The 56490-nt window shown below is 73.8% G+C and carries 50 protein-coding genes and 1 pseudogene (2 of these 51 cut by a window edge); 25 read left to right on the top strand and 26 right to left on the bottom strand.

The genetic code is table 11. From position 1 onward, the window contains the following. From ACFWP2_RS19660 to ACFWP2_RS19650, 3 genes are all read left to right on the top strand, one after another. Positions 1-6, top strand: the 3' end of a protein-coding gene (locus ACFWP2_RS19660) for a hypothetical protein (RefSeq protein WP_380452948.1). It extends 243 nt beyond the left edge of the window; the window shows 6 of its 249 coding nt (coding positions 244-249); its start codon lies off the left edge, out of view; its stop codon occupies positions 4-6. 1113 nt (positions 7-1119) lie between these two features. Beyond that, positions 1120-2247, top strand: coding sequence for an ABC transporter substrate-binding protein (locus ACFWP2_RS19655; RefSeq protein WP_380452947.1), 1128 nt, complete (start codon positions 1120-1122; stop codon positions 2245-2247). A 160-nt stretch (positions 2248-2407) separates the two neighbouring features. After that, complete coding sequence (locus tag ACFWP2_RS19650) at positions 2408-2923, top strand: DinB family protein (RefSeq protein WP_380452945.1); 516 nt, start codon at positions 2408-2410, stop codon at positions 2921-2923. 189 nt (positions 2924-3112) lie between these two features. Here the strand turns inward: ACFWP2_RS19650 and ACFWP2_RS19645 are convergent, their stop codons facing one another. Beyond that, positions 3113-4771: a serine hydrolase gene (locus ACFWP2_RS19645; RefSeq protein ID WP_380452943.1), complete on the bottom strand. Its 1659-nt coding sequence runs from the start codon at positions 4769-4771 to the stop codon at positions 3113-3115. Between the two features lie 349 nt (positions 4772-5120). On the opposite strand from ACFWP2_RS19645, the gene ACFWP2_RS19640 reads away from it, so the two are divergent. Continuing rightward, complete coding sequence (locus ACFWP2_RS19640; protein ID WP_380452941.1) at positions 5121-7592, top strand: beta-propeller fold lactonase family protein; 2472 nt, start codon at positions 5121-5123, stop codon at positions 7590-7592. 91 nt (positions 7593-7683) lie between these two features. On the opposite strand, the gene ACFWP2_RS19635 is transcribed toward ACFWP2_RS19640, so the two are convergent. The 6 genes from ACFWP2_RS19635 to ACFWP2_RS19610 form a co-directional block, all read right to left on the bottom strand. Further along, positions 7684-8421, bottom strand: coding sequence for an RNA polymerase sigma factor (locus tag ACFWP2_RS19635; protein ID WP_380452939.1), 738 nt, complete (start codon positions 8419-8421; stop codon positions 7684-7686). A 38-nt stretch (positions 8422-8459) separates the two neighbouring features. Beyond that, complete coding sequence (locus tag ACFWP2_RS19630; RefSeq protein ID WP_380452937.1) at positions 8460-8657, bottom strand: hypothetical protein; 198 nt, start codon at positions 8655-8657, stop codon at positions 8460-8462. 351 nt (positions 8658-9008) lie between these two features. Then, a complete protein-coding gene (locus ACFWP2_RS19625) occupies positions 9009-9509 on the bottom strand; it encodes a peptidylprolyl isomerase (protein WP_380452935.1) in 501 nt (166 codons plus the stop codon). Positions 9510-9595: 86 nt separating this feature from the next. Beyond that, on the bottom strand, positions 9596-10702 hold the full coding sequence (locus ACFWP2_RS19620; protein WP_380452933.1) for an RCC1 domain-containing protein: 1107 nt from the start codon (positions 10700-10702) through the stop codon (positions 9596-9598). 245 nt (positions 10703-10947) lie between these two features. Then, positions 10948-11445, bottom strand: coding sequence for an SRPBCC family protein (locus ACFWP2_RS19615; RefSeq protein ID WP_380452931.1), 498 nt, complete (start codon positions 11443-11445; stop codon positions 10948-10950). 103 nt (positions 11446-11548) lie between these two features. Continuing rightward, positions 11549-12184: a putative glycolipid-binding domain-containing protein gene (locus ACFWP2_RS19610; protein ID WP_380452929.1), complete on the bottom strand. Its 636-nt coding sequence runs from the start codon at positions 12182-12184 to the stop codon at positions 11549-11551. Positions 12185-12347: 163 nt separating this feature from the next. Here ACFWP2_RS19610 and ACFWP2_RS19605 point away from each other — a divergent pair, with 163 nt between their 5' ends. The 3 genes from ACFWP2_RS19605 (at position 12348) to ACFWP2_RS19595 (ending at position 15873) form a co-directional block, all read left to right on the top strand. Then, positions 12348-13757 (top strand): ATP-grasp domain-containing protein, encoded by a 1410-nt coding sequence (locus tag ACFWP2_RS19605; protein ID WP_380452927.1) that lies wholly within the window; start codon positions 12348-12350, stop codon positions 13755-13757. After that, on the top strand, positions 13751-14314 hold the full coding sequence (locus ACFWP2_RS19600; protein WP_380452925.1) for a GNAT family N-acetyltransferase: 564 nt from the start codon (positions 13751-13753) through the stop codon (positions 14312-14314). The genes ACFWP2_RS19605 and ACFWP2_RS19600 overlap by 7 nt, the downstream gene beginning before the upstream one ends. Positions 14315-14877: 563 nt before the next feature. After that, the gene (locus tag ACFWP2_RS19595) at positions 14878-15873 is read left to right on the top strand and encodes a DUF4331 family protein (RefSeq protein ID WP_380452923.1); all 996 of its coding nucleotides are present in this window, start codon (positions 14878-14880) and stop codon (positions 15871-15873) included. Between the two features lie 74 nt (positions 15874-15947). Here ACFWP2_RS19595 and ACFWP2_RS19590 read toward each other — a convergent pair whose 3' ends face one another. After that, on the bottom strand, positions 15948-16250 hold the full coding sequence (locus ACFWP2_RS19590; RefSeq protein ID WP_351634140.1) for a DUF1330 domain-containing protein: 303 nt from the start codon (positions 16248-16250) through the stop codon (positions 15948-15950). Between the two features lie 419 nt (positions 16251-16669). Between ACFWP2_RS19590 and ACFWP2_RS19585 the strand changes: the two genes are divergently transcribed. From ACFWP2_RS19585 to ACFWP2_RS19565, 5 genes are all read left to right on the top strand, one after another. Further along, complete coding sequence (locus ACFWP2_RS19585; protein WP_380452921.1) at positions 16670-17035, top strand: hypothetical protein; 366 nt, start codon at positions 16670-16672, stop codon at positions 17033-17035. 284 nt (positions 17036-17319) lie between these two features. Continuing rightward, the gene (locus ACFWP2_RS19580; RefSeq protein WP_380452919.1) at positions 17320-18423 is read left to right on the top strand and encodes a sugar ABC transporter substrate-binding protein; all 1104 of its coding nucleotides are present in this window, start codon (positions 17320-17322) and stop codon (positions 18421-18423) included. Between the two features lie 76 nt (positions 18424-18499). Beyond that, entirely contained in the window at positions 18500-19291 is a 792-nt protein-coding gene (locus ACFWP2_RS19575; protein WP_380452917.1) for an ATP-binding cassette domain-containing protein, read from the top strand. Beyond that, positions 19288-20589 (top strand): sugar ABC transporter permease, encoded by a 1302-nt coding sequence (locus ACFWP2_RS19570; RefSeq protein WP_380452915.1) that lies wholly within the window; start codon positions 19288-19290, stop codon positions 20587-20589. The genes ACFWP2_RS19575 and ACFWP2_RS19570 overlap by 4 nt, the downstream gene beginning before the upstream one ends. A gap of 135 nt (positions 20590-20724) precedes the next feature. Beyond that, positions 20725-21414 (top strand): hypothetical protein, encoded by a 690-nt coding sequence (locus tag ACFWP2_RS19565; RefSeq protein WP_380452913.1) that lies wholly within the window; start codon positions 20725-20727, stop codon positions 21412-21414. 16 nt (positions 21415-21430) lie between these two features. Here the strand turns inward: ACFWP2_RS19565 and ACFWP2_RS19560 are convergent. After that, positions 21431-21523 (bottom strand): annotated as a pseudogene (locus ACFWP2_RS19560) (MerR family DNA-binding transcriptional regulator); the annotation flags it as partial. 139 nt (positions 21524-21662) lie between these two features. On the opposite strand from ACFWP2_RS19560, the gene ACFWP2_RS19555 reads away from it, so the two are divergent. Continuing rightward, positions 21663-22844 (top strand): MFS transporter, encoded by a 1182-nt coding sequence (locus tag ACFWP2_RS19555; RefSeq protein ID WP_380452911.1) that lies wholly within the window; start codon positions 21663-21665, stop codon positions 22842-22844. 147 nt (positions 22845-22991) lie between these two features. On the opposite strand, the gene ACFWP2_RS19550 is transcribed toward ACFWP2_RS19555, so the two are convergent. The 4 genes from ACFWP2_RS19550 to ACFWP2_RS19535 form a co-directional block, all read right to left on the bottom strand. Then, a complete protein-coding gene (locus ACFWP2_RS19550; RefSeq protein ID WP_380452909.1) occupies positions 22992-23528 on the bottom strand; it encodes a hypothetical protein in 537 nt (178 codons plus the stop codon). 83 nt (positions 23529-23611) lie between these two features. Continuing rightward, the gene (locus ACFWP2_RS19545; protein ID WP_380452907.1) at positions 23612-24364 is read right to left on the bottom strand and encodes a hypothetical protein; all 753 of its coding nucleotides are present in this window, start codon (positions 24362-24364) and stop codon (positions 23612-23614) included. A 395-nt stretch (positions 24365-24759) separates the two neighbouring features. Next, complete coding sequence (locus ACFWP2_RS19540) at positions 24760-25314, bottom strand: hypothetical protein (protein WP_380452905.1); 555 nt, start codon at positions 25312-25314, stop codon at positions 24760-24762. A 15-nt stretch (positions 25315-25329) separates the two neighbouring features. Further along, positions 25330-25770, bottom strand: coding sequence for an ATP-binding protein (locus ACFWP2_RS19535; RefSeq protein ID WP_380452904.1), 441 nt, complete (start codon positions 25768-25770; stop codon positions 25330-25332). 383 nt (positions 25771-26153) lie between these two features. Between ACFWP2_RS19535 and ACFWP2_RS19530 the strand changes: the two genes are divergently transcribed. Further along, positions 26154-27572 carry a helix-turn-helix domain-containing protein gene (locus ACFWP2_RS19530; RefSeq protein WP_380452901.1) on the top strand — a complete coding sequence of 473 codons (1419 nt, stop codon included), beginning with the start codon at positions 26154-26156 and terminating at the stop codon, positions 27570-27572. Here ACFWP2_RS19530 and ACFWP2_RS19525 read toward each other — a convergent pair. The 3 genes from ACFWP2_RS19525 to ACFWP2_RS19515 form a co-directional block, all read right to left on the bottom strand. Beyond that, positions 27569-28102, bottom strand: a complete 534-nt coding sequence (locus ACFWP2_RS19525) for an NUDIX hydrolase (protein ID WP_380452899.1) — start codon at positions 28100-28102, stop codon at positions 27569-27571. The two genes, ACFWP2_RS19530 and ACFWP2_RS19525, sit on opposite strands and share 4 nt — an antisense overlap. A gap of 626 nt (positions 28103-28728) precedes the next feature. Continuing rightward, positions 28729-29025, bottom strand: coding sequence for a helix-turn-helix domain-containing protein (locus tag ACFWP2_RS19520; RefSeq protein ID WP_380452897.1), 297 nt, complete (start codon positions 29023-29025; stop codon positions 28729-28731). A gap of 33 nt (positions 29026-29058) precedes the next feature. Beyond that, positions 29059-29916: an NAD(P)H-binding protein gene (locus ACFWP2_RS19515; protein ID WP_380452895.1), complete on the bottom strand. Its 858-nt coding sequence runs from the start codon at positions 29914-29916 to the stop codon at positions 29059-29061. A 40-nt stretch (positions 29917-29956) separates the two neighbouring features. Between ACFWP2_RS19515 and ACFWP2_RS19510 the strand changes: the two genes are divergently transcribed. After that, positions 29957-30370, top strand: coding sequence for a winged helix-turn-helix transcriptional regulator (locus ACFWP2_RS19510; RefSeq protein WP_380452893.1), 414 nt, complete (start codon positions 29957-29959; stop codon positions 30368-30370). 354 nt (positions 30371-30724) lie between these two features. On the opposite strand, the gene ACFWP2_RS19505 is transcribed toward ACFWP2_RS19510, so the two are convergent. Next, entirely contained in the window at positions 30725-30910 is a 186-nt protein-coding gene (locus ACFWP2_RS19505) for a hypothetical protein (RefSeq protein WP_380452891.1), read from the bottom strand. Positions 30911-31156: 246 nt separating this feature from the next. On the opposite strand from ACFWP2_RS19505, the gene ACFWP2_RS19500 reads away from it, so the two are divergent. Together ACFWP2_RS19500 and ACFWP2_RS19495 are read left to right on the top strand one after the other, a co-directional pair. Further along, positions 31157-32158, top strand: coding sequence for a hypothetical protein (locus tag ACFWP2_RS19500; RefSeq protein ID WP_380452889.1), 1002 nt, complete (start codon positions 31157-31159; stop codon positions 32156-32158). 432 nt (positions 32159-32590) lie between these two features. Next, a complete protein-coding gene (locus tag ACFWP2_RS19495; RefSeq protein WP_380452887.1) occupies positions 32591-32974 on the top strand; it encodes a peptidase inhibitor family I36 protein in 384 nt (127 codons plus the stop codon). Positions 32975-33093: 119 nt separating this feature from the next. On the opposite strand, the gene ACFWP2_RS19490 is transcribed toward ACFWP2_RS19495, so the two are convergent. Together ACFWP2_RS19490 and ACFWP2_RS19485 are read right to left on the bottom strand one after the other, a co-directional pair. After that, the gene (locus tag ACFWP2_RS19490) at positions 33094-34431 is read right to left on the bottom strand and encodes an LGFP repeat-containing protein (protein ID WP_380452885.1); all 1338 of its coding nucleotides are present in this window, start codon (positions 34429-34431) and stop codon (positions 33094-33096) included. A gap of 508 nt (positions 34432-34939) precedes the next feature. Continuing rightward, positions 34940-35986: a winged helix-turn-helix domain-containing protein gene (locus ACFWP2_RS19485; protein ID WP_380452883.1), complete on the bottom strand. Its 1047-nt coding sequence runs from the start codon at positions 35984-35986 to the stop codon at positions 34940-34942. A 162-nt stretch (positions 35987-36148) separates the two neighbouring features. On the opposite strand from ACFWP2_RS19485, the gene ACFWP2_RS19480 reads away from it, so the two are divergent. Then, positions 36149-36400: a hypothetical protein gene (locus tag ACFWP2_RS19480; protein ID WP_380452881.1), complete on the top strand. Its 252-nt coding sequence runs from the start codon at positions 36149-36151 to the stop codon at positions 36398-36400. A 198-nt stretch (positions 36401-36598) separates the two neighbouring features. On the opposite strand, the gene ACFWP2_RS19475 is transcribed toward ACFWP2_RS19480, so the two are convergent. The 4 genes from ACFWP2_RS19475 to ACFWP2_RS19460 all read right to left on the bottom strand — a co-directional run bounded on the left by ACFWP2_RS19475 (position 36599) and on the right by ACFWP2_RS19460 (position 40940). Further along, entirely contained in the window at positions 36599-37531 is a 933-nt protein-coding gene (locus tag ACFWP2_RS19475; RefSeq protein WP_380452879.1) for a ferritin-like protein, read from the bottom strand. 31 nt (positions 37532-37562) lie between these two features. Beyond that, positions 37563-38111, bottom strand: a complete 549-nt coding sequence (locus tag ACFWP2_RS19470) for a gluconate 2-dehydrogenase subunit 3 family protein (protein ID WP_380452877.1) — start codon at positions 38109-38111, stop codon at positions 37563-37565. Between the two features lie 78 nt (positions 38112-38189). Further along, positions 38190-39893 carry a GMC oxidoreductase gene (locus tag ACFWP2_RS19465; RefSeq protein WP_380452875.1) on the bottom strand — a complete coding sequence of 568 codons (1704 nt, stop codon included), beginning with the start codon at positions 39891-39893 and terminating at the stop codon, positions 38190-38192. Positions 39894-40286: 393 nt separating this feature from the next. Continuing rightward, a complete protein-coding gene (locus ACFWP2_RS19460) occupies positions 40287-40940 on the bottom strand; it encodes a hypothetical protein (RefSeq protein WP_380452873.1) in 654 nt (217 codons plus the stop codon). Between the two features lie 364 nt (positions 40941-41304). Between ACFWP2_RS19460 and ACFWP2_RS19455 the strand changes: the two genes are divergently transcribed. Further along, positions 41305-42027: a histone-like nucleoid-structuring protein Lsr2 gene (locus ACFWP2_RS19455; protein WP_380452871.1), complete on the top strand. Its 723-nt coding sequence runs from the start codon at positions 41305-41307 to the stop codon at positions 42025-42027. Between the two features lie 323 nt (positions 42028-42350). After that, positions 42351-43514, top strand: a complete 1164-nt coding sequence (locus ACFWP2_RS19450; RefSeq protein WP_380452868.1) for an ATP-binding protein — start codon at positions 42351-42353, stop codon at positions 43512-43514. 63 nt (positions 43515-43577) lie between these two features. Here the strand turns inward: ACFWP2_RS19450 and ACFWP2_RS19445 are convergent, their stop codons facing one another. Further along, complete coding sequence (locus ACFWP2_RS19445) at positions 43578-45215, bottom strand: alkaline phosphatase D family protein (protein ID WP_380452866.1); 1638 nt, start codon at positions 45213-45215, stop codon at positions 43578-43580. 535 nt (positions 45216-45750) lie between these two features. On the opposite strand from ACFWP2_RS19445, the gene ACFWP2_RS19440 reads away from it, so the two are divergent. From ACFWP2_RS19440 to ACFWP2_RS19420, 5 genes are all read left to right on the top strand, one after another. Further along, the gene (locus ACFWP2_RS19440; protein ID WP_380452864.1) at positions 45751-46674 is read left to right on the top strand and encodes a LysR family transcriptional regulator; all 924 of its coding nucleotides are present in this window, start codon (positions 45751-45753) and stop codon (positions 46672-46674) included. A gap of 285 nt (positions 46675-46959) precedes the next feature. Next, positions 46960-47610: a hypothetical protein gene (locus ACFWP2_RS19435; RefSeq protein ID WP_380452862.1), complete on the top strand. Its 651-nt coding sequence runs from the start codon at positions 46960-46962 to the stop codon at positions 47608-47610. A 207-nt stretch (positions 47611-47817) separates the two neighbouring features. Next, complete coding sequence (locus ACFWP2_RS19430; RefSeq protein WP_380452860.1) at positions 47818-48768, top strand: hypothetical protein; 951 nt, start codon at positions 47818-47820, stop codon at positions 48766-48768. Then, on the top strand, positions 48762-50255 hold the full coding sequence (locus ACFWP2_RS19425; RefSeq protein WP_380452858.1) for a lanthionine synthetase C family protein: 1494 nt from the start codon (positions 48762-48764) through the stop codon (positions 50253-50255). The genes ACFWP2_RS19430 and ACFWP2_RS19425 overlap by 7 nt, the downstream gene beginning before the upstream one ends. Continuing rightward, the gene (locus ACFWP2_RS19420; RefSeq protein WP_380452856.1) at positions 50252-53647 is read left to right on the top strand and encodes a lantibiotic dehydratase; all 3396 of its coding nucleotides are present in this window, start codon (positions 50252-50254) and stop codon (positions 53645-53647) included. The genes ACFWP2_RS19425 and ACFWP2_RS19420 overlap by 4 nt, the downstream gene beginning before the upstream one ends. 98 nt (positions 53648-53745) lie before the next feature. Here the strand turns inward: ACFWP2_RS19420 and ACFWP2_RS19415 are convergent, their stop codons facing one another. Then, positions 53746-54651: a neutral zinc metallopeptidase gene (locus ACFWP2_RS19415; RefSeq protein WP_380452854.1), complete on the bottom strand. Its 906-nt coding sequence runs from the start codon at positions 54649-54651 to the stop codon at positions 53746-53748. 175 nt (positions 54652-54826) lie between these two features. Then, positions 54827-56490: the 3' portion of an elongation factor G gene (gene fusA / locus ACFWP2_RS19410; RefSeq protein ID WP_380452852.1), read on the bottom strand. It continues 433 nt past the right edge of the window; 1664 of the gene's 2097 nt are visible here — the last part of the coding sequence; its start codon lies beyond the right edge, outside the window; it ends in the stop codon at positions 54827-54829.

The following is a 56490-nucleotide window of genomic DNA, read 5'->3' as shown; positions in this document are numbered from 1 at the left end:
TACTAGGCAAGTCCGGGAAGCCGGCCATGCCGGCTTCCCGCTCCGGCCCTACGATCCGGCCTTGCCTCGCGAAGTGTGGCTCGCCCCCGGCAAGTTCGAGGACCTCGACCACACCTCCTGCGTCCTGTCCGACGACCTCCGCGCCGCCGCCCGCCTCACCTCGGTGCTCGCGGCCAACGACGAGGCGGCGGAGTGGAAAGTCGACGGGGCCGACTTCCCACTCCGCCCGGCTCCGCACAACCGCGGCGCGAAGCCGGCCCCGGCACGGGCGCGGTGCGAGGCCCTCAGCCGGTGCGCTCATGGGCCGGGCCACACGGGTCGGGCCACCGCACCCCGGCACACACCGGCAAGTCCCGGACGGATTCCTACGGTTGGCGCCCCTGGCCCGCTTCCACCACCGGCTCCGCGGGCGCGGCCGTGAGCTCGTGCGCCCCGTGGGCGGCGGACACCGGCGTCTCCCGATCGGTCGCATGCGGCGGCGCCCCGACGCCGAGCACGGCGCCCGCCACAGCCGCGCTCACCACGGCCATCCTCGCCAACCCACCAGTCACGTCCGGCATGTGGGCACCTCCCCCGTTCGCCACCCGCCCCGTCGGCGGGCGCTGACACCACCAGGCAACCACCGCCGGAGGCGGGCGACAACCCTCCTGGGCCGCTGTGCCCGAACCCCTGCTCCGGGCAACCTCGAGCACTGCGCCGGCGTCATGGGCGAGGGCCACGCGTTCAGGATCACGGGGGCATGGACCGGCGAGCAGCCGCCCGGTCTCCGTAGGTGCTCGAGCGCCTCGGCCGGGATTGCGGCGTAGGGATCGTGCGGCGTGGTGAACACGGTCTCCGGGCAGCGCAGTGGCCTGATGAGACCGCGAGCACGGCGTCCGCATGCGTGGGAAGTCGGCCGGGTCGACTTCCCACTCCGCCCGGCTCCGGGCGACCGCGGCGCCGAGGGAGGGGTGGGCCCGGGCCCGGGGCCCGGCTCGGGGGAATTCGCTTGCCCCGTAGCAGGACCGCTGGATGCAATGGCCGCATGATCACGCAGGTGCGCTCGCCGTCGCGAGGTGGGAGGGACTCGGCGGGCCGGGCTCACGTGCGTCCGAACCGTCACGCGGGAGACGCCAGCGCATGAGTACCTCACCATCGTCAGCCGTCGCAGCAGCGGAGACCGACGGGCCGTCGTCGGCTCCGATACGCATCGGCGCCCTCGTCCCGCTGAGCCGGCCGGGCTGGGTCGAGGCGGGCCGGCACGTGCTCGCCGGGCTCGAACTGGCCGTTCGCGAGGTCGACGAGGCCGGCGGGATCGCCGGGCGGCCGCTGGAGCTGCTGGTGCGGGACACCGCGGCCGATCCGCAGCGGGCCGAGCGGGCCGTGGACGAGCTGGCCGGCCTGGGGGTGGTGGCCCTGGCCGGGGAGTACCACAGCGTCGTCGCCCGCGCGGTCGCCGCCAGGGCCGACGCCCTGGGCTTGCCGTACCTGTGCACGTCGGCGGTGCTCGACGCGCTCACCGAGCAGCCGACGCCGTGGGTGGCGCGCCTGTGCCCGGCGCAGTCGCACAGCTGGCGCGTCTACGCGGACTTCCTCCTCGGCGCGGGCCACCGCCGGATCGCCGTGGCCACCCAGCCGAGCGTGTACTGGGCGGCGGGGATCCGCATCCTGCGGGAGTGCCTCGCCGCGCACGGCGGCACCGTCACGGAACTCGACACGGGCGCGCTCTCCCCCGCCGCCGTGTGCGAGGGACTCGTGTGGCGGCGCGCGACGGCCCTCCTCCTGCTGGCGGGCAGCCCGGAGCCGTCGGTGCCGATCGTCAGGGCCGTGCGCGGCGACGGGCGGCTCGCCGGGGTCCTGATCGGTGCTCCGGCGGGGCAGCCGGAGTTCGCGCAGTGGGCGGCGCTGCTGGGCGGGGACGGCGCGGGCGTGCCGTTCCTTCGCTACCTGCCCGAACGGCTCGGCCCGCCGGGTGCGCGGGTCGGGGCGGCGCTGCGCGAGCGGTTGGGCGAGGCGCCCTCCTTCGTCGCCTTCGAGGGCTACGACACCGTCACCGTCCTCGCGGAGGTGCTGCGTTCCCACGGCACGGACCGGGCGGGCATCGCCGCGGCCTGGCCGCACGTGGCCGTGGAGGGCAGCCGCGGGCGGATCCGGTTCTCCCGTGCGCCGGGCGGCGCGGTCTGGCAGTGGGCCTGGCCGCCGGTCCAGGTCGTGGACCGCGATCCGGCGGCCCCCGGCCGCTTCCGGGTCCTGCACGGCGGGCGGTAGCGCCCCGGCCGGCAGCACCCCGGCCGGCCGGCAGCGCCCGGGTGAGCGGGAAGTCGGCCCGTCCGACGTCCCGCTCAGGCCCGGCCGGCCGGGGCGGCCCGCGCGGCCCGCGCGCAAAATCCGGTGCGCCCGGCGCGGCGCCTGGGTAGCCTGCACGGCCATGGCATCGGAACTGCAACGCCCCCCGCTTCAGGCGGACGAACGCACGGCGCTCATCGGCTGGTTGGACCTGCAGCGGCAGATCCTGCGCTGGAAGTGCGAGGGTCTGACGGACGAGGACGCGCACCGCGCGGTCGTCCCGACCTCGCCGGCCATGACGATGGCCGGCCTCCTCTCCCACATGCGCTGGACCGAACACCTGTGGCTGGAGGTGATGTTCCTCGGCGGGGACGAGAAGCCGAACCCGTCGTTCGACGAGTCGACCGAGGACGCCGACTGGCAGACCGGCCACCGTCCGATCGCCGAACTGCTCGCGGAGTACGAGGCGCAGTGCGCGCGCAGCAACGAGATCGTCGCGGCGGCCTCCCTGGACGACGTCGGCCGCCACACCGGTTACCGCTCCGGCGGCGCCAACCTGCGCTGGATGCTGATCCACCTGGTCGAGGAGACGGGGCGGCACGCGGGGCACGCCGACATCGTCCGGGAGCTCCTGGACGGCTCGAAGGGCTACTACTGACAGGCGTCCGCGCGCCGTTCAGGGGTGTGCGCAGGGGGCGTCGAGCGGCGCGGTGCCCGTGGGGGTGACGACGTGGGCGGCCGTCCGGCGGTCGCGGCGGGTGTCGAGCGGGCCCGCGTCGCGCGGGGTCGTGGCGTGCTCGCCGGCGCAGGCCTCGGCGGGCCTGGGGGTCGGGCCGGAGCCGGTGCGTCAGCCGGCCTGGCTGCGGGTGAAGGTCCCCAGGCCCTCGCGGTCGAGTTGTTCGACGACCACCTTGGTGGCCCGGCCGTCGGCGCCCACGGTGAAGGTGACGCCGGACAGGCCGACGGCGTTCTCGCCGCGGGTCTGGAAGCTGAACACGTCGCCGGCGTAGTGCTGGAGCGGGAACTGGAGGTTGTCCGGGCCCAGGCTCATCACGAGGGCGCCGCCGTTGCCGGTGGTCACGGTCAGCGGGCCGTAGTGGTTGTTGGCGTAGGTGCCGACGTAGGCGGCGTCCGGTCGGGCGGGGGCGGCGTCGGCCGGGGGCTTGGTGTAGTCGGTGGGTGAGACGCCGCTCAGTGCGGCGGCGGGGACGATCCTGCCGAAGAAGGCGAGCCAGTCGACGGTCTCGTGGCCCTCCTCGGCGAGGTCGAAGAACTCCTCGGCCACCGCCTCGGGCAGGCCGGTCGGCTGGCCGTTGGTGAGCACGACGATGCCCAGCTGTTCGGAGGGCAGCAGGGTGACGGTGGTGGCGGCGCCCAGTTCGAAGGCGCCGGAGTGGTTGAGGCGCAGCCGGCCGCGGTTGTCGCGGCCGACGTTCCAGCCCAGGCCGTACTGGCCGGGGTTGCCGTCGGGTGCGGAGGGCGGGTTGGAGAGGCTGTGGGGCAGCCAGGTCTCGCCGAGCGCGGTCTTGTCGACGATCTGCCGGCCCTCGAAGGTGCCGTCGGCGAGTTGCAGCCGCATCCAGCGGGCGAGGTCCTGGGCGGTGGAGCTGACGCCGCCGGCCGGGGACTGGGGGTCGGCGTTCTCGGTGGTGCTGACCTGCCAGCCGGTGCCGGTGCCGGTGGTGCTTCCGGGGCTGGTGCCGGTGCGGACGTGCGGTAGGGCCTTGTCGGGCGCGGTGTCGTAGGCGGAGCGCAGGGAGCTGGTGGAGGTCATGCCGAGCGGCTTGTAGAGGGTGTCGGCGGCGAGGGTCTCCCAGGCGGCGCCCTTGGTCCTGGCGACGGCGACGGCGGCTTCGGTGAGGCCGTAGTTGGTGTAGGCGTAGCTGGCGCGGAAGGGGGCGAGGGGCTGGTCGCGCAGGTGCTGGAGGATGTAGTCGCGCGGGTAGCCGAGGTCCTGGAGGAGGTCGCCGGCGTGGTCGGGCAGGCCGCTGCGGTGGGAGAAGAGGTCGGCGATGGTCACGTGGGTGGTGACCCAGGGGTCGGCGAGGGCGAAGCCGGGGTCGTGGGCGGTGACGGGGTCGTCCCAGGCGACCGATTTCTGGCCGACGGCGGTGGCGACGACGGTGGAGGCGATGGGTTTGGAGACGGAGGCGAGCTGGAAGACGGTGTCGGGGTCGACGGTGTCGGGTTTGCCGAGTTCGCGGACGCCGAAGCCCTTGGCGTGGACGACTTTGTCGTTGTGGACGACGGCCAGGGCCAGGCCCGGTACGCCGGTCTTGCGCATCGCGTCCTGGACGTAGGCGTCGATGCGGTCGACGGCGGAGGCCACCTGCTGGTCGGTCAGCTGGGGTGAGGGCTGCGGCGGCGCGGTGGGCACGGCGCTGGTGGGGCCGGGGTCGGCTTCGGGGTCGGTGGCGGCGGCGGAGGTGCACCCGGTGAGCAGCAGGGCGGCCAGCAGGGGCGCGGCGGTGCGGTGTCCCGCTCTGGCGGCGGTGCGGCGGTGCATGCGGGGTTCTCCCTCGTGCGGCTCGTCCGGGGGCGCGGGGCGTGCGCCTCATCGCGTGAGTATTCGACGGGCCGGTTCGGCCGGGGCGGGCGCCGCGCACCGGGCAGGGGCGCGTTCACCCGTCCGGCGGCGGGGTGGGGTCGGTCGGTCGCCATTGTCTGAATGAACGTCATACGGGCTGTCTTGTATGACAGTTAACCCTTCAGGATAGCCAAGCGGAAGATCGTCTTCACCGGTTCGGGATACCGCTCCCTCCCGCGGATCGCGCTGCCACGATGGGCGAAGGCGTCACGGCCGGGCCGCCGGCCCGCCGGGGCGCGTCATGTCCGCTCTGGGGAGGGACTCTTCGATGTCATGGGACACACCCACAGGTCTGCGGCGCGGCGGGGCTCGGCTGCGCCGCCGCGCGGCGGGACTGGGCGCGGCGGCGCTGCTGGCCGCGGCCGGGCCGCTCGGCGCGGGGGCGGGTGAGGCCGCCGCCGCGCCCGCGCCCGCGCCCGTTGCCGCCGCCGGTGCGGCGCACCAGTTCGTCTACGTCGCCAACAGCGGGGCCAACACGGTGACCGCGTACGACACCGTCACCGGCGCGGTGGTGGCGACGATCCCGGTCGGCGCGAGCCCGTACGCGGTGGTCGGCAGCCCGGACGGCACCCGCGCGTACGTGCCGAACCTCAACGGCAACTCCGTCTCGGTGCTCGACACCGCGACCGACACGGTCACCGCCACCGTCCCGGTGGGCGTGCGGCCGTCCAGCGCGGCCGTCTCCGCGGACGGCGGCAGGCTGTACGTGGTGGACTTCGGCTCCGCCGCCGTGTCGGTGATCAGCACCGCCACCAACACCGTCACCGCCACCGTGCCGGTGGGCCGCAACCCGTACGCCGTCGCGATCAGCCCGAACGGCGCGAAGGCGTACGTCTCCAACGAGTTGGACAACACCGTCTCGGTGATCGACACCGCCCGCGGCACGGTCACCGCCACCGTGCGGGTCGGCGTCCTGCCGGTCGGGATCGCCTTCACCCCCGACGGCGCGAAGGCGTACGTCGCCAACCACAGCGGTGACAGCGTCTCGGTGCTCGACACCGCCACCGACACCGTCACCGCGACCGTCCCGCTGGGCGCCGGCCGGGTGCCGATCGGCGTGGCGGTGAGCCCCGACGGCGCGAGCCTCTACGTGGCCGACAGCGGCTCCGGCTCCGTGTCGGTGGTCAGCACCGCCACCGACACCGTCACGGCCACCGTCGGCGTCGGCGCCGGTGCGCAGTTCGTCGCGATCGACCCGGCCGGCACCGCGGCGTACGTCACCAACCGCGGCGGCAACAGCGTCTCGGTGATCAGCACGGCGACCAACACCGTCACCTCCACCCTCACCGGGCTGAACGCGCCGGTCGGGCTGGGCTTCGTCAACGTGCCCCAGCCGGTCGTCACCGCCCTCGACCCGGCCTCCGGGCCCAAGGCCGGCGGTACGCGCGTGAGCGTCACCGGATCCGGCTTCACCGGCGCGAGCGCGGTGCGGTTCGGCTCGGTCCCCGCGGCCTCCTTCACCGTCGACAGCGACACGCGGATCACCGCCGTCGCCCCGGCCGGGGCGGTCGGCACGGTGGACGTGACCGTGGTCAAGGCCGCGGGCACCAGCGCCACCGGCCGCGCCGACCGGTACACCTACCTGCCGGCCGCGCCCGCCGTCACCGCGCTCAGCCCCGACCACGGCCCGCGCAGCGGGGGCACGACGGTCACCATCACCGGCACCGACCTGACCGGCACCACCGCGGTCGCCTTCGGCGGGGTCCCGGCCGCGTCGTTCACGGTGCTCTCCGACACCCAGGCCACCGCCGTCACCCCCCGGCACGCCGTCGGCACCACCGACGTCACCGTCACCACGCCCGCCGGGACCAGCGCCACCGTCCCCGCCGACCGGTACTCCTTCGACCCGGTCGCCTCCCGCGGCACGGTCTACACCGCCGACGGCGGCGACGACAGCGTCAAGGTCTACGACTCGGCCACCGGCGCGATCAGCGCCCGCGTCCCGGTCGGGTCCAGGCCCTACGAGGTCAGCGCCAACCCGGCCGGCACCCAGGTGTGGGCGTCGAACTCCGGCAGCGGCACCGTCTCCGTGATCGACACCGCCTCCGACCTCGTCGTCGGTACCGTCCCGGTCGGCACCACGCCCACCGCGATCACCTTCACCCGCGACGGCGCCACCGCCTACGTCTCCAACTCCGGCAGCGGCACCCTCTCCGTCGTCGACACCGCCACCCGTACGGTGACCGGCACCATCACCCTCATCGGCGAACCGCGCGACTCCGCGATCACCCCCGACGGTTCGACGCTGTACGTGGTCGAGCACACCTACGGGCTGGTGGTCTCGATCGACACCGCCCTCAACGTGGTCAAGGGCGCCGTCCCCCTGTTCCAGACCCACCCGGCGGCGCTGGCCGTCACCCCCGACGGGCGCGCCGTCTACGTCGCCGACGACGGCGGCAGCGCCGTCAGCGTCATCTCGACCGCCACCAACACCGTGACCGCCGCGATCGCGGTCGGCAGCCGCCCGAGCGCCGTGGCGATGACCCGTCAGGGCACCGCGTACGTGGTCAACAGCGGCAGCGGCAGCGTCTCGGTGGTCGACACCGCCCGCGGTACGGTCACCGCGACCGTGCCGGTCGGCGCCGGCCCCCTCGACGCCGCCGCCGACGCCGCGGGCAGCACGGTGTACGTCACCGACGCCCAGGACGGCACCGTCTCGACGATCAGCACGGGGACCGACACCGTCACCGAGTCGGCCGCCGGCTTCTCGGCGCCGCGCGGTGTGACCGTCATCGGCTGACCCGGCCCGGCCGGGCCGGCGGGCACGGCACTTGCCCGGCACGGCACTTGCCCGGCACGGCTCGCCCGTGGCTCCACGACGGGGGCGCGGATCATCCCGATCCGCGCTCCCGCTCCCGCGGCTGCCGGTGCCGCCGGCGGCGCAGTGCGGCCGCCGCCCGCCCGGCCAGGGCGAGGGCCAGCAGGCCCGTGGCCGCCGCGACCGGCGCCCACCACCACCCGGCCGTGGAGCCCACCGCGAGCGCCGCCGCGGGGACGGCCGCCACCAGGAGGAAGCCCACCGTCGCCTCGCCGCGGTCGTCGCCCGCGACCGCCCTGATCCTGTCCAGGAGCCGGGCCCCGGCGATGTCGGCGCGGGCCCTGAGGGCGTGGACGCGGGCGGTGGCCGGGCGGCAGCCCAGCTGCTCGGCGATCTCGGTGTAGTCCCACTCCATCAGGTAGCGCAGGTAGGCGACCTGCCGGCGGCGGCGCTGCGGCATCCGCCGGATGACGGCGGCGACCTCCCGGGCGGCGACGACGTCCTCGGCGCCGGCCGCCGGAGCGAGCGGGCTCCAGCGGACGGCGCCCAGCTCGGCGTGCTCGGCCGGGTCGCCGTACGCGCGGTGCGTCGCCGCCGGGACGCACCGGGCCACCCGGCGCCGGGCCACGGTGTGGAGCCAGGCCCGGGGGGTCCTGACGGTGTCCCAGAGCAGCAGGGCCTCCTCGAAGGTGTCCTGGACGATGGCCTCGGCGTCGGCGTCCCGGTCGGACAGTCCCAGCGCGGCGGCCCGGCGGCGCACCGACCGTACGAGCTGCCCGTAGTACAGGCCGTAGGCCTCCTCGAAGGACATCGCCGGCGCGGTGCCGCACGCTCCCGGGGGCTCCTCGCTCACCGCGCGCCGCCCGACGTCTCGTCCGCCGCCTCGCTCGCCCTCGCGGCCGCCGCGGGCCGCGCGGCCCGGGCCTGGGCCTGGGCCCTGGCCAGGTCGGCGAGGGCGCGCAGCAGCAGGCTCCGGGCGAGGGCGTCGGCGACTTTCAGCGCGGCGGGTGCGGTGCCGAGGAGCAGCAGGGTCACGGGGTCCATCATCGGGCGGCTCGCCTTCCGGGTGTCCCGCCCTGGGCGGATCCCCGGTCCGGGCGCCTGGGCGGCTGCCGGGAAGTGGCCCGCGCGGGCGGGGGCGTTTACCGCGCGTCGGCGGGTTCCTTCCGGGCGGCGCGGGCGGGGGGGGGGGGGGGGGCCGGCGGCGCGGCACCCCCCCCCCCCGCGGCGCGCCCCGGGCCCCCGCGCCACGGACGACCACGCGGGGGGGGGGGGGGGGGGGGGGGGGGCGGGGGGGGGGGGGGGGGGGGGGGGGGGGGGGGGGGGGGGGGGGGGCGCGGGGGCCCCGCCCGCCCCCCCCCCCCCCCCCACGCCCGCGTTCCGCGCGCTTCCCGCGTCCTACTCGACGACCTCGGCCTTGGTGATGATCACGTCCTCCTTGGGGACGTCCTGGTGGCCGCTCTTGGAGCCGGTGGGCACGGTCTTGATGGTGTCCACGACCTCCTGTCCCTCCACCACTTCGCCGAAGACGGCGTAGCCCCAGCCCTGGACGTTCTTGCCGCTGTGGTCGAGGAAGGCGTTGTCGGCGACGTTGATGAAGAACTGGGCGGTGGCGGAGTGCGGGTCGCCGGTGCGGGCCATGGCCACGGTGTACTGGGTGTTCTTCAGGCCGTTGTCGGCCTCGTTCTGGATGGATGCGCGGGTCTTCTTCTGCTTCATGCCGGGCTCCATTCCGCCACCCTGGACCATGAAGCCGTTGATGACCCGGTGGAAGACCGTCCCGTCGTAGAAGCCGTCCCGGACGTACTGGAGGAAGTTCTCCACCGTCGCCGGGGCCTTCTCCGCGTCGAGGCGCAGGACGATGTCGCCGTGGTTGGTGCTCAGTTTGACCTTCGACACGATGACCTCACTGTACGAGTTGCGGCAGCTACGGAGTATTCACGCGCATTGTGACAGGAGGGGCGGCCGGGAACCGTTGAGGCGCCTCAGTTCGCGAGGCTGAAGTCGCCGCCGACGGGGGCGGCGAGTTTGTCGATGCCGGTGAGGGCGGTGAGGGTGGGCACCGGGGTGCTGCTGTCGGCGGTGGTGCCGTCGCCGAGCTGGCCGGAGCCGTTGCTGCCCCAGGAGTGGACGGTGCTGGTGCCGGACAGGGCGACGGTGTGCTCGCGGCCGCCGGCCACCAGCCGTACGCCCGTCAGGCCGGGGACGGTGACGGGGGTGACGCGGAAGACGGTGGTGCCGTCGCCGAGTTGGCCGGCGGTGTTCTGGCCCCAGGCCTTGAGGCGGTGGTCGGTGTCGACGACGGCCATGCTGTGGTTGCAGCCGGCCGCGATCTGGGTGACGCCGCCCGTCCAGGCCCCGTGGGTGGTGACCGGGGTGTAGCGGTTGATGGTGGTGTTGTCGCCGAGCTGGCCGGTGGCGTTGTAGCCCCAGGCCTTGACCGCGGCGCCGCTGCCCGGCGCGCCGACCAGGACGAGGCTGTGGCCGGCGCCGGCGGCGATCCGGCTGACGCCGGCCAGTCCGGCGACCTGCACGGGCAGGCCGCGGTTGGTCGAAGTCCCGTCGCCCAGCTGGCCGTTGCTGTTGTAGCCCCAGGCCCACACGGTGCCGTCCTCGCGCAGCGCCAGGCTGTGGTGCAGGCCGGCGGCGATGGCGACGACCTTGTGCAGGCCCTCGACCCGCAGCGGGATGCTGCTGTCGGCGCTGGTGCCGTTGCCGAGCTGGCCGTGGTTGTTCTGGCCCCAGGCGACCACGGTGCCGTCGGCGAGCAGGGCGAGGCTGTGCGCGCCGCCGGCGGCGATGTCGGTGGCGTCGGCGAGGTCGACCACCTGGGCGGGGGTGTTGTGGCTGAAGACCGTGCCGTCGCCGAGCTGGCCGGAGCCGTTGACGCCCCAGGACTGCACCGTGCGGTCGGTGAGCAGGGCCAGTCCGTGGCCGAGGCTCGCGCCGGACCCGCCGGCGGCGATCTTCAGCACGTCGGCGCTGGTCAGCCCGAGCACGGCGGTGGCCGTGGTGCGGAGGTCGGCCCAGGTGCCGTCCCCCAGCTGGCCGGAGCGGTTGTTGCCCCAGGACTTCAGGCGCTTCTCTGCCATGCGACGATGCCTCTTTACTTCTATGACAATAAGTCAAATCGTCGACATGTCAGACCTGTTGACGAGTCCACGATCATGGCCCGACGCTACCCACGCGCACCTCACCGGCACGGGAAACAGCGGCGCCGGCCACTCGATCGGGTGATGGCACCCCCGCGGCACGCCCCCACCCGCGCTCGGCATGGGCATGCCGTTGTGGGGCGCGGCACGTCACCCGGCCCGCGAGGCCTGCCGCCCCCGGTGGGCTACGCCGCGCCGAAGTGCCGTTTGGTGTCGGCGATCAGCGTGCGCAGGAACGCCGTGCCGGGCAGGTCGGTCAGGGCCGCGGGGCGGCGCAGCAGCGGGTGCGGCTCGTAGGCGAAGGTCCAGGTGAAGCGGGTGCCGCCGGACGGGAGGGGCTCGACGAGGTAGTCCTCGCCGAAGCGGCGGTACAGCGGCAGGCTGGCGCGGGTGACGCAGAACGCGTGCCGCCGGCTGTCCTCGCCCTCCTCCCAGTGCACGAACTCCTCGTGCAGGCGCAGCGTTCCGAGTGCCGTGATCTGCCGGGTGGTGCCGACGCCGTGGGGCGCCGGCGAGGTGTAGCGGCCGCCGGCCAGGCCCCGGCACCAGGACAGCGGTGCGGGGCCGGCGAGCCCGTTCCACACGCTCGGCGGCGCCACCGGCAGGTCCATCGAGTAGCGGTGGCGGTGCGGGGCGGTGTCGAAGAAGGAGGCGTCGAAGCGCTCCAGCGTGAACCAGGGCATCGGGGCCTCCTCGTGGCGGGTCGCGGGTTGCGGGTTGCGGGTTGCGGGTTGCGGGTTGCGGGTTGCGCCGGAAGCGTAGCGGGCGCGGCCGGCGGGCGTTGCGTCAGGCCAGGCGGTGGGCCAGGCCGGGGTAGTCGGCGACCAGGCCGTCGGCGTCCAGGCGCAGGTCGGCGCGGTAGTCGCCGGAGGCGTAGCGGACGGTGGCGCCCCCGTCCTGGTGGCGGCGCAGGTGGGTGTAGGTCTGGCGGGAGGGCACGACGACCAGGTCGGGCACGCGGATCCAGGCCATCAGGAAGTGGTGTTCGCCCGGCTGCCGGTGGAGGGCGTGGCGCAGGACGGGCGGGGTGTTGGTGAGCGGGGACAGGCCGAGGTCGCAGTCGAGGGCGCCGTCGAGGTCGGGGCGCGGGGTGCCGTCGACGGTCCAGCGGCCGGTGGTCTCGTCGCGGCGCAGGTCGAGGGTGCGGGTGGCGCCCAGGGTGCGGGCGGTGACGTGCATGCGGCGGGTGGTGAAGTCTTCGCCGGTGTCGAGTTCGTAGTCGAGCCAGTACGGGGCGGGCTGGGCGGCGGCGGCGCGGCCGCGGGCGGTCAGGGCGGTGGGGCCGAGGTCGATCCAGGAGGTCTCCAGGCCGGCGGTCTCGGTGACCCGCCAGGTGGGTACGGCGGTGCGGGCCTGCCGGTCGGCGGGGGCGGCCTGTTCGGCGGGGGCGGTCTGGTCGGTGCGGTCGGTGCGGCTGTTCATCCGTGTACGGTACTTCCGGGCACCGACAACGCCCCCGGTGCGGCCGTCAACGCGGGCGGTTCCTTCGTACGGGTGAGGGTGGGGGCGGGGTGTGCCCCGTGCGGGGCGGGGTGGGGGGTGCGGGCGCGGCGGGGCCGGTCCCGGGCTCTCCATAATCGCGTGGGTGATCACATCCTGTGACGAAGCGGTGGCCCGGTTGCGGGCCGTTCCCGGGCTGTCGTGCTGCGCCCGTCCCCTGTTCGTGCTGCCGCTGCTGCGCACCGGCTGCCTGTCCGCGGTGCTGAGTGTGGAGGGCCCGGACGCGGGCTGGGAGGGCGAGTTCGGGGCGCGGTTCCATGCGCTGGAGCCGGGCGGCGGGGTGCGCGACCACACCTCGCTGGGCGCCGGTGTCCACGAGGTGCTGCGCCGCATCGCCCGCTCCGGGGGCGGGAGCTGGCGGGGCCGGGAGCTGGCGCTGCTGCCCTACACGTCGATGAAACCCGAGTGGCGCACGGCACTTGACGCGCTCGGCGCCCGCCTGGCGGAGCCGCCGGCGCGCCTGGCGCTGCCGGTGCTGGGCGACAAGCGGGCCCAGCGCGCGTGGCTGCGGTCGGTGGGCGCCGTGACCCCGTCCGACGCGGTCGTCCCGGCGCTCGACCACCGGGAGCTGCGCCGGCGCTTCGGCGACCGCTACGTGGTGCAGACGCCGATGGGCGCCAGCGGCAAGGGCACCCATCTGGTCACCGACGAGGCGCAGCTGCCGCCGATCCGCGAAGTCGGCGGCGGGCCCTGGCTGGTGAGCGGTTACGTCGAGGGACCGGCGGTGAACCTGCACGTCCTGGTGTCGGCGGACAGCACCGTGCGGGTGCTGCGCCCGTCCGTCCAGCTGACCCGCGTCGAGGGCATCGGGGCGCCCTTCGGGACCTACTCCGGCTGCGACTTCGGGGCGCCCGCCCTGCTGTCGCCGCCGGCGCTGGCCCGGGCCGGCACCGCGGCCCGGCGCGTCGGCGAGGCGCTGGCCGCGCTCGGCTACCGGGGCCTGTTCGGCGCGGACTTCGTCCTGGACGGCGATCGCCCGCTGCTGCTGGAGCTCAACTGCCGGATGCAGGGCTCGACCTGGCTGCTGGGCGAGCTCGAACTGGCCGAGGAGGCGCTGCCGTCCGCGCTGCGCCACGTCCTGGAGCTCTACGGCCACGCCACCGGCGGCGAGCCGCGCACGGACGCGGCGGGTGCCGTGCAGCTGGTGGTGCGGCACACCGGCGCCGCGGTGCGGGTGGCGGCGGCGCCCGGCGGCGGTCTGCACCGGCTGAAGGACGGGCGGCTGCGGTACTGCGGCGCCGGGTTCGGCCTGCTGGAGTGCGGTCCTGACGACTGCGTGCTGCTGCAACTGCCTTCCCCCGGAACGGTGTTGCTTCCCGGGGTGCCGCTGGCCCGGGTCGTCGCCCGGCACGCGCTGACCACCCCGGACGGCACCGCGCTCACCGCGCACGGCCGGCGGCTGGTGGAGGCCCTGCGCGCGGGCTTCGTCCTCACGCCGCTCGAGGAGCCCGCCCAGGAACCCGTCGGATCCGTCGGATCCGCCGCGCCGTGGTGAACCCGCCGCCTCCCCCGCTGTACGTCCGTCCCGCGGTGCCCGCCGACCTGCCCCGGCTGGCCGCGCTGCGGGCGGAGGCGGCCGCCTGGATCGCGCTGGAACACGGCTCGGCCCAGTGGTCGTCCCCGTACGACCCCGAGCGGGGCCTGGCGCTGATCGCCCGCGGCGCGACGGTGGTGGCCGCGCTGGCCCCGCACGGCGAGGCGGTCGCCACCGTGACGCTGCGCCCCACCGGCAGCCCCCGCCTGTGGAGCGGCGAGGAACTCGCCCGCCCGGCCCGCTACTTGAGCTCCTTCACGGTGGACCGCCGGTACGCCGGGCGCGGCATCGGCGCCCGGCTGGGCGACTGGGCCGCCTGGCGGGCCGCGCGGGCGGGCGCCGGGCTGCTGCGGGTGAACGTGTGGAGCGACAACGCCGCCCTGCACGCCTACTACCGTGCGCGGGGCTGGCGTTGGGTGCGCACGGTGGACGGCAGCCGCAGCGGCGCCCTGTTCGAGCGCGCCACGACGGCGACGGCGCCGCCACGGGTCCACGAGGCGCTCCGCCCGCGGGCCTGAGCCGTCCCGGCCGCCCGCGGGGGTACGCCCCTCGCCGCCCGGAGGGCGCACGCCCTCTCGACGCGGCGGGTGCGGGCGGGGATCCTCGTCCCGGTGCGCGGCGTGCGGCCGCGCACCGTCGCCGCGCCGAGTGGAGGAACCCCCGTGGAGCGTCTCGTACTGGACCCGACCGGCCGCCCGCCGCTGGCCCGCCTGGAGGGCGCACCGCGCTGAGCCGGCTGTTCGAGCGCTTCCCCGGCCTCGCCCTCGCCCCGGGCGCGCGGCTGGAGCCGGTCGACTCGCTGATCTCCAACGGGCACCGGGCGCTGCCGGTGCTGCCGGTGCTGCTGGGGCCGCAGGCGCCGAAGGCCTCCTGACGGCCCTGCCCACCCCGTCCCCGGCCCCCGTGGGCGCTCGCTCGCCCGGGTTCGCTCCGGTTTGCTCCGGTTCGCCCGGGTGGCGCAGCGGGGCGGGCCGGGGCCGTCGGGGCGTGGTAGCTATGGCCGCGGGGGGCGGGGGGTGTCCACGCGGATGCCCGCGGGTTCACGCGGGTGCACGCGCAGCACTGGAGACCGGAGACCGTCGTGTCGCACCACCTCAGCGGACCGAACCTGCGCTCACCGGAGGGTGACGCGCGCCTGGATCTGACCGACCTGTTCGCCTTCGCCTCGCCGAGGCCGGGCCGGACGGTGCTGATCATGAACGTGAACCCGGTCGCGCCGTCCGGCGGGCAGGCCTTCCATCCGCAGGCGGTGTACCGGATCGACATCGACACGGACGGCGACCGGCGGGCCGACATCGCGTACAGCTTCACGTTCTCCGAGCCGGAGCCGGGATCGGGGTCGGGGTCGGGGTCGGGGTCGGAGAGCGCGGGTGGGGCGCAGACCATGACGGTGCGGCGCACCACCGGCGAGGGGGCGCGCGGGCACGAGGCGACCGGTGAGGTGCTGGTGTCGCGGGCGCCGGTGGGCTTCACGCGCGAGCCGGCGGTGGTGGAGGCGGGGCCGTACCGGGTGAGCGCGGGGCTGCGCAGCGACCCGTTCTTCGCGGACCTGGACGGGATCGTGAAGGACTTCCAGTGGACGGGGGTGGACTGGGGTGCGGACAAGAACGTGTTCGGGATCGTCCTGGAGGGCCCGGACGAGGCGTTCGGCGAGGGGCCGGAGATCGGGGTGTGGGCGCGGGTGAGCGTGCGCAAGGACGGCCGGCTGGTGTCGGTGGACCGGGGTGCGCATCCGTCGCTGACGGCGTACTTCAACGAGGAGGACGTGAAGGAGGCGTACAACGCCGGGGAGCCGGTGGACGACTGGGAGAACTACCGGGAGCCGTGGACGGCGAAGCTGCAGCACTTCGGCGGGTACACCACGGACGCGGCGCAGGCGCAGCTGCGGATCGTGCTGCCGGACATCCTGCGCTACGACCGGTCCCGCCCGGCGGGCTACCCGAACGGGCGCACGCTGACGGACGACGTGACGTCGGCACGGCTGACGATGCTCACCGACGGCCGGGTGTCCGGCGATCACATCGGGCCGCACACCGACCTGCTGGCGGAGTTCCCCTACCTGGGCCACCCGCACTGAGCTCCGGGGGCATCGCGTTCCCCGGAGCCCCTGTGGCGCAGTCCCGGTAGGGGTCCGGCCGCCGCGGCCCCGCCTCAGAGGGCGGGCACGATCATCGCCGTGAACGGGCGGGTGGCCGCGAGGCGCTCCTCCAGCAGTTCCCGGTACTGCTCGGACTCGTAGACGGCGCGGGCCTGTTCGGCGTCGGCGAAGCGCAGGACGACGGTGTGGGTGCCGCCAGCCGGCCGGCCGCCCTCGGACAGGTGGACGGTCCGGTCGGTGCTCGCGAGCAGTTCCCCCGCGTCCGGGCCCAGGAGGACGGGGGCGGCGGCCCGGCGGTAGGCGTCCAGGCGCTGGGGGTCGGTCACGTCGTAGTTCAGTATGAGCAGGGCGGGCATGGTCTCTCCTCGTCGATCCGCGCGAAGCAGGGCGAACAGGGCCCCGGACGTGCGGGATCGACGCGGCGCCCGGGCGGCCGCCAGGGACGGCGACGGATCACCACCGGGCGGACCGTGATCCAGTATCCGCCCCCCGCGCCGGCCCGTCGGCCCCGCCCCCGTCAGCACGGCCGGCCGTCGCCGGAGTTCCCGTCCACGCGCCGGCGCCGACGCCGGCGCCGGTTCCGCGAGGAGCGGCGCACCCGCTCGCCCGCGGCGAGGGCCACGGTGGCGCAGCACCGGTAGCGCAGTGCCGGTCCGGGGGCGGGCAGGCGCGCCCCTGTCAGATGTCAGGGACCGCTGCGGGCGCCGGATTCCTAGGCTGACGGGCACCGGGCGGACGGATCGTCCGTCCTCGTACCAGCCAAGGGAGAACCACCATGCGCAGGATCACCCACGCCGTCGCCGCGCTCGCCATGGCCGCCGCCGCCCTGACCACGATGGGGGCCGGCAGCGCCGGCGCCGCGGGCGGGGACTGGGCGGGCTGCCCGTCCGGGGCGGTCTGCGTCTACCCGCAGGACCAGGACCCGGCGGTCAGCCCCAGCGCCGTCTACTGGAGCTACGGCGCGCACAACCTGAGCGGCCAGTACGGCAACCACTGGGTGCTCAACAACCAGACCGGCGGCGCGCACGCCCACCTGTGCCGCGCCTCGGGCGGCGGCGACTGCGTCTACGACATCGCGGCGCCGCGCGGCGTGTACTACGACCTGGGGCCGATCAACTCGATCACCCTCGACCGCCCCTGACGCTCCATCAGGCCACGGCCCGGAGTGCCCGTCGCCCGAGGGGAGCGGCGGGCACTCCCGCGTTCGGGCGCCGGACGGCCGGGACGCGGCGACCGGACGGCCGGGACGCGACAGCCCGACGGCCGGGATGCGACGGCGGAACGCCCGGGACGTGTTCACGAAGATAACGAATGGTGGTGGATTCCCGGGAGTCTGGTTTTACTTATTGACGTCATGTACGCGTCCAGGTTTAACTCCCCCCACCCCGCCGCGAAGCCCGCGGCGACCCCAGGGAGAGGTACCCGATGAACGCCGTACTGCGTCGCGCCCTCGTCTCCACCGTGGGCCTCGCGCTGACCCTGTCCATGACCGCCGCGTGCGGCAAGGCGGGCGGCGCCAAGAACGAGGCGTCCTCCACCGCCGCCGGCAACCCGAACGCCATCGGCCTGCTGCTGCCCGAGAACGCCTCCTCCGTGCGCTACGAGTCCTTCGACCGGCCCTTCATCGAGGCCAAGGTCAAGGCCCTGTGCGCGCAGTGCAAGGTGCTGTACAACAACGCCGAGGGCAGCGCCGCCAAGCAGAAGCAGCAGTTCGACACCCTGCTCGCGCAGGGCGTCAAGGTGATCATCCTCGACCCGTACAACGCCAAGTCCACCCAGGGCTGGGTCCAGGAGGCCGCCGCCAAGGGCGTCAAGGTCGTCGCCTACGACCGCCTGGCCGCCGGCCCGGTCGCCGCCTACACCTCCTTCGACAACGAGAAGGTCGGCGAACTCCAGGGCCAGGCCCTGCTGGACGCGCTCGGGGCGCGGGCCGCCGAGTCCGACATCGTCATGATCAACGGCGACGAGGCCGACCCGAACGCCGCGCAGTTCAAGTCCGGCGCGCACAAGGTCCTCGACGGCAAGATCAGGAAGGTCGTCTACGAGCAGTCCGGGCAGTGGGACCCCACCGTCGCCGGGCAGAAGATCTCCGCCGCCGTCACCGAGTTCGGCAAGAACGGCTTCCAGGCCGTCTACTCCGCCAACGACGGCATGGCCGCCGCCATCATCACCCAGCTCAAGGGCGCCGGCGTCAACGTCCCCGTCGGCGGCCAGGACGCCGGCCTGGACGCCATCCAGCGCATCGTGGGCGGCGAACAGGCGTACACCATCTACAAGGCCTACCGCCCGCTCGCCGAGACCGCCGCCGAACTGGCCGTCGCCCTCCTCCAGGGCAAGGACGTCAAGACCATCGCCACCGCGAGCGTCGACAGCGCCACCGACAAGAACATCCCCTCCAGGCTGCTGGACGCCAAGGTCGTCACCAAGGACGACATCGCCGCCACCGTCCTGGCCGACGGCCTCTACAAGGCCTCCGACATCTGCACCGCCGACTACGCCGCCGCGTGCGCCGCCGCCGGCCTCAAGTAGCCCACCGGCCGCCGACCAACCCCTCCGATCCTCAGGTATCACCCCAAGTCACCACTCCCCCAAGGTGGTTGTTCCCGTGACAGGCGCACCCGTCCTGCAGCTGCGCTCGGTCTCCAAGCGCTTCGGTGCCGTCCAGGCCCTCACCGACGTCGACCTCACCGTCCACGCCGGCGAGGTGCTCGCCCTCGTCGGCGACAACGGCGCCGGAAAGTCCACCCTCGTCAAGACCATCGCCGGCGTCCACCCCGTGGACGAGGGCACCCTCGCCTGGCACGGCGAGCCGGTACGCCTGGCCCGACCCCAGGACGCCACCGCCCTCGGCATCGCGACCGTCTACCAGGACCTCGCGCTGTGCGACAACCTCGACGTCATCGCCAACCTCTTCCTCGGCCACGAGAGGCGCCGCCGCGGCCTGCTCGACGAGGTCGCCATGGAGCAGCACGCCCGCCGGCTGCTGGACACCCTCGCCATCCGCATCCCCGACGTGCGCACCCCCGTGGCCGCGCTGTCCGGCGGGCAGCGCCAGGTGGTGGCCATCGCCCGCGCCCTGGTCGGCGAACCGGCCCTGGTGATCCTGGACGAGCCCACCGCGGCCCTCGGCGTCGAGCAGACCGCCCAGGTCCTGGACCTGGTGGAACGGCTGCGCGAACGCGGCCTGGCGGTCGTGCTGGTCAGCCACAACATGGCCGACGTACGGGCGGTGGCCGACACCGTCGCCGTCCTGCGCCTGGGCCGCAACAACGGCGTCTTCCCGGTGGCCGGCACCACCCAGGAACAGATCGTCGCCGCGATCACCGGCGCCACCGACAACGCCCACGCCCGCCGGGCCCGCCGCACCGGGCACACCGAGGAGGCCGAGGCCGTATGAGCACCCCCGACGCACCCGCCACCCCGTCTTCCACCCCCGCCACCGCCCCTGCCGCCGCCGGCCCTGTCGCCGCCGGCCCGGCCGCGGACCCGCGGCTGCTGGCGACCGCGCCGGGCTGGGCGGGCCGGTGGCAGGCCGCCCGACGGCGCCTGGCCTCCGGCGAGCTCGGCTCGCTGCCCGTCGTCGTCGGCCTGGTCGTCATCGCCGTCGTCTTCCAGTCCGTCACCCACCACTTCCTGCAGGCCGACAACCTCACCAACATCACCCGCTTCATCGCCGGCCCCGGCCTGATCGCGGTCGGCGTCGTCTTCGTCCTGATCCTCGGCGAGATCGACCTCTCCCTCGGCTCGGTCGCCGGCGCCAGTGCCGCGGTCGCGGCCGTCCTGACCGTGCGCCAGGGCTGGAGCGAGTGGGTGGCCATCCTCGCCGCCCTCGCCGCGGCCTGCGTCATGGGCCTGCTGCACGGCCTGTTCTTCGCCCGCGTCGGCGTGCCCGCCTTCGTGGTCACCCTCGCCGGCATGCTCGCCTGGAGCGGCCTGCAGGAGTACGTGCTGGGCGACGGCGGCACCGTCAACAACCGCCACGACGGCATCATCGCAAGCCTGGACAGCACCTTCCTCGGCGACGGCGACATCGCCTACGCCTGGGGCCTGGCCGTCCTCGCCCCCGCCCTCTACCTGGCCGCCCGCCTGCACACCGCCCGCCGCCGCCGCGCCGCCGGCCTCACCGCCCCCGGCGCCGCCGACAGCGCGATCCGCGCCGGCGCCCTCGCCGTCCTCACCCTCGCCACCGCCTACACCCTCAACCAGGACCGCGGCCTGCCGCTGTCCCTGGTCGTCCTGCTCGGCGCCGTCCTGGCCACCGACTTCGTACTGCGCCGCACCCGCTACGGCCGCCAGGTCTTCGCCGTCGGCGGCGGCGTCGAGGCCGCCCGGCGCGCGGGCGTCAACGTCGCCCGGATCCGGATCTCCGTCTTCGTGCTCTCCGCGTTCCTGGCCGGCCTGGGCGGCCTGTTCTACGCCTCCCAGCAGGGCTCCGCCGACAAGCAACTGGGCGGCGGCAACGTCCTGATGAGCGCCATCGCCGCGGCCGTCATCGGCGGCACCAGCCTCTTCGGCGGCCGCGGCAAGACCTGGTCCGCGCTGCTGGGCATCCTCGTCATCCAGTCCATCACCACCGGCCTGGACATGGTCCACGCCGCCCAGGCCATCCAGTACATGATCACCGGCGCGGTCCTGCTGGCCGCCGTCGTCCTCGACTCCGTCACCCGCCGCACCCGCACCACCGGCCGCGGATAGCGCCGCGCGGCACCGCTGACGCCCGCCGGCACCCGTCGGCACCGGCCGGCACCGGCCCGGCGCCCCGCGACGCGGCGGGGCGCCGGGCCCTTTCGCGGCTTGCCCCCACCCCGGGCACCGGGAGAGGATCGGCCGGTGTTCGAACTGCTCCCCGGCCTCGGGGTCCGGCTGCCGGGCGCGGCGGGCACCCTGCGGTTCGGCCTGGACGAGCGGGCGACGGCCCAGGCCCTGGCCGGGCTCGGCCCGCTCCTGCCGAGGCCCGTACCCGACGCGGCCTGGAGCCGTACCGCCCGCTGGGCCGACGTCGAAGTGACCGCCGGAGCCGTTGAGTCGGACGTGGATGCGGCGGAGCCCGGCGAGGCCCTCCTGCACTCCGTCGTGCTGAGCCGCGGCCCGTCGGCCGCGCACGCACCGGGCGGCACGCCCGTCGTCCTCGCCGACGTCGACCTCTTCGGCTACCCGGCGGCCGAGGTCCTGGAGGCCCTCGGCGACGGCCTGCCCGCGGAACTCTCGCTCAGGCCGCGGGACCGGCGCGGCTACCTGACGTCCGTCACCCTGCGCGCCGCCCCGCCGCCCCCGCCACCGGGCCGCCGGAGCCGGGCCGCGGCGCAAGCCGCCGAGACCGAACGCGCCGTCGCCGACCACCGGTTCCTGTGGACCACGGAACGCGACCGGTGGCAGCTCCTCGAAGCCGGCGGCGGCCACCTGGTCCAGCGCCGGGACGCGCCGTTTACGCAACTGCTGATCTGCGACGACGCGTTGGCGCAGCGGATCACTGCCGAGATGCTCGCCGCCGGCGTGGAGGTCGTCCCGGAGCGGCCCTGACCTCACCCCGGGCCCCGTCCCGGGCGGGATCGAGCAGGCCCTGCTCCTCGTAGTAGCGCAGCAGCCTCGGGCTCACCCCGGTGCGCCGGGACAGCTCGCCGATCCTCACCTGCGCCACCTCACACGGCCGGGCTTGACGTTCACATCGATGTGAGAGTCCTAGCGTCCCAGGCATGTCGAAGACAGCACAACCCTGTTCCCCTCCCCCGTCCCCTTCTGCCTCCCCCGCCCCCGTCTCCCCCACCCCCGTGGGCCCCGTCCCGGGCTGGCCCGTCGGCGGGCTGCTCGGCCTGTCCGCGGCCGTGTTCCTGGCCCTGACCACCGAGATGCTGCCGGCCGGCCTCCTGCCGTCGACGGCCCGCGATCTGGGCGTGTCCCAGGACGCGGCCGGGCTGCTGGTCACGGCGTTCGCCTACGCGATGGCCCTCGGGGCGATACCGCTGACGGCGCTCACCCGGGGCCTTCCCCGGCGCCCCCTGATGGTCGCCCTCATGGCCGGGTTCGCCGTGGTCAACGTGCTGACGGCGCTCTCCGGCAGCTTCGTGCTCACCGCCGTCACGCGGGCGTGCGGCGGTCTGCTCGCCGGGGTGTTCTGGTCGACGGCCGCGGCCTACGCGGCCCGGCTGGTCGCGCCCGAGCGGGTCGGCCGGGCGGTGGCGATCGTGTTCGCGGGCCAGGCCCTCGCGCTGACGGCCGGTCTGCCCCTCGCGACGGCCGTCGGCTCGGCGGTCGGCTGGCGCACGGCCTTCGGCGGCCTGGCCCTGCTCGCACTGCTGCTCGCCGCACTGGTGGCGCGCTGCCTGCCCCCTCGGCCGGGCGACCGGGCGCGGGGCGCAACGCGGGTCGCCGCGGTGCTGCGCACGCCCGGTGTCCTGGCGGTCTCCGGCACGACGCTGGTCGTGATGCTGGGCCAGTTCGCGCTCTACACCTACGTCGCACCCCTGTTGGAGCGCGCCGGGCTCGGCGGGTCCGCGATCGGCTGGGCGCTGCTGGCGTACGGCGCGGCGGGTGCGGCGGGCGTCGGGGCGTCCGCGGCGCTGGTGGACCGCCGTCCGCGTGAGGCGGTGCTGGGCGGGCTCGGCCTGCTGGCCGGTGCCGTGCTGCTCCTCGCGGCGGCCGGACGTTCCACGCCCGTCGTGCTGGTGGCCCTCGCCGTGTGGGGCCTGGCCTTCGGGGCGCTGCCCACGCTGCTGCACGCGGCGGTGGTGCGGGCGGCCCCGGCCACCCCTGAGATCGCCGACTCCGGGCTCAACTCCGGTTTCAACATCGGCATCGGCACCGGCGCGGTCCTCGGCGGCCAGGTCCTCGCCCGGGCCGGGATCGGGGCGGTGCCGTGGACCGCGCTCGCCCTGCTGACCGTCGGCGCGGTGGCGGCGCTGGCGGCCCGCCGCACGGGGTTCCCCGGGCTCCGGGCGGGGGGAGCCGGCTGAGCACGACCGCCCCGGGCGGGGTGCGGTGCACGCAGGCGGCCCGGGGCCGCCGCACGATCTTCGGGAGTCCGCACGGCCCTTGACGGTCCCGCGGTGGCCGCACCTGTCGGCCGCCTCGGTACCCGCCGCCGTCGCCATCAGGCGCCGTCAGTCGTCGGCGGCGACCAGTAGGACGAGAAGGCCTGCCCGGCGGTCGATGAGGACGAGTTCGTGGAACGCGATGTGGATGGGACCGTAGTCGTGGTGCGCGTCGTCGGGGAGATCCCCCAGTGCGTACCGGCTCGTTGCCCGGCGGATCGGCGTGTAGACCGCTTCCTGCAGCCGCTCCTCGAGATCGGCCGGGACGGGGACGCCGTCGGCGACCCACGAGCTGATCACGCCGGTGGCGGTCGCTTCGTCGACGGCCAGGTAGGTGTCCGGGGTGATGCGGTCCGACCACCACTGTCCATGGCGTGGCTCGAGCCACACGCCGGCCCCGTCGTAGGTGTCGCGGAACTCCGGATGTGCGATCAGGGCGGCCAGCAGGTCTCGGTCGTCCGGTGCGTCGGACGGCAGGTGGAAGCGCTTCATGTGGACCCACCGGTGCCCGTGTCCCCGCCCGTCGGGGAAGGCGAAGTCCCGAAAGTTGACGAAGGGGCTGTCCCGGTGCGTGAGCGCTTGTGTCGACGGCATGCCGATCAGCATCGTCGAACACATCGGACGAACAAAACCGTAGGCCAGTGGCGCCCGAGGGCCCTACCGGTCTGCGCGGCCAGCCGAACGGCCCGTCACCGCGGCTGCCAGGTCCCGAGGGCCCGGGCGAGCCGCCTGCCCTGCGCGGGTGTGATGCCGTGGGCGAGCTGCCGGGCGAAGCGCGGGCTCCCCGGGACGTCGCAGCGCAGGATCCCGGCGAGGGCGGGCTCCCGCCCCGCCCAGGGCCGGCCCCATCGCCGGTGCTGCGGCGCGCTCCAGCGGGCGGGTGCCCAGCGCGGGTGCCGCAGGACGAACGCGGCGAGGCGTGCGCCGTTCTCCGGCGGTGTCCCGACCGCGACCAGCGCCGCCCGCACCACCTCGGCGGCGTCCGGCGGCAGTTGCGCGTCGCCGAGTGTCGGCAGCAGGAGCAGCAGCCGAACGGACGGGTCGTGCACACCGGGCGCCGCGCGGTCGGGTGTGTCGGCGATGTGGACCAGCTCCCGCCAGGCCAGGCCCGGTCCCTGCTGGTGTTCCGGCTCCGGGCGGCGGGTGTCGACGGCGGCGAGCCGGCCTCGCACCCGGCCCCAGTCGGGGTGGACGACCAGGTACTCGGTTCCCCAGTCCGTCGGGAGGTCGCAGCCGTACAGCAGCACCGCGTGCCCACCCCCGAACGGCAGGCGCACCTCCAGGCCCTCCAGCATCGCGCTCTCCCAGGCGGCGTCGGCCTCGGCGGCATCGGTGCCGAACCACCCGGCGACCAGCTCGCGCTCGGCGTCGGCCACCGCGCAATGCCGCGTCAGGTACGCGGCCCACCACGGCGGCCGGGCCGCTGTTCGGTCGTGCAGCACGGGGCCAGGCTCTCACACCCTGTCGCGCGGGATCGATGCCCCGACGGCCAGGTCGCCTCCGCCCGGCCCGAGCGGAGGCGACCTGACTGCCCTGGCCGCACCCTTCCTGCACAGCCGACAGGGCCGGCACCGGACAAGTCCGCGTCCTCGTCGACCTTGCGACCAGCGGGACCATTCCCAGGTCGCCCGCCCTTCAGCTCAGCGCCGGGTGCGGTCGTCTCTCCCTCCGCCCGTCGCCTGTGGCACACGGTTCACCGGAGAGAGGCCGCCTGCCGCCGACGCCAGCGGCAGGCGGCCCTCGGCGCTGCCCGCGAATGCGCGGCGACGAGCGCTCGGCTCCTGCGGTGCTGCGCAGGAAGTCGGCGGGTCCGACTTCCTGTGCGGGGCGCGGGGGTTCAGGGGTGGCGGGTGGCTTGGGTGCGGCAGTGGGTGAGGGCGTACTTGAGGCGGGTGTCGGGGTTGGGAACGGTGGTGAGGAGTTCGCCAGCGGTGACGAGGGCGGTCCAGTAGCGGGCGGGGTCGCCGGTTCGGGGCAGGGGGCGGGCGGCGGCGAGGGAGAGGTAGGCGGCGGTGAGGTTGCCGGTGGTGAACCAGCGGGTCAGGCCGTGCTGGTGGCCGGCGCGGATGCCGCCCATGGCGTCGATGGCGACCAGGAAGTGGTCGACGACGGCGAGTTCGGTGTCGGTGAGGGAGGCGGGGACGTCGAAGACGCCGAGGGCTTCGAGGAGTTCGCCGGTGTCGGTCTCGGAGCCCGGGCGGGGGTGGGCGAGGAGGGCGTCGTGGCACTCGGCCAGGCGGCGGACGGTCTCGGCGAGCGGGATGGTCAGGGCCAGGCAGACCGCGCGGGCAGAAGGCACCGGCTTGTGGGTGCGGCGGGCGAGGAGGGCGTAGGTGTCGGCGGGGGTGCGGCCGCGGGAGAGGGCGTGGCCGGCGAGGTTGGTGAGGTGCATGGGGAGTTCGGGCTTTCAGGCGGTGACGAGCGTGAGGGCGGGACTGGGGGCGGGGGCGACCAGCGCCCAGACGTACTTGCCGATGCCGCCCGGCCGGGAGGCGCAGCCCCAACGCTCGGCGAGCTCGTTCACGAGGAACAGCCCGCGCCCGCGCTCGTCGTCCGGCGCGGCGCAGCGGAGGGACGGGCACCCGGAGCCGGCGTCGTGGACTTCGAGGCGCAGGCGGGAGTTGACGAGGGAGAAGCGGACCTCGATGTGCCGGTCGTCGGGGGCGTCGGAGTGCTGGACGGCGTTGGCGAACAACTCGCCGAGCAGGAGTTCGGCGGTGTCGCGGTAGCGCTCGCCGAAGGGCATGCCGGAGAGGTAGGCGCGGAGCAAGTAGCGCGCCAGGGGCGTGGATTCGATCCGCGAGTCGAGGCGCGCGACGAACATGCGGGGGCGATGGGTCTTGAGCATGGAGGTACCTCGAAGAGATCGGAGCGAGCGTGCCTGGTCGGGCCTGATGGGCGTCTGGAGATGGCCGTGCGAGACCAACTCGCCGTCCCCTCCGCCGCAGCGGATTCATGCACAGCCGTCCTTCTGGGCTCGCGCAAACAGCGTTGCAGCAAGGGGATTGCAATCAGCGTCTCAGCCTCCACGTCACCTCCTAGCAGGAAGCCGCTGGTCGTGACGAGAGGATCGATCGCACCGGTAGGTTCCGGCAATGGCGGCCCCACCGTGATTTCACGGTGGGGCCGCCACAGGTCGACAGCCATTCACCACGGCGCGACGAAAGCGGCTTCGGGTCCCCCAGGGATGGCCTAGCGTGGAAATCCAACCCTCTGCTGGACGGAGCCGAGATGCCCCGAGCCGCCGACCGGCGGATTACCGCTGCCCGACTTGCCGCCGCTGCTGAGGCCTCCGGTTGGACGCCCTGGCAGCTCTCTAGCGCAATCGCGCGCGAATGCGCCGTGAGTCTGCTTCAGGCTGCACGCCTCAGCCGTGGATGGTCCCTTCGACAGGCAGTCGATGAACTGGCACAGCTGGGTCAGCGTGTGACAGTGCAACAGCTCTCAGCCTGGGAGCGGGGCACCACACGGCCATCGATCGAGCGTCTTGACGCGCTGTGCCGCCTCCACCAGACCAGACCCGACCGTCTGGGCTACGGCACCGACTACACCCCTGTGGACAGTCAAGTTGCCCCCGAGTCCACCCCGAACGTCAGCGCCGAAGCCCCCATGGACGAGGTGCAGGCCGAGATGCCATCTGCCCGGCACGCCATACTTCGTGGACTTCTTAGCCAGGTGGGTCTAAGCCTGTCCACTCCGGTCTTGTCCGCCCTCATGAGCGCCCGCCAGGACGGGGCCGCCGTCTTCACCGCGAGCGTGTCCGACACCACCGTTGATCAGTGGGAGAGCACCGCTGCCGATTATGGCCATGCCTACCAACACACTCCGCCGGCCCGGCTCCTCGGCGATGCCGTGTTGGACTTCCTCGACGTCCGGCAGCTCCTCAGCCGCCGGCAGTCGGCCGACCACCGTGCCCGTCTCTGCCACGTCGCTGCCCGACTCGCCGCCACCGCAGGCATCGCCCTGGTCGCGATGGGCGAGCACCGCGAAGCACGGGCCTGGTACCGGGTTGCACAGCTCGCGGCCGAGGAAACTCATGACCGCGCCCTCCGCGCGTGGCTTGTAGCACGTGAGGCTGTGATCCCGTTCTACTACGGGGCGCCCGCAGGCGCGGCCGAGCTAGCCGAGCGGGCCCGGGTGATCGCGGGTACCACGGTGTGTGCCACCGCCGCATGGGCGCCTGCGCTAAAAGCTCGCGCACTCGCCCGCCTCGGCCGCCCTGAGGAAGCCCGCGCTGCCATGGTCCTCGCTGAACGGGCGTTCGTCCGACTGGGGGCAGAGCACACCGCCGACCTGGCATACGGGTACACCGAACGTCAACTTCGGTGGCACATGGGCAGCATGTACACCACGCTTGGTGACATCCGACGCGCGCAGCAATCCCTTGACCAGGCTCTCAATCTCTACGCACCCACCCAGTACCTCGACCGAGCACTCATTGCTTTGGACCAGGCAGACGGCCTGATGCGTATCGGCGAGATCGGTGCGGGAGCGCAGACCAGTATGGTGGCGGTTGCCACACTCCCGAACGAGCACCGGACCGGGATCGTGCTGGCCCGGGCGAGGGAGGTTGCCGCGGCTGTGCCGCCGCGTTCGGCCCGCCTGCCACTGGTTGTTGATCTTCGAGAGATGCTGGCCCTGCCGTCCTAGGATCGCCGGGCGAGCACCTGGAGCAGCCCGGTGACCGCGACGCCTGCCACGATCTCCCGCCGGTCGATCATGCCCTGGATCCGGGAGATCGGGATCCACTCGATCCTGTCAGCCTCATGGGTGTCCACCGGCGGCGCGACGTAGGTGGCGCCGTGAGCGAGGAACACGTGGTGTTCGGCGTCGCTCATGCCGCCGATGGGCTGGTTGTAGGCGAGTACCTCGACCTCGTCCACCTGCCAGCCGGTTTCCTCGAGCACCTCGCGGACGGCTGCGGCCTCGAGGGATTCCCCGTCCTCGACTATGCCGCTGGGGATCTCCCAGCTCCAGGTGTCCGTCGCGAAGCGGTGCCGCCACATCATCAGCACCTGGTTACGGTCGTTGATCACTACGGTGGCCGCGACCGGCGCGAATCGCACCAGGTGGTGCTCGTACCGGTCCCTTCCGAGCGGCTCGACGTCGACCAGGTCAAGCCGCACCCACGGACTGGTGTAGACGGGGCGGCTGCCGTGGATCGTCCACTCACTGCTCACTCGTACCTCATGATCTCGGTGGGACGGGTCGGCGCCATCCTGCCAGAGGCGCCTGCGACGGCGGCACGGCCGACCTGGAACGTCGCGTGAAGTGGGTACCGGAAACCGAGGTGGTGAAGCGGCTGACGAACGGCGAGGAAGCGGACGGCCCCTCGCCGCCCTGTCCCACTCCCTTGGTCCGCCTCGACAGGAGCAACCGGCATGGCGATCGAGGCGGAACTCAAAGCGGTCGTACACGCCCCCGAACGCGTCCTCGTGTGGTTGGAGGAGCAGTTCCGCGCCGGTCGAGCCGAGGTCTACGGTGACACCTGCGACGACGCCCCGGACGGCAGCCTGATGGGCGCCGACCGCGAGCTGCGCCTCCGCACCGTTCACCGGCCCTCACCTGGTATGCGACCGGCATGGAGCGGGTGCGTGAGGCCCGACGAGCACTCACCCCGTGGCAGGACACGGCGGCCGTCCGACATGTGGACGACCGCCTCTACTCCTGGTCGGCAACGCTCAGCTCGCTCCAGCGTTGAACTTGGCGATCAGATCCGGAAGCTCCGCCAACGAGTCGATTCGGAACGTCGCCTGCTCCGCGGCCGGATCGTGCTGCTGGCTCCAGCCCCACGGGCCGCGCCTGATCAACGCGGTCCGCATCCCTGCCGCTCGGGCGGGGAGCGTGCGGCGATCCCGCGGTGCGACCAGGTTGACTCCGGGTACGGGGGCGCGCTGGTAGCGGCGGCCACCACGGCGACGCGAACCTGCGGCCCGTAGATGCGGGGCCGGCCGGAGCGTTTCGCGTCGGCCAGAGCGGCCAGGACACCGCTGGCGAACCGGCCCCGCCACTTGCGCACCGTGTTGACGCTGATCTTCAGCTCGCGTGCGATCGCGGTCCACAACCGCCGTCGGAACCGGCTTGATTGCGCGGGGCATGGCACGTTCCTGGCGGAGCGGGCTCGTTGCGGTGAGGGCTATGCGAGGGCTGCTGCGAGCGCGGAGTGGGGTGCGCGGCCCAGCAGTTGGCGTAGAGCACCGTTGGTGCGGGACATGAACCCGGCCGCGATGGCGGAGTAGGTACCCACCAGCATCGGCACCTGGAACGGCTCGGCGCCGGAGGCGGCGATGCGCGCGCGGGCCTGGGCGAGGGTCTCCGGCTCGTAGGTGACGTGCGGGCCGTGCGCGCGGGCCAGATCGGCGCCGCCGATGGCCTGCTCACCGACGAGTTCATAGATGCGCCCCGCATGAGCGGGGGCCTCCACTGTCACACGTGCCGCGGCGTCGGCCAGATCCGCCCGGGCAACGGCGGCCAGTTGGCCCTCGCCGAGCGGGGCAGTGATCCGCCCGTCGCCGGACGGCGCCGCGAGCCAGGCCAGCAACTCCGCGTACAGGCCGTTGCGCAGGATCGTCCAGTCCATGGTGCTCTCCTGGAGCCGACGCTCGGTCCAACGGTGCGGCAAGGCGTAGGGAAGGTGATCGCCGTCGGCGGTCAGGCTCGTATACACGACATGCGTCACGCCGGCCTTCTCAGCGGCGTCGATGACAGCACCGTGCCGGGCTATGACGGTGTCGTCCTCGCCATAGCCCGCGGAGATCAGCAGCAGCACATCCACCCCCTCGAAGCCCCCGGCGAGGGTGCCGGGCTCGTCGAAGTCGATGCGGCGGACCGGCAGCGGGGCCGTGAGCTGCTCGGGGTCGCGGGTTCCAAGGATGGTGTCGTCGCGGTCGGCCAGCCGCTGGGCGATCAGCGTGCCCAGGGCGCCGGTGGCGCCGGTAACCAGGATCATCAGGGTCTTCCGTTCCGGTAGGTTCTCTTCGGTAACCGGGATCATCCTGCGGGTCTGCGCCCAGGGAGCGTAAGGAGGCACTTCCATGTCAGTGGGGCACACAGGGGTAACCACCACCCCCGTCGTCAGTTGCGGCGACGAGCACGAGGACTGCGGGATCCGCGAGGTACTCGACCGGATCGGCGACAAATGGTCGGTCCTTGTCGTCGTCGAACTGGCCCAGGGCGTCCGCCGTTTCCGACAGCTACAGCGCGCTGTCCCCGGTATCTCGCAGCGGATGCTGACGCTCACCGTGCGCCGGCTGGAACGCGACGGCCTGGTCACCCGGACCGTGCACCCCACGGTGCCCCCGCAGGTCGAGTACGAGCTCACGACGATGGGCCACAGCCTCACACATCTGGTCAAAGCCCTCGCGGACTGGTCTGCCGAACACCGCGATGCCATCGCTCAAGCACGCCAAGAATGGGATGCCGAACATCCCGACTCCGGAATCCACTGACCGAGTGGGCTCCAGCACCTCATGGAGGGGAGAACCCCTCCACGGACTTCTGCGGGGCAGCACTGGTAAGGCTGGGATGTCCCCTTCGCGTCCTCTCCAACTGCTCCTCGGCGAGATCGCCCCCCGGGAGACCATCAGGCCCGATACGTGAACCCTCCGAGGTCATGCCGAGAGGTACCGTGCGGGTTGGTGACCACGTTGGGGGCGAAGACACAGATCGCTGCGTCGGCCGGCTCGGTCGACGCCACGTGCGGCAACCACTGGTCAGCGTACGAGGCGTCCCGAAGGAGTACCTCGGGGACGACCGGTGTGAGGTGTCCGTCGTCCCGGGCATGGTCACTTCTGAAACGCGCTCTACGGTCGCCGGGCGAGCACCTGGAGCAGGCCGGTGACCGCGACGCCTGCCACGATCTCCCGCCGGTCGATCATGCCCTGGATCCACTGAGAGCGTTTCAGCCCGAGTTCGGACCGGCCGACCGGGCTTCTGCCGGCGTTTTCAGCGCCGGAGGACGCCTTGGTGGTGCAGCCGGCGGCGCTCACGCGGTCGAGTCCGAGGCCCCTCCCGGAGCGGCTCCCGGCCCGACTTCGGGTCCGACTTCGGGTCCGGAAAGTTTCTCGAAGTCACCTGCAACCCCGGGGCGTTCCACACGTCTTCAAGTGTGAGAGGCAGGCCAGGCGGGGGCGTTCCGGAGCGCATCGCCGCCCTGTTCGCCGGCCCGGTCGATCATCGATTCACGCTCTGAGCCGTTCTTCGGCATTTCCGCGTTCACGTTCCAGGGGGGAACCATGTCCATCGCCCGTATCCGTCGATCCCGCCGTACCGCAGTGGCCGCCGCGGCTGTCGGGACCGCCCTGCTCTGCGGGGCACTCGCCCTGCCCGCACCCGCCGCCTTCGCGGTCGAGCCTCCGCAGGCCACGCTCTCCGTCGAGGCCCCGGACTCGATCGGATTCGCGGGCCGGCCGGTCGAGTTCACCGAGACCATCACCAACACCGGCACCCAGAGCACCACGTACAACCTGGTACTCGACACCACCAGCGACCTGGGCACGCCCGAGCACGCGATCACCATCGACTACAAGGATCCGGCGGACGGCACCTGGAAGGCGTTCCCGCTGGAGTTCAACCGGGGGGACCACAACGTCACCTACAGCGGGTTGCTGTCCTGGCCCGACGGCCTGACCGTCCCCGCCGGCGGCGAGGTCACTGTGGCTCTGCGCATCGGCGCCCCGATGGGCCTGCCTCACGACGGGGCGTCCAACGGCGGCTTCCAGTCCGTCGCGCTGCACTCCGCGGTGATCGCGCGAGACGGCTCCTGGGTGGCGCTGGACCAGAAGACCAGGACGATCAAGGCCGAGCCGCTGATCACGTCGCTGTCCGAGGTGCCCGACGAGGCGGTCGCCGGCGGCGACCCGATCGAGTTCGACGCCGTCCTGGACGACCCGACGCCGTCCGACTACGTCAACCTCGGCAACGTCCTGTTCACCGACCCGCACGCGACGGTGCAGGTCCGCGACGAGGACGGTTCGTGGCGCGCGCTGGAGAAGGTGTCGAACGGGATCCCGGGCGACCCGGTCGGCGTCTACCTCCAGGGCCGCGACTCGGGCATCCTCGCGGGCGACACGACCGTGACCCGCGTCCGCGTCTCCTACGACGCCACCACACCGGCCGGTGCCACCCGACTGGGCCCGTGCGTGTTCGTCAACGAGGGCGCCGTCCCGTTCCGAGGGACGACGACCTGCGGCACCCAGTCCACTGTCCAGATCCTCCCGCCGACGGCCGCCTCCTGATCACCACATCCACCACCGGCGCCGACCCACCCTCCACCGGGCGGGTCGGCGCCCCGGTTCACGTGAAGGGCGGGCGCCGGCGGAGAGACCGGTCAGCCGGTCCGAACTCAGGCTGAAACACGCGCAGTTGACCGAGGCAAAAGCATTTCCCCCGGGCGCCGAGCCGGCGGCCTCTCCGGACGCCGGCTCGGCGCCCGGATCGCCGTGCGCGGCGGCGCGAAGAGCCCGATCCGGACCGGCGGCCGGTGGTGAAGGCGGCGTCCGGCCCGGGGCCGGCTGCCGCCTTCACCACTCGTGTGAGGAATGCCCGACGCGTGCCTCGTGCGGGTGAGTTCGCCGGTCGCCTCCGCCGCCCGGACCCCTGCCTCTGCCACAGTCGCAGCGAGTGGGGAAAACCGCGGACCCGCCGTACGACCGAACCGGGAGAAGGACATGCCGAATCTCCGCACGATGGCCGCCTGCCTGTCACTGGCGGCGGGGCTCGCCCTCACCGCGCCGGCCCCGCCCGCGCTCGCGGCGACCTCGGCCACCGGCTACGACCGGTGCGCGAGCGGCAACTTCTGCCTGTTCCAGGACGTCGACGGGCAGGGCCGCGTCGTGGGGCTGGGCGGGGAGCGCGCCTCGCTCGGTTCGCTGGACTTCAACGACATCACGTCGTCGCTGCGCAACCGCACCGGCCGGCTCTGGTCGGTCTACACCAACGCCGACTTCGGCGGCCGGTGCCTGCCCGTCGCCGCCGACTACACCGGCAACGTCACGCAGTACAGCCTGAACGACCAGATCAGCTCCGCACGGCCCGGGGGCTGCCCCTCCTGAGGGGCGGCACGCAGACCTCTCGGTCAGCGCCCCCGGGCCAGGCCGACCCGGGGGACCGGCTGCGGTCCGGGCAGGATGACGCGGCACCACGACGGGCGGTGGCGTCGATGGCCCGGTCCTCAACCACAGCTCATCGAGGGGTCGTCGGAATCCTTCCCCACCCGCGTACAGGTGTGCTGGACGCCCTTCAGGTCTTCGATCTCGGTCTGTCCGACGCGACCCAGCCAGTGGACCTCGGGTGCGCCGGAGGTCGGCTTCAGGTGCGGATACCGCAGGACCTCCCACGAGGGGAACTTGTCCTTGGTCGTCCTGACGTCGAACGTCGCGGTGTCGTTGACGGTCTTGTCCGGGTCGTACTGGCGCGGAGTCAGCCAGAAGGTCGCGTTGATCCGCCCGAAGTTGAGCAGTTCCGGCACGCCCGAGGAGGAGAACCCGTTCACCAGCGACAGGTCGATGCGGGCGCCACCGTTGCCGTACGGCTCCACCCAGTACTCGTTCTGCTCGATGTCGTTGCTGTCGGTGTTCACCTTCGCGTGCGACGTGCGGACCAACGGCTTGGCGTCCCAGCAGTGGACGAACCGGAAGCACGAGTGCTCGATGTAGATCCCCACCCGGCCGGTGGCGGTGTCCCAGGCGATCGTTCCCTTGGCGCCGGCCTCCGGATCGGTGCCGAACGAGCGGTGCTCGCCGATCTGGTCGTAGAACGTGGTCGTGTTGGCGATGAAACCTCGCACCAAAACGACCCCGCGGTCGGCGCCCTTGGGCAGCAGGGTCGCGCTCTGGCTCTGATCGCCCGGGTTCGCGTTGCCGTCGATGTGCTTTGCCTTCGCCCGCTGCCACTGCGGGTTGTCGGACTCGCCCGGAGCCCATCCGATCGGCCCGTTCTCGAACTGCTGCGAGTACCCGTCCTCCGGGCGCAGCCCCGGGGCCTCGTCGGTCACGGGGTAGCCGTACGGGCCGTTCTCCCAGCCCGAGGTGCCCCACTTCTCCCCGATCCTGCCCCAGACCGGGTGGGCGCCGTTGGAGCGGCTCGGGTGCCAGTAGACCGTTCCGCCCTCGTACTCCTGGCGCTTGCCGGCACCGTCGGGGTTGGCGAGTTCGTCGCTTTTCGGGAATCCCAGCGTGCCTCCCTCCCAGCCCAGTTGGCCCCATTTCTCGCTGATCCTGCCCCAGACCGGGTGTGCCCCCGTGTCGGAGGTCCAGTAGATCGATCCGCCTTCGAAGGTCGTGAACTTGCCGCGTCCGTTCGGGGTGCTCTGCTCACCCGACGTCGGGCATCCGAGCGGGCCGTCAGGGCCGTGCATCTCGTCGTACTTGGTCTGGATCGCGCCGAGAACCCAGTGCGGGCGACCGCAGTACTGGCTGTCGGCCTTCGCGGGGGTCGGCAACGCGACCGTCGCCATCAGGGCCGCTGCGGCAAGTGCGCCGCAGTGACGCATCGTTTTGGTGCGCGCCATCGAATATCACCGGGATTTCTGGGTTTGAGGCATCCGAGGAGGGCCCTTCGGGGCCCGGGCTCGTCCGGGAGCGGTCTGGCCCCAAGGTGGAAGCGACGCCGGAGGATTGAGGGGCTGGCCGCAGGTCCAACCCCGCTTGGCGCCGCTCGCCGGAACGGACGTGCGCGGGATCACGTGAACCAACCCTGGGGCGGGGCGCGACGCAGGGCAAGAGACAACCTTCTTACGAGGGAGGCAACTTCACTCCTGATTGACCTTTCACGCAAGGCTGTTCCCATGCGGCGCGGGCGAGCACGACCCCGATGCCCGCCCCGACTGCCGTGCCGCCCACGGCAGTTCGGTACGCCGAGTGCTCCCGGTGCCATGACCCGGTGCCCCGCCCCGGCATCTGCGGCCCCTGCGCGGGCCTCACCCCCCGCCCGCCCGGCGGCGGCTGCGGCGAGGCGGGCCACCCGCCTCGGCGCCGCCCGGGTCCAGGCCGCTGCCGCCTCGGTGTGCCGTGCGGCGTTCAGGAGGCTTCGGGGGATGGGATGTTGGTGTTCAGCAGGGTGAGGCCGAGATGGGTCAGCGTGTGAAGGACCGCCTTCCGCTCCCGGGTCAGGGCGGTCAGCCCGGCCTTGCGCAGGGTGGTGGCGTGCTCGCTGGCGCTGGCCGGCGACAGGCCGGCCCGCTGTGCCAACTGGGTCGTCGTGCAGGCGGGATGGTCGGCTATGACGCACAGCACGATCGCTCTGCTGCGGCCCAGCAGCGCGGCCAGGGCCGGTGGCACCTGGGCATCGCGTCGGCGGGTGTCGGCGGGCGGTGCCCACAGGGCCGCCGCGTCGATAGGGTCGTGCAGTGCCTGGTAGGCCATGACCACCGTGTCGTCCAAGGAGCCGGCGAACAGCTGGGGAACCGGCCCGCAGAACACCGACGGAGCCAGCACGAACGAGCGGCCCGACAGGTGGAGGTCGGCTTCCGGGTGGGTCAGCGGCCGGTAGCCGGGGATCTCCAGTACCGGCGGCCTCCATACGGCCATCGGGCGCAGGCCGTCCAGGAGCGCTCCCACCCCGCCCCGCGCCATGAGCCTGCCCCGTCGCGCCACTTCGCCCTGAAGGTGCTGGTCGATGCGCGGCCAGTAGGGGGCGACCGCGACGCGGTGGCAGTGCTGCAGGGCGGCGCCCAGCCGCCGCAGCGCCCGCGGGGCGGCGTCCATCGCCTCGGCCAGCCACGGTTCCGCGGGCCCGGCCGTGCGCGGTGGGACGGAGAACTCGGCGCGCAGCCGCGGGGCCGGCGTGCTGACCAGCCGCTCGATCCCCTCCTCCACGCGGTCCACCGCGCCCACCAGGGTGAACAGGTCCACCAGTGCCCCGTGGGCGGCCGGGCTGAGGAACCGTGCCGCCAGTCTCCCGTCGGCGCCGATCCGGGGACCGGTGCGCGCGCGCCACCCGCCGAACAGCGCCGCGCGGTCGCGCCACTGCACGGTCCGCATGCTCAGCTGCGTCTCGGCGAGCGGCCCCAGCACCGTGACCCGTACCCGCGCCAGGTCCTCGGCGGTGAAATGAACCCGTAGCACGCCGTCCTCCTCGTCCGCGCCCGCACCCTGCGGATGAGCCTTGCCGCCGCGCTCGTTTCGGGGCAGGCCGAAACGAGTCGAATCCCGCACCGCCGCGGGTGGACTCTTTCTTCCGTGCCCGAGGCACACCACACATCCGCGAAGCGACAGAGGAGAACACCCATGCGCGCACGTCTGCTTCTCACCGGCCTGGCCCTGGCGACGACCGTGCTGGTGGGCGGCGCCGCCACCGCCCAGGCGGCCCCCGCGCCCCACCAGGGCGACACGGTCTCGGCCGCGGTTCCGGGCTACTGGAAGAAGATGGGCATCTACACCAAGTCCGCCTGCTACGACCTGAGGGACTCCTACGCCGGCGACGCCTACTGCTCCTTCGTCGGCACCAACAGGTACGCCCTGTACATCTGGGTCGGCTGAGCCCCTCGTCCTCGCGGGCTGCTCCGTGGAGCGGACCCGTCGTGAGTGGGCGGCACCATGAGGCCCGGGGGGCGTCGGCGGGGGGTCGTCGGCGGTGCGTCAGGAAGCGGTTGCGGCCCTTCGGTTCGTCCGAAGGGCCGGAGTCGCGCCTGCCCGGCACCGTCCGCCCGGAACGCCCGGGTCCCCGGCCGGGATCGCTCAGGCCGCTGTGCCGTCCCACCGGAACTGCGGACGGATCCCGCGTCTGATCAGGTCCCGCCCGAGGATCTGGAGCTGGAACATGGCCGCCACGTTCGGCGGCGCGCCGGACGTCCAGCACGTCTCCAGGTCGACCAGCAGCTTCGACAGGGTGCGGTTGAACTCGGTCGAGGGGTTCGGCCGGTCCTGGGAGGGCGCGAAGTGGTACACCTCCGGCAGGTTGACGGGAGCTCCGCTGAAACTCCACGTGCCGCCGGTCTTGACCAGCCGCTTCTGGACGTAGAGCTCCTTGAACAGGTAGTAGTGCGCGTGGCCGCTGTCCCCCTCCCCCGGCGGCTGATCGGGTGAGCCCGGTGTCCCCTCCCCCTCGGTCTTGATCCGGTCGATCGTCTCGACCGCGTCGGCGACGGTTCCGATCGGCTTCGCGAAGGGCACCTCCACCGCGTGGGCCTTCGGGTGGATCGCCGGCTCGAGCTTCCGGAACGTGCGGATGATCGTGTCGTAGAAGGCGCCGATCGTGGCGGGCGGCCGCCCGGCGTGGAGGGCGATCGGGGGGAACTCCGGGTACTCGATCTGCATGAACACCGCGAGCTGGTCCTTGACCAGTGGCTTCAGATCGACCGGAAGTCGCTGCGGAATGCCGCCGGGCAGCTCGTCGGCCGGATAGGTCGGCAGGAAGCCCGGGTGCGCGATCGACGGCCGGCCGCCGATCGCGGCCAGCAGGTTTCCGGCCAGCGCGAAGTGGTTCATCTCCTGGCTGACGATCCTGTGCAGCACACCCTCGGTACGGTCCGGGTCGTCCTTGACCGACCACTGCGCACACAGATACGGCGGGATGGTGGCGAATTCCAGCCGCATCGCGAGCCGCAAGGCGCCTTTGAGGTCGTCCAGCGGCAGAACTCCCGCCTCGACGTACTCCCTGATGGTCTTCATGCGCGCGGTGCCCGCGGTCGCCGGATCCACGCTACAGCCCCAACTTCCGGAGTTCGTCGTCGATGACGCGCTGCGCCTCCGGCGGGACGCCCGGGAAGGCGAGCAGCGGCACGTTCCCGGGATAGCCGATCGCCTTGAAGCCGATGTCGGAGGTGAAGTAGCCGATGAGCAGCAGGGACCGGAACCTGATGAAGAAGCTGCGGTCCGTCGCGGTGGTCGACGCGATCTGGTCGACGATCGTGCGCTGCCGGGGGCCGTCCAGTTCGACGAACCCCGTCCCGAACTGGCTCCGCGCCTGCGCGTCGACCATGGCGAGGCCGGTCGTGATGACAGTCCTGTGGCCCTGCTGCGTCGGGTAGGGGGCGCTCACCCAGTCGTCGAGGAAGTCGGCGATGCCCATCGCGCTGGGCGCCGGGTGCTCGGCGGTGCCCGGCAGGACGATGTCGGCGAGGACCGTGACGAGTGCGCGCTCGCGTTCCGAGAGCGTGCGCGGCCAAGGCGTGTGCGGCGTCACGAGGTTGGGGTCGGTTCCGTAGCCCTGCGGTGCGGCATCGAGCCCGGCGGCGCTGTGCTGGCCCATCTCTTCCTCTCTCTTCCTCTCGCTTCCGATGCACCGTCATGCGGTCGCTCTGACGTGGTGGTTGGGCGCCCGGTGCGGTCAGGTCCCGCCGCTGCGCAGCAGTTCGAGGATGCGGGCCGAACTCCGCGCGGCCAGGGCGAGGATGGTGAGCGTGGGGTTCTTGTCCGGGCTCGACGCGAACGCGGCGCCGTCGACGACGAACAGGTTCCTCACGTCCCAGCACTGGTTGTAGGCGTCGAGGACGGAGTTCTGCGGTGAGGTCCCCATCCGCGCGCCGCCGACCTCGTGGACCGCTCCGCCGCCCTGCGGCATCGCGACGGGACTGGTGTCCGGTGCGCCGCCGAGCAGGCTGAAGACCTTGTTGAAGGTGTCGTGCATGTGCGTGACCTGCCGGATTTCCGGATCTCCCCATGTCCAGTGGAACCGCAGGACCGGAACTCCCCACTTGTCCTTGACCGTCGGGTCGAGCTCGCAGAAGGAGCCCTCGTTCGGGATCATCTCGCCTTCGCCGATGAGGGTGACGTCCGTGCCGTACTTGCGCCGGACCTCCTCCCGCAGGGCGTCGCCGTAGGTCGCGCTGCCGTCGTCGATCAGGTTCTTGACGCCGGTGGTCGGCATCCTGCGGCCCCCGCGCGGCTCGATGTGGTATCCGCGCGGGAACCCGAGCTGCCCGGCGGCCTGCTCGGGCAGCAGCCACCAGGGCACGTAGATGTGCGGGGTGAAGATGCCGTCGTCGTTCAGCACGGGGAGTTTCTGGAGCAGCGGAATTCGCGACGAACGCGAGAACTCGACCGAGTCCATCAGGTACTTGCCGACCAGCCCGTGGCCGTTCCCGATGCCGTTGGGGAACGCGGCGCTTCGCGAGTTGAGCAGGATGCGCACCGACGAGCAGGTTCCCGCCGCCAGCACCACCACCCGTCCCGTGACCGAGGACTGCGAGCCGGTCACCCGGTCGTTGTAGGTGACTCCGGTGGCCCGCCCGGTCGCGTCGACGTCGACCCGGGACACCATGGCGTTGCACACGACGGTGAGGTTGCCGGTGGCGCGGGCGGGGGGAATGAGGACGGTCGTGCTCTGGAAGTTGGAGCGGCTGGCGCAGCCACGGGTGCACTGGGTCGAGTACAGGCACGCCGCGCGGCCGTTCAACGGGCGGGTGAGCACGGCCGCCCGGATCGCCGCCACCTTCATGCCCAGGTGCTCGAACGCCCGGCCGAGGACGATCTCGAAGGCGCGCGGGGACGGCGGTGGGAGCTGGACGCCGGGCGGGGAGTCGGGGGCGTTCTCGATCCCGTGGGGAAGGCCGGTGACGCCGACGAGACGTTCGGCCTTGTCGTACCACGGCGCCAGGTCGGCGTACTCGATCGGCCAGTCGAAGCCCAGCCCGTCACGGGTCTTCGGCTTGAAGTCGTACGGTCCGAAGCGCAGCGCCACCCGGCCCCAGTGGTTGGTGCGGCCGCCCAGCATCCGCGGCCGCCACCAGCTGAACTGGTTCGACTTGTCCGGAGTCGGAGGGTTCGCCTGGCTGTAGGGCTCTCCGGCGATCTGCGAGCCGCCGTCGACGGTGGCGTCGTAGAAGCCCTGCGGCTTGTCCGCCGTCGAGGCCGCCCGCAGCGGCGCTTCCTGCGGCGTGTTGAACATCGGCGTCTCGGTCCCGGGATCGTAGTCCCGGCCCGCCTCCAGCATCAGGACGCGAGCGCCCGCCGCACAGAGCTCGTGCGCCGCCATTCCACCGGCGGCCCCGGAGCCGACGATGATGACGTCGAACGCCTGGATATCGGACAAGGTCCCCACTCGTTTCACCGGATATCGCCGCGCGACACAAGAATGTCACTCTCAGTGACCAGATGGTGACAAGTCTCGCACGGGCTGCGATCGGCCGCGACCGGTGGATCCGGGAGCGATCCCGGCGGTCACCGGCGCGTGATCGCGGGCCCGTACCGCCGCGGCAGCCGGGCGAGCAGGGCGCCGAAGAGCACCGGGAGCACCCCGGTCCGGTGCCGGCGCGGGGCTGTGAGAAGCCTTCCGGACAGGGCCGTGCCCGACCCGGCCGGCGCCCGGCGGAGTACGGAGTGCGAAGGCCGGCTCGCTCGCGGTGGGCGGCGACGCGCCGAGGCGTTCGGCCGGCTGCCCGGTGGTGCGGCTCGGCCCGCAGACCTGACTGCGGGGTCGCGGGATCTACGGGTTGACGGGGCCGAAGATCGTGGTCGGCTTGGTCTGCTGCGGGGTCTGCAGGCTCTGCAGGCACAGGACGTACCTGGTGCTGCCCCGCTTGTAGGTGAAGTAGCCGTCGGAGGCGGGGAAGGCGGTGCGGCACACGCTCTCGCCGTCGTCGGTGTCGTCCTTGCGGCCCACGACGCGGGCCTCGGCCTTCGGGTCCGAGCAGGGGACCACGTCGACGTCGGCGTTCCTGTCGACGAGGCCGGGCAGGGCGGTGGCGATCGGGTTGTTGTCGTGGATGCAGTCGCCGGCCTTGGCGAACTCGGGGTCGCGCTTGGCGACGAGGTAGATCACCGAGATCAGCAGCGCCGGGATGAGCAGGCCGACGATCGTGGGCCGCAGGTACACCGGCTTGCCGGGGTCCATCGGCGGGCGGGGCGCGCCGGGCAGCGGCTCGGCCAGCTTGTCGACCTTCAGGCGCTGCGGGACGTTGAGCAGCATGATGATCGGGTTGACGATCATCGAGGGGATGCCCCACCAGCCCTGCCAGAGGCTGTCGGAGGTCATCTCGCGGTGCGTGGCGATGCCGCAGCTGCGGCAGAACGGGCCCCGGCGCTTGAAGTACTTCAGGATGATGATGAGGCCCAGGTGCCCGCGGAAGGTCGCGTCCACGGCCGGGACGGATCCGCAGTGCCGGCAGGTGAGTTGCCCCTCGCCGTAGCCGGGCACGCCCGCGGCCGGGCCTGCGGCCGGGTCCGTGGCCGGGTCCGTGGCCGTGGCGTCGGAGACGGGCTCGGCAGGCTCGGCGGGCGCGGCACCGCCGGTGGGCAGCTCGGCAGACTGAGTGGAAATGGTGGATCCCCCGTGACGATCAGGATGATGTGCGTCGGGAAACCTACCGCCGCCGGGAAGCCGCGAGGAGCGAATTTCGTCGCCGGCCGACGGAAGGTCGCCGAACCGTGATCACAAACCGGTCGATCGATGCCGAAACTCCCGGGGGCGGGTCCTTGTCGGTGGCCGCGCGTACGGTCGTCCCATGGATGACCAGCGGGAATCGCACGGGACGGGTGACGTACGGCAGGCGTGGGGCCGGGTGACCGGGTGGCTCGGGCGGCACGACCCGGCGCTCTTCGCCGCCCTCGCCGGTGCGGGGAGCCCTCAGGCCGTCGACCGGGCCGAACGGCGCATGGGCCTGGCGCTGCCCCGGGAGCTGCGGCAGTGGCTCCTGGTGAACGGCGTCGACGCCGGCGTGCCGCCCGACATGCCCTCGTCCCTGGTGACGCGGGACTGCGCCGTGCCCCTGCCCGTCGGCCACATCCTGCTGGGCCTGACGGACATCCAGCGGGTCTACCACAGCCGGATGGGCCTGGAGGAGGCGGAGCCGTCCAAGGACCCCGACTGCCCGTTCTGGCGCCGCACTTGGGTGCCGATCGCCGCGGAGCGCGACGGCCTGTACGGGACGTTCCTGGACACGGCCACCGGGGCGGTCGGAACGTGGGCGGAGGCATCCTGCCCCGAGGAGGGCGTGTACGCCTCGCTGGCCGCCTTCTTCCACGCCGCGGCGGACGGACTCGAAGGAGCGCCCTCGCGGGACCGCCGGGGCCCCGCCCGGCCCGCCGCCTCCCGCGAAGCCGACCGGCTCCCCCGCCCGCAGGACGAGCCGATCCGCGTCTGGGCCCGCGCCCACGGCATCCTCGTCGACGACCGCGGACGCATCCCCTCGTCCGTCCGCGAGGCCTACGAGGTGTCCCAGAGGTGACCGGCCCCGCCGCCTGCCTCATGGCGGCGGGGCCGGGGCATCCGCGGCGGAACGGGGCCGTGGCACCGTCGGGCGTGGCACCCGGCGGCGCACGAAAAATTGGCGAATCGACACCCCTGGGCGGCACCCGAAACGGCCTCGTGCGCGGCCTCCGCGGCGCCGTGGCCGCGGTGCGGCGGCAGTCCCGGACCCGTGTGGCGGCGACCTTCCGGCGGGCGCTCTCGCGGCCGTCCACACCTTCGGAGCAGATGCTCTGACCTGGCGTTATTCCGAAATTCGCCTAGGCTGTGGAGTTCTGCCGCGCCACCTTCGGAGGGGACACCGTGTGCCAGGAATCCACCGGTTACGACAACATCCACATCCAGGTGCTCGAGGGGTGGGAAGCCGTTCGCAAGCGGCCCGGGATGTACGTCGGATCGACTGGTGAACTCGGCCTGCACCAGATGGTGTTCGAGGTCGCCGACCGGGCGGTGAGGGAGGTCCTGGCGGGCCGGGCCGGCCGCGTCGAGATCACGCTCACGTCCGACGGTGGGGTGCGCGTCGCCGACGACGGGCCGGGCGTTCCCGTCCACGGAGAGGGGGACGCCGGCGATCCCGGCCTCGAAGCCCTGCTGACCCGCATGCACGCCGGAGCGGGGCTCGCCGGCGGCCGCCACGGCGTGGCGCTGGGCTACTGCGGCGTCGGGCCCACCGTCACCAACGCCCTGTCGAGCCGGCTGACGGCCGGGGTGCGGCGCGAAGGGGTCCGCTGGGAGCAGGAGTACGCGCGCGGTGTCGCGGTCACCCCGCTCACCGAGGCGGGCCCGGCAACCGGCAGCGGGACCGTCATCACCTTCTGGCCGGACGCCGAGATCTTCGGGGCGGCGCAGTGCTCGTTCGACGAACTGGCGGATCGCTTCAGGGAACTGGCCTTGCTGAACCGGGACTTGGATATCTCGCTGACCGACGGGCGCGGCCCGGCCGAGCCGCGGTCGGTCCGGCTGCGCTTCCCCGGCGGGGCACGGGACTTCGTCGCCTTCCTCGACGAGCGGGACGCGGCCCCCGCCACCACGGACACCGTCGGCTTCGAGCGGGAGGAATCGCGGATGGGGGGCACGGTGGAAGCGGCCTGGCGGTGGCGTGACTCCTCCGAGGAGCGGATCCGCAGCTTCGCCAACGGCCGGCCCACGCCGCGCGGCGGCACCCACGAGGCGGGCTTCCGTGACGGGGTGACGGCCGCGGTCGACGCGTACGCGCGCAAGAAGCGGCTGCTGCCGGCCGCGCCGGAGACCGGCCTGACCGCCGAGCAGGTCTGCGCGGGCCTGACGGCGGTCGTGTCGGTGAAGCTCGACGCTCCCGAGTTCCACGGCTCCATCCGCGACGTGCTCGGCGGCGACACCGTGCGCGCCTGCGTCGCGCGGGCCGTGCGGGAGCACCTGGGTGCCTGGCTGGAGCAGCACCCGGAGCAGGCCGCGGCCCTCGTCGGCCGCCTCCTGCGCGGCGCCTGAGCGCCCGGCCCCGCCGCCTGCCTCATGGCGGCGGGGCCGGGGCCGTTCGGCGCGGTGCGGGCGTCAGGCGGGGCGGATGCCCGGGTTGCCGGCCTCGGTGGTGAAGGAGGCGGCGGTGGACAGGGTGCCGCCGGGGCGGGTGATGTGGGAGACGACGCGGTAGTCGGCGCGGGCGCAGTGGCGGTCCAGGGTGAGGACGGTGTAGCCGCGGCGTCCGTCGTAGAACTTCATGTGCGGGTTGGCCGACATGAGGTTGGTCCAGTTGGAGGGCTTCTCCTCGCCGTCGCCGTCGCTGCTGATCGAGGTGCCGACGAACTCCACGCCCACGGTACGGGAGTCGGGGTCGTCGAAGTTGCGCTTGACGTCCAGGGCGTAGGCCACGTGCACGTCGCCGGTGAGCAGCACGAGGTTCTCGACGCCGGACTTGTCGACGGCCTGCAGGAAGCGCTCGCGGGCGGCCGGGTAGCCGTCCCAGGCGTCCATGGAGAGCTTGGAGCGCTCGGCGGTGGTGTTCTTGCGGCGGGAGAAGACGACCTGCTGGGGCACGACGTTCCAGGTGGCCTTGGAGTTGCGCAGGCCTTCGGCGAACCAGCGTTCCTGGGTGGCGCCCATCAGGGTGCGCTTGGGGTCGTCGGACTCGGGGGTGGGGTACTGCCAGCCGTCGCCGTTGGCCTGGTCGTCGCGGTACTGGCGGGTGTCGAGGATGTCGAACTGGGCGAGGCGGCCGAAGTGGACGCGCCGGTAGAGGGTGAGTTCGGTGCCGCGCGGCTGGGGCATGCGCAGCGGCTGGTTCTCCCAGTAGGCGCGGTAGGCGGCGGCGCGGCGGGCGACGAAGGGGGCGGGGTCCTGGTTCTTCTCCGGGATGCCGGCGGCGTAGTTGTTCTCCACCTCGTGGTCGTCCCAGGTGACGTACCAGGGGTGGGCGGCGTGCGCGGCCTGGAGGTCGGGGTCGTTCTTGTAGAGGGAGTAGCGCAGCCGGTAGTCCTCGAGGGTGGTGGTCTCGTGGTTGAAGTGGGCGGCGAGGGTGCGGTCGGTGTACTTGCGGTCGCCGCCGGCGGAGTCGATGCCGTATTCGTAGATGTAGTCGCCGACGTGGAAGACGGCGTCCAGGTCCTCGCTCGCGAGGTGGCGGTAGGCGGTGAAGTAGCCGTCCTCGTAGGCCTGGCAGGAGACGAAGGCGATGCGGGCGCTGTCGAGCTTCTTGCCGCGCGGCGGGGCGGTGCGGGTGCGTCCGACGGGGCTGGACCAGGGGCCGACGGTGAAGCGGTACCAGTACTCGCGGCCGGCGTCGAGGCCGTCGACGTCCACGTGGACGGCGTAGTTGAACTCGGCGTGGGCGCGGGCGGTGCCGCGGCGCTCGACGCGGCGGAACCTCTCGTCGCGGGCGATCTCCCAGGCGACCTTGACCGAGCCGGTGGGCGGCAGGCCGGCGCCGGGTTCCAGCGGGCGCGGGGCCAGCCGGGTCCACAGCACGACGGCCTCGGAGGTGGCGTCGCCGGAGGCCACGCCGAGGGTGAAGGGGTTGTCGCCGATGGCGCGCGGGGCGATCTCGTTGTCGGCGGCGCTGGCGGTGGGCAGGTTGACGCTGAAGGCGAGCGCGGCGGCGGCCGAGGTGACGGTCAGGAAGCGGCGCCGGTCCAGGCGGGCGGCGGCCTCGCGCAGCATCCGGTCGGGCGTGGGGTGGTCGGCGGGGCGGGTCATGGGGGGCGGTGGCCTTTCGCAGCTCGGAGGTGTGCGAAGGGAATTGGAGTGGACCGCCTCGTACTGCGGGGGTCGGGATCACGGCAGCAGAGTGATCATCTGATGGGAGACCGGTGAAGGTCCGGCACTTCGCCCCGAAGCGGACGGAGCATCACATTCCGGTTGCGGCTGCCGTGGTTCACCGGGTCCGGTCCGGCCCCCGCCGCGCACCCGAGGGCCCCGGAACCCGCCCGCAGGCCCCGCGACTGCGGCCGGCACCATGGGCAGGTCAAGTCCCGCACGCGCGGTGCGGGGCCGGGCGCGGCGCGCGGGGCCGGGCGGCGGGCCCGGTCCGCTCCCCCGTGGCGGACCGGGCCGCGGGCTCCGGTGGGGTCCGGTCGGCGGCGACGGCCGTGGGGCGTCCTTCCTCGGCGCCGGTGCCGGACCGCCCCGTTCGCCGGTGCGCGCCCACCCCGTGAGGCTATGACCGTCCGGCTATCCTGTCTAAGATCAATATCGCTATGGCGTTATGACGTTCGGGGCATGGGAGCCGGGGTTGGACCTGAACTCGCTCGCGCAGTTCCTGGCGGTGGCGCGACTGGAGCACCTGAGCCGGGCGGCGGAGGAACTGCGCGTCGCCCAGCCGTCGTTGAGCCGCTCCATCGCCCGGCTGGAGGCGGAGCTGGGCACCCCGCTGTTCGAGCGGGGCGGGCGGCTGCGGCTGAACGCGGCCGGGCACCTGTTCCGCGGCTACGTGGAGCGTTCGCTCGGCGAACTGGCGGCGGGCCGGCGGGCGGTGGCGCAGGCCGCCGGGCAGGGCTTCGGCACGGTGCGGCTGGCCTCGGAGACGTTCCTGGCCTTCAGCGGGCCGCTGGCCGCGTTCAAGGGGGCCCACCCCGGCGTGGAGATCGAGCTGCACCAGCTGTCCGCCGAGGAGACGGCCCGACGGCTGCGGGCCCAGGACGTCGACCTCGCCGTCGTCTCCCAGCCGGTGGCCGCCGAGGGCCTGGAGTCGCTCCTGCTGCTGGACGAGGCGGTGGGCCTGGCCCTCGCGCCCGGCCACCCGCTGGCCGGACGCGACGCGGTCGGCATCGACGAGATCGCCGGGCAGCCGTTCATCGCCGCCCGCCCCGGGCACTGGCAGCGCCGCCTGCTGGAGCGGCTGTTCGCCGCCCGCGGCCTGGTGCCGAGGATCGTCTGCGAGTGCGACGAGGTCGGTGCCATCGCGGAGCTGATCAGCGCGGGCCTGGGCATCGGCCTGGTGCCCGACGTCGCCCGGCGCACCGCCACCCGCCTGCCGCTGGTCTGGATCACCGTCGACGCCCCCGACTGCCGGCGCGCCCTGACCCTCCTGTGGGGCACGGGCGAGCGCCTGCCCGCCGCCGCCCGCCTGCTGCGCGACGCCGTCGCCGGCTGGGACTGGGCCGGCGGCGGAGCCGGGGACGAGGGAGGGGCCGGGGTCGGGGGCGGGCCGGCCTGAGGCCCCTTCCCTCCCCCCTCGGTCCCGGACCGTGCGGGTCCGGGCGAGCGGGCCCACAATGGGAGGAGAGACAGTACCGAGAGTGACGCAGAGTTAACACAGCCTGCGCGGCTTCCCCGCGCCGGGGCCGTAGTCCCGTGAACCTCGGCATGCCACAACCGCTGACAGGCCGACGGCACGGCGCGGTCGCGGCTTCCCGGGGTTTCGCACACTCTGCGCAATCGTCGCCGCCGTGGAGGCAGAGGAGGCAGAAGAGGAACTGCACCAGTAGCACCCGAGGTTGACATGGCCGGCAAGAACACCGAACCCGGTGAACCGAACGGCATCGGCGATCGCCCGCAGGACGACTTCGTAACGAGGAGCCTGGCCAGCCCGTCGGAGCGGCCGGCCAGAGCACTGACGCTCAGCGGACTGCTGGGCGACAGCGACCGCGCCGGATACCGGCGCCTGTACTTCAACAAACAACTGGACTACTACGCCGAGTTCGCCTCCGCGGACGTGCTGTCGGTGGAGACCGTCGGCGGCGACCAGCCGCCGTTCGTCGGACTCGACGCCACGAAGGTCACCCTGCGTCGCGACGCGACGGTGCACTTCACCCGGGTCGAGTCGGCCACCCCCGTGGACGACTTCGACCTCGACCTCCGACTGGGGCAGTCGGGGCCGACGGCGACGACGCAGCCCCTGGGGCCGGGTACCACGCCGCCGCGGACCTGGACGCCCTTCAACACCTGCGGCAGCTGCGACACCTGCTTCGGCTGTCCGCCGGTTCTCAAGACCGCCGGCAGGCCGCACACGTGTCGGTGCGTCGGGGAGACGGTGGACATCACCGGTTGCGAAGCCACGTGCCAGACCTGCCCCGGCCAAACCTGTGCCACCTGCGTCACCCGCGATCCTCAGGTGTTCACCTGCGGGCCGGACCCGCAGTGCACGGTATGAGGACATCCGGAACGACGCCGTCGGCCGCGGCGGTCACCGCCGGCGCCACGAGCGGGCCCGGGCGCCCTGGGCCGCCCAAAGCCGTGCCGGCACGGGCGATCCGGGCGACAATGGGCAGGGGGCATGGGGCAGAGACGAGAGTGACGCAAAGTCAACAAGCCGACGCGGAAGCAGACAGGAACCGCACCAGTAGCACCCGAGGTTGACATGGCCGGCAAGAACACCGAACCCGGTGAACCGAACGGCATCGGCGATCGCCCGCAGGACGACTTCGTAACGAGGAACCTGGCCAGCCCGTCGGAGCGGCCGGCCAGAGCACTGACGCTCAGCGGACTGCTGGGCGACAGCGACCGCGCCGGATACCGGCGCCTGTACTTCAACAAACAACTGGACTACTACGCCGAGTTCGCCTCCGCGGACGTGCTGTCGGTGGAGACCGTCGGCGGCGACCAGCCGCCGTTCGTCGGACTCGACGCCACGAAGGTCACCCTGCGTCGCGACGCGACGGTGCACTTCACCCGGGTCGAGTCGGCCACCCCCGTGGACGACTTCGACCTCGACCTGCGGCTGGGGCAACCGCAGGGCCCGGGCGCGGTGCCGCAGACCGTCGGGCCGCAGACCGTCGGGCCGCTGACCATCGGGCCGGACACCCTGCCGACACGGACCGCGGGCGCCGGCGGCTGCATCGCCGTCACCGACTTCGGCTGCGCCACCGACTTCGACTGCCCGACGGTGTTCAACACCGGCTGCCGGCCGCAGACCTGCCAGTGCACCGAGGACACGGCGTGCGTCACCCGCTTCCCCGCCACGTGCCGGACCTGCGACACCTGCGGTGAGAACACCTGCGACACCTGCCGTGAGAGCACCTGCCTGACCTGCGCCGCCTGCCGCACCCAGGTCACCTGCGACACGTGCGTCACCTGCGGCGAAGGCTGCGCCACCCGGATCACCTGCGACGCCATCTGCGCCACCGCGACCCGGATCACCTGCGACGCCGTCTGCGCCACCGCAACCCGGATCACCTGCGACGCCATCTGCGCCACCGCGACCCGGATCACCTGCGCCTGTCCCGGCGCCCACGTCACGGGCGTCGTGTGCCGCACCCGCGACACCTGCAACCCGCACGTGTTCACCTGCGGACCGGACCCGCAATGCTGATGGGGACGGGAACGCCGGCCCCCGGCGCCACGCCGCCGGCCGTACGGGACCGCGGCGCCTGGGCGCCGCGGCTGGGGCCGGCGGACGGGGCCCGCGCGCTCGAAGCCGCCCGGCTGATCGCGCGGCGGGTCACCAGCCCCCCGCGGGTACGGGCGGCGCTCGAACTCGCCGCCCGGCAGACCGCGTTCCCCGGGTCGGTGCACTGGGACCCGGTGTCGCTGGCCCAGGGGGACACCGGCCAGGCGCTGCTCTGCGCCCAGCTGCACCGCTGCTTCCCCGCCGAGGGCTGGGACCGCACCGGGCACGCCCACCTCGCCCGCGCGGCGGCCGCGCTGGAGCGGCGCGGCGGCGCCCCGCCGGGCGTGTTCGGCGGGCTGAGCGGGGTCGCGTTCTGCGCGGCGGTGCTGGGCGAGGGCCGCAACTACCGGCGCCTGCGCCAGGTCCTCGACGGCCGGATCGCGGCGGCGAGCCTGTCCGGGGCGGCGGCACTGCGCGGACGCGACGGCGTGCCGGTGTCCTCCTTCGACCTCATCTCGGGCCTCAGCGGCGTCGCCACCCACCTGCTGCCCGCCGGTGCGCAGCGGCCCGCCCATCCGGCGCTCGCGCCGGTGCTGCGCGCCCTCACCGGCCTCGCCCTCGCCGACGCCACTCCCGCCGAGGCCACGGCGGGCCACCTCACCCCGGACGACCTCACCCCGGACCACCTCACCCCGGGTGACGGCGCCGGGGGTGACGTCACCCCGGGTGACGGGCGGCCGCCGCCCGCCTGGCACACCCCCGCGGCCCTGCTCCACGACCCGGAGCAGGCCCGCGCCTATCCGTTCGGCAACCTCAACTGCGGTCTGGCGCACGGCATCCCCGGCCCGCTGGCGGTGATGGCCGTGGCCGCCCGCGCCGGGGTCGAGGCCGAGGGCCTGCGGGCGGCCGTCCGCGAGCTGGCCCGCTGGCTGCTGGCCCACCGGGCGGACGACGCGGCCGGGCCGAACTGGCCCGACGCCGTCCCGCTGGTCGACGGCGGCCGCGGCCTGCGCGCGGGCCGCGCCCGGCACCCCACCCGCAGCGCCTGGTGCTACGGCAGCCCGGGGATCGCCAGGGCGCTGTGGCTGGCGGGCAGCGCGCTCGGCGACGACGGCCTGTGCGACACGGCGGTGCGGGCGATGGAGGCCGTCTACCGCCGGCCCGTGCGCGAGCGCCGCATCGACTCCCCCACCTTCTGCCACGGCGTCGCCGGGCTCCTCCAGGTGACGCTGCGCTTCGCCGAGGACACCGCGCTGCCGGTGTTCACCGAGGCCGCCGCCGACCTCACCGGGCAGATCCTCGCCCACGTCGACCCGGCCCGGCCGATGGGGATCGCGGCGGTGGAGCCGACGGGCAACCTCGTCGACCAGCCCGGCTTCCTGGACGGGGCGGCCGGGGTCGCCCTCGTCCTGCTCGCGGCCGCGACCGACCGGGAGCCGGTGTGGGACCGCGCCGTGGCCCTGTCATGACACCGGACCCCACCCCGGCCCCTGCCCCTGCCACGGACGCGACCCCCGCCCCCACCCACGCCCCTGCCGAGCCGGGCCCACCGCACGGCCGTCCCGCCGCGCCCCGCGCCCGCCACCGCACCCGCCCCCCGCTCTACGAACCGGCCCCCTGGCTGATCGTCCGCACCCCCCTGCTGCCGGTCCGCGGCCCGGGTGCCGCCCCCGCCGCGAACCCCCGCGACAGCCTCGCCGATCCGCGCGTGCGCCGGGCCCTGGCCATCGCCAGCCCCGACCTGCTCGATGCACTGCAGCGCCCCGGCGCCGGCCCCCGCGACGCGGCCCGGGCCGAACTGAAGCTGGCCCGTTACCTGATCCGGATGAGCACCCGGCCCACCCCCTACGGCGCGTTCGCCGCCGTGTCCCTCGCCCGCTGGGGCGAGCGCACCACACTGCGCGTGCGCGAGGACGCCGACCGCATCCGCACCCGCCCCGACATGGGCTGGCTGACCGACCTGTGCCTGGCCCTGGACCACGACCCCGCCGCCCGCGCCGACAGCCTCTGGAGCGCCGGCGCCCGCACCGTCGAACGCCACGGCCGCCTCGCCACGGCCGACGGCGGCCCCGCGCAGGACACCGGCTCGGTCCGCCTGACCGCCGCCGTGCGCGAGGCACTGCGCGCCGCCCGCCGCCCCGTGCCGTACGCCCGGCTGCGCCGGCACCTGCTGGAGCACACCGCCGGCAGCCCCGAGCAGATCGACCGGCTGCTCACCGGCCTGTGGCAGCAGCGCCTGCTGGTCACCGACCTGCGCGCCGCGCTCACCACCGCCGACCCGGCCGAGGAGCTGCGCCGCCGCCTCGCCGAGCGCCCCTCCTGTGCCCGCACGGCCGCTCAGCTCGCCGAACTCCTCGCCGAAATGGCCGAGTTCGACCGCGCCCCCGCCGACCAGGCACCGCGGCGCACCGGCGGCCTCACACGACGCGCCACGGCCGTCCACCCCGTCACCGGACCGGCGTTCCAGAGCGACATGGCGCGGCCCGTGGACGGCGACCGGCTCGCCGCCGGCGTCGGCGAGGCCTGCGCCCAGGCCGCCGAGCTGCTCCTGCGCCTGTCGCCGCAGCCGCTCGGCTCCCCCGACCTGGCGGCCCACCGCGGCGCGTTCACCCAGCGCTACGGCCACGACCGGGAGGTGCCCCTGCTGGAGCTGCTGGACGAACGGAGCGGGATCGGCCCGCTCGGGCACACCCACGGCGCCGGCGTGACGCTGCGGCCCGAGGTGGCCGCCCGGCGCGCGAACACGCTCACCGAGCTCGCCCTCGGCGCCCTGCGGGACCACGAACGCGTCGTCGAACTGACCGACTCCCTGCTCGCGGACCTCCAGACCGTGGAGTCCGGGACCGCTTTCGCACCGCTGTCCCTGGAACTGTCCGCCTTCGTCGCCGCCGCTGGCCCCGAAGCCGTCGACCGCGGGGACTTCCTGCTGGTCGTCGGCCCCAACCTGGGCGCCAGCAGCGCCGGCCGCTCGCTGGGACGCTTCGCCGGCCTCCTCGCACCGCAGGGTCCGGACGCCCTGCGCGGCCTGGGCGAGGCCGAGTGCCGGGCCCGCCCCGAGGCCGGAGTGCCCGCCGAGGTCGTCTACCTCCCCTCAGACCCGCGGATGGCCAACGTCCTCGTGCGCCCGGCCGTCCACGAGCACGAGATCGTCCTCGACGTCCCCGCCGGAGTGCCCCCCGAACAGGTCGTCCCGCTCGACGACATCCTGGTCGGCGTCCGCCACGACCGCTACCGGCTGCGCTCGCGGCGCCTGGACACCGTGCTGCGCCCCACCGCGCGCCACATGCTCAACACCCATCAGGCGCCCGCCGTCTGCCGCTTCCTCGACGAAGCCGCCCGGGACGGCTCACCCGAGTTCACGGCCTTCGACTGGGGCCCGGCGGCCGGCTTCCCGTTCCTGCCCCGCGTGCAGTACGGCCGCATCGTGCTCTGCCCCGCCCGGTGGCTGCTGCGCCCGCCCGCCGACGGCACCGGGGACCGGGACCGGACGGACGACGCCCGGGCCTTCGCCGCCCACGTCACCGCCTGGCGCACCGCGTGGTCGGCCCCCGCGCGCCTCTACCTGAGCATGGCCGACAACCGGCTGCTGCTCGACCTCGACGACCCCGCCCAGCTCGAACAGCTGCGCGCCGAGGCCCGGCGCGGCCGGGGCGCGCCGCTCCTGCTCCAGGAGGCGCTGCCCGACACCGGCGCCGCGTGGCTGCCCGGCACCGGCGGCGTCTTCATGAGCGAACTCGTGGCCCCCCTCGTCCTGCGCCCGCGACCGGCACCCCCGCAGCCGACGCCAGCGGCGGCGGCGCCACGGAAAGCCACGCCGCCGACGACCCCGACGCCACCCCCCGCGCCCGCGGCACCCGCACCGACCGCGCCGGCGCTCGCGCACAGCAACGGACGCCCCGTCCCGGTGCGGGACCGGCTGCGCCTGCCGGGCAGCGACTGGCTGTTCGCCAAGTTCTACTGCGACCGCGACCAGGAGGACGCCCTGCTGGCCGGCCCACTGCGGCACCTGTGCGAGATGGCCGAGGTCTCCGGGCTCGCGCAGCAGTGGTTCTTCATCCGCTACGCGGACCCCGACCCGCACCTGCGGCTGCGCTGGAAGGGCGACCACGAGGCGCTGACCCGCCACCTGCTCCCGGAGGTCGCCCGGCTCACCGCCCAGCTCACCGACGAGGGCCTGGTCTCACGGCTGGTGATCGACACCTACGAGCGCGAACTCGAACGGTACGGCGGATCGGAGGGGACCGACGCCAGCGAGCAGGCCTTCTGCGCCGACAGCCGGGCGGTGATGCGGCTGCTCGCCGAGACCGGGCCGACCCGCACCCCACCCGCCCCGGACACCCCGGGCACCCCCGACGCCCCGGACACGCCTGGCACGCCGGACACGCCGGACACGCCCGTCGACGGCGACCTCGCCGAACTGGCCGCCGTGAGCACCGACGACCTGCTCGCCGGGCTCGGCCTCACCACCGAGGACCGCCTGCGCTGGTACACCGACCAGGCCGAGCCGTTCCAGGGCGCAGCCCGCCGTCAGGCCGGCGAGGACTACCGCGTGCGCCAGCGGCGCCTGCGGGCCCTGCTCGGCACGCCGCGGGGGCCGGACCTGCTGGGCGGCGCGGTGCGGGAGATCCTGGCGCAGCGCCGCGGCGCGCTCGCGCCGGTGGTCGAGCGGCTGTCCGAACTGGAGGCCGCCGGGCGGCTCGGCACGGACCGCGCCCGGCTGCTCGGCAGTTACGTCCACCTCCACTGCAACCGGCTGCTGGCCGGGCAGCGCCCGTCGGAGGGATGGCTGCTCCAGATGCTCCAGCGCACGCGCAAGGGCCTGAGCGTGGGGCCGGCCCGCCGGGCGGGCGGGGGCTCCTGACGCCCGGTCGCCCGGGGGCGGCCGACCCGCCGGGGCCGGCCGGGATGCCGGGGGCGGCCGGGTCGCCGGGCTGCCCGGTCGCCCGGCCTGGGCGCCCGTTACAGCCTGGCCGCCGAGAAGGTGTCGCACTGGGCGAGGTCGCCGCTGCGGTAGCCGGTGGTGAACCAGGCCTTGCGCTGCTCGGCGGAGCCGTGCGTCCAGGCCTCCGGGTTGATCCGCCCGGTGGCCTGCTGCTGGATCCGGTCGTCGCCGACCGCCGCGGCCGCGTCCAGGCCCTGGGCGATGTCCTGGTCGGTGAGCGAGGCGATCAGCGGACGGCCGGTGGAGGGCTGCGGGGTGGTGGTCGCGTGGTGCGCCCACACCCCGGCGTAGCAGTCGGCCTGCAGTTCCAGGCGCACCGAGCCGCTGGTGGCGCCCTGGCGGTCGGCGCCGACCTTCTGCATGGCGCCGGTGAGGTTCTGGATGTGGTGGCCGTACTCGTGGGCGACGACGTAGGACTCGGCGAACGGGCCGCCCTTGGCGCCGAAGCGGGCGGACAGCTCGTTGAAGAAGCCCAGGTCGACGTAGGCCTTCTTGTCGCCGGGGCAGTAGAACGGGCCCACCGCCGAGGTCGCCGCGCCGCAGGCGGTGGAGACCTGGCCGGTGAACAGCACCGTCTCGGCGTTCTTGTACGGGACCTTGGCGGCGCGCGGCAGCTCGGTGCGCCAGAACTCCTGGAGGCTGTTGGTGACGGCCACGATCCGGCAGTCCTGGCGCTTGTTGGCGTCCGCCCCGGTCTTGCAGGCCTGCTGCGCCTCGCCGGCGGTGCGCACGCCGGTGGAGCCGGAGGAGGAGCCGGAGGAGGAGGACAGGCCCAGCAGCTGCGGGTCGACGCCGAGGACGACCGCGAACAGCACGGCGATCAGGCCCACGGCCCCGCCGCCGATGGCGACCTTCCCGCCGGGGATGCCGCGCCGGTCGTCCACCTGCGAGGTGTCGAGGTCGCCCTGGTCGTCGAACTGCATGTGCCCCTGCCCGCCCGTTTCCGTCGTGTTCCGCCCTACTGGTGACGGTCTGTACCGTCGATGGCCCGGCCCAGCCTACGGGCCCCGTCCCGGCCCGCACCGCAGCGGGGGCCGCGGCGGGCGGGCGGGCGCCGCCCGGTCCTCCCCTCGCCGGGAGGGCCGGGCGGGTGCGGCTTCAGCCGGCCGGCGCGGGGGCGGGGGCGTAGCCGGCCGGGCGGGTGGTGAAGGTGCCGCGGCCCTGGGTGCGGCCGCGCAGGCGGCTCGCGTAGCCGAACAGTTCGGCCAGCGGTACGAGTGCGCTCACCTGGGCGGTGGCGCCGTGGCCGGGTTCGGTGGAGCGGACGTGGCCGCGGCGGGCGGCGAGGTCGCCGAGGACGGCGCCCAGGGCGTCCTCGGGCGCGGTGACGCTCACCTCGGCGAGCGGTTCCAGCAGGTGCATCCGCGAGGCGCGCAGGGCCTCGCGCACGCCGAGGCGGGCGGCGGTGCGGAAGGCGAGTTCGGAGGAGTCCTTGGGGTGGGTGGCCCCGTCGGTGAGGGTGACGGCGACGCCGGTGACCGGGTGTCCGCCGAGCGGGCCCTCGGCGAGGGCGTCGCGGCAGCCGGCCTCGACGGCCTGCACGTACTCGCGCGGCACGCGTCCGCCGGTGACGGTGGAGGTGAACGCGAACTCCTCCTCGGTGCCCGCCGGCAGGGGGTGGACGTCGAGGACGAGGTGGGCGAACTGGCCTGCGCCGCCGTCCTGTTTGGCGTGCCGGTAGGTGAAGGCGGTGACGCCCTCGACGAGGGCCTCGCGCAGGGCGACGCGCGGGCGGCCGACCGTCGCCTCGACGCCGCTGTCGCGCCGGATCTTCTCCACCGCGACTTCCAGGTGCAGTTCGCCCAGGCCGGACAGGGTGCGCTGGCCGGTCTCGGGGTCGGTGGCCACGCGCAGCGAGGGGTCCTCCTCGGCGAGGCGGGCGAGGGCGGTGGCGAGTTTGTCGGTGTCGGCGGCGCGGCGGGCCTCGACGGCGACGGTGACGACCGCGTCGGTGCTCACGGGTGCCTCCAGGACGATGGGGTGGTCGGTGTCGCACAGGGTGGCGCCGACGCGGGTGTGCTTGGGGCCGACGACGGCGACGATGTCGCCGGCGCGGGCGGTGTCGGTCTCGGTGTGGCGGTCGGCCAGGACGGTGAGGATGCGGGCGACGCGTTCGCGGCGTCCGGTGGTGGTGTCGAGCACGGTGTCCCCCTTGTGCAGGGTGCCGGCGTACAGGCGCAGGTGGGTCAGGCGCCCGGTGGGGGCGGCCGTGACCTTGAACGCCAGTGCGGTCAGGGGCTGTTCGGGGTCGGCCTCGCGCTGCTGGGTGCGGTCGGCGCAGCGGGTGGGCGGGACGTCGAGCGGGGAGGGCAGGTAGGCGACGGCGGCGTCCAGGAGGGGTTCGACGCCGCGGTTGCGGTAGGCGGAGCCGCACAGCACCACGACGGCCTCGCCGGTGCGGGTGAGGTCGCGCAGGGCGGTGGTGAGGGTGTCGGCGCCGAGGGTGGCGCGGGCGCAGAACTCCTCCAGGGCGTCGGGGTGCAGTTCGGCCACCGCCTCCTCCAGGGCGCGGCGGCGCTGGGCCGCGGCGGCTTCGAGGTGGGCGGGGACCGGGCCTTCGTGCCGGGTGCCGTCGTCGCTCCAGGTGAGGGCCCGCAGGCGGACGAGGTCGACGACGCCGGTGAACGACTCCTCGGTGCCGATGGGCAGTTGGACGGCCAGGGGGTGCGGGTGCAGGCGTTCGCGGATGGCGGCGACGGCGGCGTCCAGGTCGGCGCCGGCGCGGTCGAGCTTGTTGACGAAGGCGATGCGCGGCACGCCGT

This window comes from Kitasatospora sp. NPDC058444 (assembly GCF_042721415.1).
In the GTDB taxonomy this organism is placed as follows: Bacteria; Actinomycetota; Actinomycetes; order Streptomycetales; family Streptomycetaceae; genus Kitasatospora.
Note: the sequence above shows the minus strand (reverse complement) of the source record. Positions and strands in the feature narration are given on the sequence as shown.

Coding starts and splice junctions, on each gene's coding strand:
- ACFWP2_RS19655 (WP_380452947.1), top strand. CDS start 1,120: ATGAGTACCTCACCATCGTCAGCCGTCGCAGCAGCGGAGACCGACGGG.
- ACFWP2_RS19650 (WP_380452945.1), top strand. CDS start 2,408: ATGGCATCGGAACTGCAACGCCCCCCGCTTCAGGCGGACGAACGCACG.
- ACFWP2_RS19645 (WP_380452943.1), bottom strand. CDS start 4,771: ATGCACCGCCGCACCGCCGCCAGAGCGGGACACCGCACCGCCGCGCCC.
- ACFWP2_RS19640 (WP_380452941.1), top strand. CDS start 5,121: ATGTCATGGGACACACCCACAGGTCTGCGGCGCGGCGGGGCTCGGCTG.
- ACFWP2_RS19635 (WP_380452939.1), bottom strand. CDS start 8,421: ATGTCCTTCGAGGAGGCCTACGGCCTGTACTACGGGCAGCTCGTACGG.
- ACFWP2_RS19630 (WP_380452937.1), bottom strand. CDS start 8,657: ATGATGGACCCCGTGACCCTGCTGCTCCTCGGCACCGCACCCGCCGCG.
- ACFWP2_RS19620 (WP_380452933.1), bottom strand. CDS start 10,702: ATGGCAGAGAAGCGCCTGAAGTCCTGGGGCAACAACCGCTCCGGCCAG.
- ACFWP2_RS19615 (WP_380452931.1), bottom strand. CDS start 11,445: ATGCCCTGGTTCACGCTGGAGCGCTTCGACGCCTCCTTCTTCGACACC.
- ACFWP2_RS19610 (WP_380452929.1), bottom strand. CDS start 12,184: ATGAACAGCCGCACCGACCGCACCGACCAGACCGCCCCCGCCGAACAG.
- ACFWP2_RS19590 (WP_351634140.1), bottom strand. CDS start 16,250: ATGCCCGCCCTGCTCATACTGAACTACGACGTGACCGACCCCCAGCGC.
- ACFWP2_RS19585 (WP_380452921.1), top strand. CDS start 16,670: ATGCGCAGGATCACCCACGCCGTCGCCGCGCTCGCCATGGCCGCCGCC.
- ACFWP2_RS19580 (WP_380452919.1), top strand. CDS start 17,320: ATGAACGCCGTACTGCGTCGCGCCCTCGTCTCCACCGTGGGCCTCGCG.
- ACFWP2_RS19570 (WP_380452915.1), top strand. CDS start 19,288: ATGAGCACCCCCGACGCACCCGCCACCCCGTCTTCCACCCCCGCCACC.
- ACFWP2_RS19550 (WP_380452909.1), bottom strand. CDS start 23,528: ATGCTGATCGGCATGCCGTCGACACAAGCGCTCACGCACCGGGACAGC.
- ACFWP2_RS19540 (WP_380452905.1), bottom strand. CDS start 25,314: ATGCACCTCACCAACCTCGCCGGCCACGCCCTCTCCCGCGGCCGCACC.
- ACFWP2_RS19535 (WP_380452904.1), bottom strand. CDS start 25,770: ATGCTCAAGACCCATCGCCCCCGCATGTTCGTCGCGCGCCTCGACTCG.
- ACFWP2_RS19530 (WP_380452901.1), top strand. CDS start 26,154: ATGCCCCGAGCCGCCGACCGGCGGATTACCGCTGCCCGACTTGCCGCC.
- ACFWP2_RS19515 (WP_380452895.1), bottom strand. CDS start 29,916: ATGATCCCGGTTACCGAAGAGAACCTACCGGAACGGAAGACCCTGATG.
- ACFWP2_RS19510 (WP_380452893.1), top strand. CDS start 29,957: ATGTCAGTGGGGCACACAGGGGTAACCACCACCCCCGTCGTCAGTTGC.
- ACFWP2_RS19500 (WP_380452889.1), top strand. CDS start 31,157: ATGTCCATCGCCCGTATCCGTCGATCCCGCCGTACCGCAGTGGCCGCC.
- ACFWP2_RS19495 (WP_380452887.1), top strand. CDS start 32,591: ATGCCGAATCTCCGCACGATGGCCGCCTGCCTGTCACTGGCGGCGGGG.
- ACFWP2_RS19490 (WP_380452885.1), bottom strand. CDS start 34,431: ATGGCGCGCACCAAAACGATGCGTCACTGCGGCGCACTTGCCGCAGCG.
- ACFWP2_RS19480 (WP_380452881.1), top strand. CDS start 36,149: ATGCGCGCACGTCTGCTTCTCACCGGCCTGGCCCTGGCGACGACCGTG.
- ACFWP2_RS19475 (WP_380452879.1), bottom strand. CDS start 37,531: ATGAAGACCATCAGGGAGTACGTCGAGGCGGGAGTTCTGCCGCTGGAC.
- ACFWP2_RS19470 (WP_380452877.1), bottom strand. CDS start 38,111: ATGGGCCAGCACAGCGCCGCCGGGCTCGATGCCGCACCGCAGGGCTAC.
- ACFWP2_RS19455 (WP_380452871.1), top strand. CDS start 41,305: ATGGATGACCAGCGGGAATCGCACGGGACGGGTGACGTACGGCAGGCG.
- ACFWP2_RS19445 (WP_380452866.1), bottom strand. CDS start 45,215: ATGACCCGCCCCGCCGACCACCCCACGCCCGACCGGATGCTGCGCGAG.
- ACFWP2_RS19435 (WP_380452862.1), top strand. CDS start 46,960: ATGGCCGGCAAGAACACCGAACCCGGTGAACCGAACGGCATCGGCGAT.
- ACFWP2_RS19430 (WP_380452860.1), top strand. CDS start 47,818: ATGGCCGGCAAGAACACCGAACCCGGTGAACCGAACGGCATCGGCGAT.
- ACFWP2_RS19425 (WP_380452858.1), top strand. CDS start 48,762: ATGCTGATGGGGACGGGAACGCCGGCCCCCGGCGCCACGCCGCCGGCC.
- ACFWP2_RS19420 (WP_380452856.1), top strand. CDS start 50,252: ATGACACCGGACCCCACCCCGGCCCCTGCCCCTGCCACGGACGCGACC.
- ACFWP2_RS19415 (WP_380452854.1), bottom strand. CDS start 54,651: ATGCAGTTCGACGACCAGGGCGACCTCGACACCTCGCAGGTGGACGAC.